The organism is Frigoribacterium sp. MEB024, from assembly GCF_000878135.1.
In the GTDB taxonomy this organism is placed as follows: domain Bacteria; phylum Actinomycetota; class Actinomycetes; order Actinomycetales; family Microbacteriaceae; genus Frigoribacterium.
Map to the genome: position 1 here is coordinate 1 of NZ_JXQZ01000027.1, position 55,216 is coordinate 55,216.

At 66.9% G+C, this 55,216-nt stretch carries 54 protein-coding genes, 1 tRNA gene and 1 pseudogene (1 of these 56 cut by a window edge); 23 read left to right on the forward strand and 33 right to left on the reverse strand.

Annotated features, from left to right (window positions below; translation table 11 throughout):
• Positions 1-174: 174 nt before the first annotated feature.
• Complete coding sequence (locus tag SZ60_RS05960; protein WP_043594566.1) at positions 175-1,173, reverse strand: NAD(+)/NADH kinase; 999 nt, start codon at positions 1,171-1,173, stop codon at positions 175-177.
• A gap of 195 nt (positions 1,174-1,368) precedes the next feature.
• Here SZ60_RS05960 and SZ60_RS05965 point away from each other — a divergent pair, with 195 nt between their 5' ends.
• On the forward strand, positions 1,369-3,858 hold the full coding sequence (locus tag SZ60_RS05965; RefSeq protein ID WP_043594568.1) for an ATP-dependent Clp protease ATP-binding subunit: 2,490 nt from the start codon (positions 1,369-1,371) through the stop codon (positions 3,856-3,858).
• Positions 3,859-4,049: 191 nt separating this feature from the next.
• Positions 4,050-4,637, forward strand: coding sequence for an amino-acid N-acetyltransferase (locus tag SZ60_RS05970; RefSeq protein WP_082059911.1), 588 nt, complete (start codon positions 4,050-4,052; stop codon positions 4,635-4,637).
• Between the two features lie 133 nt (positions 4,638-4,770).
• On the opposite strand, the gene SZ60_RS05975 is transcribed toward SZ60_RS05970, so the two are convergent.
• From SZ60_RS05975 to SZ60_RS05990, 4 genes are all read right to left on the reverse strand, one after another.
• Complete coding sequence (locus SZ60_RS05975) at positions 4,771-5,271, reverse strand: hypothetical protein (RefSeq protein ID WP_052505199.1); 501 nt, start codon at positions 5,269-5,271, stop codon at positions 4,771-4,773.
• A gap of 13 nt (positions 5,272-5,284) precedes the next feature.
• The gene (locus tag SZ60_RS05980; RefSeq protein WP_043594569.1) at positions 5,285-5,965 is read right to left on the reverse strand and encodes a hypothetical protein; all 681 of its coding nucleotides are present in this window, start codon (positions 5,963-5,965) and stop codon (positions 5,285-5,287) included.
• 714 nt (positions 5,966-6,679) lie between these two features.
• Positions 6,680-8,044 (reverse strand): DNA repair protein RadA, encoded by a 1,365-nt coding sequence (radA, locus tag SZ60_RS05985; protein ID WP_043594570.1) that lies wholly within the window; start codon positions 8,042-8,044, stop codon positions 6,680-6,682.
• Positions 8,045-8,053: 9 nt separating this feature from the next.
• Positions 8,054-8,911 carry an SGNH/GDSL hydrolase family protein gene (locus SZ60_RS05990; protein ID WP_156155508.1) on the reverse strand — a complete coding sequence of 286 codons (858 nt, stop codon included), beginning with the start codon at positions 8,909-8,911 and terminating at the stop codon, positions 8,054-8,056.
• 137 nt (positions 8,912-9,048) lie between these two features.
• Here SZ60_RS05990 and SZ60_RS05995 point away from each other — a divergent pair.
• A tRNA-Ser gene (locus tag SZ60_RS05995) sits at positions 9,049-9,139 on the forward strand.
• A 271-nt stretch (positions 9,140-9,410) separates the two neighbouring features.
• On the opposite strand, the gene SZ60_RS06000 is transcribed toward SZ60_RS05995, so the two are convergent.
• From SZ60_RS06000 to SZ60_RS06010, 3 genes are all read right to left on the reverse strand, one after another.
• Positions 9,411-11,315 (reverse strand): hypothetical protein, encoded by a 1,905-nt coding sequence (locus tag SZ60_RS06000; protein ID WP_043594572.1) that lies wholly within the window; start codon positions 11,313-11,315, stop codon positions 9,411-9,413.
• Positions 11,312-12,181 carry a hypothetical protein gene (locus SZ60_RS06005; protein WP_152970196.1) on the reverse strand — a complete coding sequence of 290 codons (870 nt, stop codon included), beginning with the start codon at positions 12,179-12,181 and terminating at the stop codon, positions 11,312-11,314. The genes SZ60_RS06000 and SZ60_RS06005 overlap by 4 nt, the downstream gene beginning before the upstream one ends.
• A gap of 587 nt (positions 12,182-12,768) precedes the next feature.
• A complete protein-coding gene (locus tag SZ60_RS06010; protein WP_152970197.1) occupies positions 12,769-13,737 on the reverse strand; it encodes a hypothetical protein in 969 nt (322 codons plus the stop codon).
• A gap of 103 nt (positions 13,738-13,840) precedes the next feature.
• Between SZ60_RS06010 and SZ60_RS17850 the strand changes: the two genes are divergently transcribed.
• The gene (locus SZ60_RS17850; protein WP_082059912.1) at positions 13,841-14,116 is read left to right on the forward strand and encodes a helix-turn-helix transcriptional regulator; all 276 of its coding nucleotides are present in this window, start codon (positions 13,841-13,843) and stop codon (positions 14,114-14,116) included.
• Between the two features lie 23 nt (positions 14,117-14,139).
• Here the strand turns inward: SZ60_RS17850 and SZ60_RS17115 are convergent, their stop codons facing one another.
• Together SZ60_RS17115 and SZ60_RS06020 are read right to left on the reverse strand one after the other, a co-directional pair.
• Positions 14,140-14,712: a hypothetical protein gene (locus SZ60_RS17115; protein WP_156155509.1), complete on the reverse strand. Its 573-nt coding sequence runs from the start codon at positions 14,710-14,712 to the stop codon at positions 14,140-14,142.
• A gap of 533 nt (positions 14,713-15,245) precedes the next feature.
• The gene (locus SZ60_RS06020; protein WP_152970199.1) at positions 15,246-15,761 is read right to left on the reverse strand and encodes a hypothetical protein; all 516 of its coding nucleotides are present in this window, start codon (positions 15,759-15,761) and stop codon (positions 15,246-15,248) included.
• A gap of 594 nt (positions 15,762-16,355) precedes the next feature.
• Here SZ60_RS06020 and SZ60_RS06025 point away from each other — a divergent pair.
• Positions 16,356-16,775, forward strand: coding sequence for a uracil-DNA glycosylase (locus SZ60_RS06025; protein WP_192119034.1), 420 nt, complete (start codon positions 16,356-16,358; stop codon positions 16,773-16,775).
• Here SZ60_RS06025 and SZ60_RS06030 read toward each other — a convergent pair whose 3' ends face one another.
• Entirely contained in the window at positions 16,776-17,684 is a 909-nt protein-coding gene (locus tag SZ60_RS06030; RefSeq protein WP_159825012.1) for a LysR family transcriptional regulator, read from the reverse strand. It abuts the gene before it with no gap.
• A gap of 69 nt (positions 17,685-17,753) precedes the next feature.
• Here SZ60_RS06030 and SZ60_RS06035 point away from each other — a divergent pair, with 69 nt between their 5' ends.
• Positions 17,754-18,902 carry a TDT family transporter gene (locus SZ60_RS06035; protein ID WP_043594582.1) on the forward strand — a complete coding sequence of 383 codons (1,149 nt, stop codon included), beginning with the start codon at positions 17,754-17,756 and terminating at the stop codon, positions 18,900-18,902.
• A 32-nt stretch (positions 18,903-18,934) separates the two neighbouring features.
• Here SZ60_RS06035 and SZ60_RS17120 read toward each other — a convergent pair whose 3' ends face one another.
• From SZ60_RS17120 to SZ60_RS06045, 3 genes are all read right to left on the reverse strand, one after another.
• Positions 18,935-19,378 (reverse strand): hypothetical protein, encoded by a 444-nt coding sequence (locus SZ60_RS17120; protein ID WP_054145818.1) that lies wholly within the window; start codon positions 19,376-19,378, stop codon positions 18,935-18,937.
• Positions 19,379-19,571: 193 nt separating this feature from the next.
• On the reverse strand, positions 19,572-19,886 hold the full coding sequence (locus SZ60_RS06040) for a hypothetical protein (RefSeq protein ID WP_043594583.1): 315 nt from the start codon (positions 19,884-19,886) through the stop codon (positions 19,572-19,574).
• 44 nt (positions 19,887-19,930) lie between these two features.
• A complete protein-coding gene (locus tag SZ60_RS06045) occupies positions 19,931-20,926 on the reverse strand; it encodes an arsenic resistance protein (protein WP_043594585.1) in 996 nt (331 codons plus the stop codon).
• Positions 20,927-20,982: 56 nt separating this feature from the next.
• Between SZ60_RS06045 and SZ60_RS06050 the strand changes: the two genes are divergently transcribed.
• Positions 20,983-21,423, forward strand: coding sequence for a MerR family DNA-binding transcriptional regulator (locus tag SZ60_RS06050; protein ID WP_197073513.1), 441 nt, complete (start codon positions 20,983-20,985; stop codon positions 21,421-21,423).
• On the opposite strand, the gene SZ60_RS06055 is transcribed toward SZ60_RS06050, so the two are convergent.
• Genes SZ60_RS06055 through arsB form a run of 5 tightly spaced genes read right to left on the reverse strand, consistent with a single transcriptional unit; the run spans position 21,420 to position 25,488 of the window.
• Entirely contained in the window at positions 21,420-21,914 is a 495-nt protein-coding gene (locus tag SZ60_RS06055) for a GNAT family N-acetyltransferase (protein WP_043594688.1), read from the reverse strand. The genes SZ60_RS06050 and SZ60_RS06055 overlap by 4 nt on opposite strands.
• A 17-nt stretch (positions 21,915-21,931) precedes the next feature.
• Positions 21,932-23,275: an NAD(P)-binding domain-containing protein gene (locus tag SZ60_RS06060; protein ID WP_043594589.1), complete on the reverse strand. Its 1,344-nt coding sequence runs from the start codon at positions 23,273-23,275 to the stop codon at positions 21,932-21,934.
• Positions 23,272-23,943 carry an arsenate reductase ArsC gene (locus SZ60_RS06065; protein WP_043594591.1) on the reverse strand — a complete coding sequence of 224 codons (672 nt, stop codon included), beginning with the start codon at positions 23,941-23,943 and terminating at the stop codon, positions 23,272-23,274. Before SZ60_RS06065 ends, SZ60_RS06060 begins: the two co-directional genes overlap by 4 nt.
• 25 nt (positions 23,944-23,968) lie before the next feature.
• Entirely contained in the window at positions 23,969-24,379 is a 411-nt protein-coding gene (locus SZ60_RS06070) for an arsenate reductase ArsC (protein WP_043594593.1), read from the reverse strand.
• A 23-nt stretch (positions 24,380-24,402) separates the two neighbouring features.
• Positions 24,403-25,488: an ACR3 family arsenite efflux transporter gene (gene arsB / locus SZ60_RS06075; protein ID WP_043594595.1), complete on the reverse strand. Its 1,086-nt coding sequence runs from the start codon at positions 25,486-25,488 to the stop codon at positions 24,403-24,405.
• Positions 25,489-25,573: 85 nt separating this feature from the next.
• On the opposite strand from arsB, the gene SZ60_RS06080 reads away from it, so the two are divergent.
• The 3 genes from SZ60_RS06080 to SZ60_RS06085 all read left to right on the forward strand — a co-directional run bounded on the left by SZ60_RS06080 (position 25,574) and on the right by SZ60_RS06085 (position 27,331).
• On the forward strand, positions 25,574-25,924 hold the full coding sequence (locus SZ60_RS06080; protein ID WP_043594596.1) for a metalloregulator ArsR/SmtB family transcription factor: 351 nt from the start codon (positions 25,574-25,576) through the stop codon (positions 25,922-25,924).
• 107 nt (positions 25,925-26,031) lie between these two features.
• A complete protein-coding gene (locus SZ60_RS16830; protein WP_082059913.1) occupies positions 26,032-26,679 on the forward strand; it encodes a Panacea domain-containing protein in 648 nt (215 codons plus the stop codon).
• Positions 26,680-26,731: 52 nt separating this feature from the next.
• On the forward strand, positions 26,732-27,331 hold the full coding sequence (locus tag SZ60_RS06085) for a hypothetical protein (protein ID WP_152970200.1): 600 nt from the start codon (positions 26,732-26,734) through the stop codon (positions 27,329-27,331).
• Positions 27,332-27,361: 30 nt separating this feature from the next.
• On the opposite strand, the pseudogene SZ60_RS16835 reads toward SZ60_RS06085, so the two are convergent.
• Together SZ60_RS16835 and SZ60_RS06090 are read right to left on the reverse strand one after the other, a co-directional pair.
• Positions 27,362-28,216, reverse strand: a pseudogene (locus SZ60_RS16835) (CHAT domain-containing protein); the annotation flags it as partial.
• A gap of 885 nt (positions 28,217-29,101) precedes the next feature.
• On the reverse strand, positions 29,102-33,889 hold the full coding sequence (locus SZ60_RS06090) for a type ISP restriction/modification enzyme (RefSeq protein ID WP_043594599.1): 4,788 nt from the start codon (positions 33,887-33,889) through the stop codon (positions 29,102-29,104).
• 744 nt (positions 33,890-34,633) lie between these two features.
• Between SZ60_RS06090 and SZ60_RS06095 the strand changes: the two genes are divergently transcribed.
• From SZ60_RS06095 to SZ60_RS17135, 4 genes are all read left to right on the forward strand, one after another.
• Positions 34,634-35,122 (forward strand): hypothetical protein, encoded by a 489-nt coding sequence (locus tag SZ60_RS06095; RefSeq protein WP_043594601.1) that lies wholly within the window; start codon positions 34,634-34,636, stop codon positions 35,120-35,122.
• Positions 35,123-35,440: 318 nt separating this feature from the next.
• Complete coding sequence (locus SZ60_RS17125; RefSeq protein WP_156155510.1) at positions 35,441-35,965, forward strand: hypothetical protein; 525 nt, start codon at positions 35,441-35,443, stop codon at positions 35,963-35,965.
• 164 nt (positions 35,966-36,129) lie between these two features.
• Entirely contained in the window at positions 36,130-37,629 is a 1,500-nt protein-coding gene (locus SZ60_RS17130; protein ID WP_156155511.1) for a hypothetical protein, read from the forward strand.
• 1,520 nt (positions 37,630-39,149) lie between these two features.
• Positions 39,150-40,256: a hypothetical protein gene (locus SZ60_RS17135; RefSeq protein ID WP_156155512.1), complete on the forward strand. Its 1,107-nt coding sequence runs from the start codon at positions 39,150-39,152 to the stop codon at positions 40,254-40,256.
• A gap of 117 nt (positions 40,257-40,373) precedes the next feature.
• Here the strand turns inward: SZ60_RS17135 and SZ60_RS16375 are convergent, their stop codons facing one another.
• Positions 40,374-40,778: a hypothetical protein gene (locus SZ60_RS16375; protein WP_052505200.1), complete on the reverse strand. Its 405-nt coding sequence runs from the start codon at positions 40,776-40,778 to the stop codon at positions 40,374-40,376.
• Between the two features lie 155 nt (positions 40,779-40,933).
• Between SZ60_RS16375 and SZ60_RS06105 the strand changes: the two genes are divergently transcribed.
• The 5 genes from SZ60_RS06105 (at position 40,934) to SZ60_RS06125 (ending at position 44,587) form a co-directional block, all read left to right on the forward strand.
• Entirely contained in the window at positions 40,934-41,821 is an 888-nt protein-coding gene (locus SZ60_RS06105) for a helix-turn-helix transcriptional regulator (protein WP_043594603.1), read from the forward strand.
• Between the two features lie 77 nt (positions 41,822-41,898).
• A complete protein-coding gene (locus SZ60_RS06110) occupies positions 41,899-43,110 on the forward strand; it encodes an MFS transporter (RefSeq protein WP_043594691.1) in 1,212 nt (403 codons plus the stop codon).
• A 149-nt stretch (positions 43,111-43,259) separates the two neighbouring features.
• On the forward strand, positions 43,260-44,024 hold the full coding sequence (locus tag SZ60_RS06115) for a hypothetical protein (protein WP_156155513.1): 765 nt from the start codon (positions 43,260-43,262) through the stop codon (positions 44,022-44,024).
• Between the two features lie 33 nt (positions 44,025-44,057).
• The gene (locus SZ60_RS06120) at positions 44,058-44,279 is read left to right on the forward strand and encodes a PLDc N-terminal domain-containing protein (RefSeq protein WP_043594607.1); all 222 of its coding nucleotides are present in this window, start codon (positions 44,058-44,060) and stop codon (positions 44,277-44,279) included.
• A 116-nt stretch (positions 44,280-44,395) separates the two neighbouring features.
• On the forward strand, positions 44,396-44,587 hold the full coding sequence (locus SZ60_RS06125; protein ID WP_197073514.1) for a hypothetical protein: 192 nt from the start codon (positions 44,396-44,398) through the stop codon (positions 44,585-44,587).
• A 111-nt stretch (positions 44,588-44,698) separates the two neighbouring features.
• Here the strand turns inward: SZ60_RS06125 and SZ60_RS06130 are convergent, their stop codons facing one another.
• The 4 genes from SZ60_RS06130 to SZ60_RS06145 form a co-directional block, all read right to left on the reverse strand.
• Positions 44,699-45,070: a DUF2255 family protein gene (locus SZ60_RS06130; RefSeq protein ID WP_043594612.1), complete on the reverse strand. Its 372-nt coding sequence runs from the start codon at positions 45,068-45,070 to the stop codon at positions 44,699-44,701.
• 101 nt (positions 45,071-45,171) lie between these two features.
• Positions 45,172-46,206, reverse strand: coding sequence for an alcohol dehydrogenase catalytic domain-containing protein (locus SZ60_RS06135; protein ID WP_082059914.1), 1,035 nt, complete (start codon positions 46,204-46,206; stop codon positions 45,172-45,174).
• Between the two features lie 144 nt (positions 46,207-46,350).
• A complete protein-coding gene (locus tag SZ60_RS06140) occupies positions 46,351-46,689 on the reverse strand; it encodes a hypothetical protein (RefSeq protein ID WP_043594615.1) in 339 nt (112 codons plus the stop codon).
• A gap of 53 nt (positions 46,690-46,742) precedes the next feature.
• Positions 46,743-47,690: an NADP-dependent oxidoreductase gene (locus SZ60_RS06145; protein ID WP_043594617.1), complete on the reverse strand. Its 948-nt coding sequence runs from the start codon at positions 47,688-47,690 to the stop codon at positions 46,743-46,745.
• Positions 47,691-47,854: 164 nt separating this feature from the next.
• On the opposite strand from SZ60_RS06145, the gene SZ60_RS06150 reads away from it, so the two are divergent.
• Positions 47,855-48,700: a helix-turn-helix transcriptional regulator gene (locus SZ60_RS06150; RefSeq protein WP_043594618.1), complete on the forward strand. Its 846-nt coding sequence runs from the start codon at positions 47,855-47,857 to the stop codon at positions 48,698-48,700.
• Between the two features lie 137 nt (positions 48,701-48,837).
• Here SZ60_RS06150 and SZ60_RS06155 read toward each other — a convergent pair whose 3' ends face one another.
• A complete protein-coding gene (locus tag SZ60_RS06155; RefSeq protein WP_043594692.1) occupies positions 48,838-49,182 on the reverse strand; it encodes a DUF2200 domain-containing protein in 345 nt (114 codons plus the stop codon).
• A 134-nt stretch (positions 49,183-49,316) separates the two neighbouring features.
• Here SZ60_RS06155 and SZ60_RS06160 point away from each other — a divergent pair, with 134 nt between their 5' ends.
• On the forward strand, positions 49,317-49,835 hold the full coding sequence (locus SZ60_RS06160; RefSeq protein WP_043594619.1) for a MaoC family dehydratase: 519 nt from the start codon (positions 49,317-49,319) through the stop codon (positions 49,833-49,835).
• Between the two features lie 88 nt (positions 49,836-49,923).
• On the opposite strand, the gene SZ60_RS06165 is transcribed toward SZ60_RS06160, so the two are convergent.
• Positions 49,924-50,313, reverse strand: coding sequence for a MerR family transcriptional regulator (locus SZ60_RS06165; RefSeq protein WP_043594620.1), 390 nt, complete (start codon positions 50,311-50,313; stop codon positions 49,924-49,926).
• Between the two features lie 53 nt (positions 50,314-50,366).
• On the opposite strand from SZ60_RS06165, the gene SZ60_RS06170 reads away from it, so the two are divergent.
• Positions 50,367-51,143: an NAD(P)-binding domain-containing protein gene (locus SZ60_RS06170; protein ID WP_082059915.1), complete on the forward strand. Its 777-nt coding sequence runs from the start codon at positions 50,367-50,369 to the stop codon at positions 51,141-51,143.
• Positions 51,144-51,207: 64 nt separating this feature from the next.
• Here SZ60_RS06170 and SZ60_RS06175 read toward each other — a convergent pair whose 3' ends face one another.
• Complete coding sequence (locus tag SZ60_RS06175; RefSeq protein ID WP_043594622.1) at positions 51,208-51,918, reverse strand: SDR family oxidoreductase; 711 nt, start codon at positions 51,916-51,918, stop codon at positions 51,208-51,210.
• Between the two features lie 162 nt (positions 51,919-52,080).
• Here SZ60_RS06175 and SZ60_RS06180 point away from each other — a divergent pair, with 162 nt between their 5' ends.
• Complete coding sequence (locus tag SZ60_RS06180) at positions 52,081-52,683, forward strand: TetR/AcrR family transcriptional regulator (RefSeq protein WP_043594623.1); 603 nt, start codon at positions 52,081-52,083, stop codon at positions 52,681-52,683.
• 57 nt (positions 52,684-52,740) lie between these two features.
• Here SZ60_RS06180 and SZ60_RS06185 read toward each other — a convergent pair whose 3' ends face one another.
• The 4 genes from SZ60_RS06185 to SZ60_RS06200 form a co-directional block, all read right to left on the reverse strand.
• Positions 52,741-53,736, reverse strand: a complete 996-nt coding sequence (locus SZ60_RS06185; protein ID WP_043594625.1) for an NADP-dependent oxidoreductase — start codon at positions 53,734-53,736, stop codon at positions 52,741-52,743.
• Positions 53,737-54,001: 265 nt separating this feature from the next.
• Entirely contained in the window at positions 54,002-54,586 is a 585-nt protein-coding gene (locus SZ60_RS06190; RefSeq protein WP_043594627.1) for a DUF1349 domain-containing protein, read from the reverse strand.
• 47 nt (positions 54,587-54,633) lie between these two features.
• Complete coding sequence (locus SZ60_RS06195) at positions 54,634-54,858, reverse strand: hypothetical protein (RefSeq protein WP_043594628.1); 225 nt, start codon at positions 54,856-54,858, stop codon at positions 54,634-54,636.
• A 194-nt stretch (positions 54,859-55,052) separates the two neighbouring features.
• Positions 55,053-55,216: the 3' portion of a cupin domain-containing protein gene (locus tag SZ60_RS06200; RefSeq protein WP_043594630.1), read on the reverse strand. It continues 247 nt past the right edge of the window; the window shows 164 of its 411 coding nt (coding positions 248-411); its start codon lies beyond the right edge, outside the window; its stop codon occupies positions 55,053-55,055.

Below are 55,216 nucleotides of genomic sequence, written 5' to 3' on the forward strand. Positions count from 1 at the left end.
AGCCCCGTCCGCGACCGCCCGCCGTGGCCGAAACCGCCCGGGTTCGCGGCGGCCGAGCGGCCGGGCCGCACGACGGCGGCAGAGCGCAGGAGGCGCGGTGCGCGACCACCGCGCACCGCGCCTCCTGGAGGCGGGTGCGTCGGTGCCCGGGGCTGATGCCCCCGGGCGGCCGCGTCAGTGCAGGGGGCTGATGCCGGTGACGGCGGTGTCGTCGTCGTGGGCGACACCGGCGAGGCCGCCGGCGCGCTCGGCGCGTTCGCGGAAGCGGGCCCGGACGTCGGTCGGGACGAGCTCGAGCAGCTGGTCTTCTCTCAGCGGCAGGTCGAGCAGGCTGAGCTTGAGGCGGCCCTTGCGGCCGTGCCGGTCGGCGTCGAGCCGGATCACCTGGCCGGCGTCTCGTCGCAGCACGAGCCTGATGACGCAGCCCTCGCTGACGTCGGCGACCACGCGGCCGTCGACCTCGAGCGCCGCCGAGTGCGTGCCGTCGCCGATCTCGAACCGCAGCTGTTCGCGCGGGCCGAGGACGACCGAGCGGTCGATGCCCGACATCGGCGCCACCGGGGTGACCACGACGGCGGCGATCGCGGGCGACAGGATCGGCCCGCCCGCGGCGTAGTTGTAGGCGGTCGAGCCGGCCGGCGTCGCCGCGACGATCGCGTCGGCCTTGTAGTAGCCGTAGGGCGTCTCGTCGAGCACGAGGTCGGCCGAGACGACGCCCTCGCCCGGGCGGCGGGCCACCGAGGCGTCGTTGAAGGCCAGGTAGGTGTTCTCGAAGCCGGTCGTCGAGTGCGTGACCTCGAGGGCGTGGTGCGGTTCGAGCGAGAACTGCTTCTGGCCGACGCGGTCGAGCGCTTCGGGCAACTCGTGCGGCTCGACCTCGACCAGGAAGCCCACGTTGCCGTAGTTGACACCCAGCACGGGCACGGGACGTTCGGCGACGAGCCGCATGGCGCCCAGCATCGTGCCGTCGCCGCCGAGGGCCACCACGACGGTGACGCGCTCGCGGAAGGTGCGCTCGTCGACCAGCTCGACGCCGTCGCCGACCCGGGCCGCGTCGCTCGTCATGGCGACGAGGTGCGCCTGTGAGCGGGTCGTCCAGCCGCGGATGATCTCGACGCTGTCGAGCACCGACTTCGTGGGGTGCGGAACGAGGCCGACCGTGAACTTGCCCATGGACGCGAGGCTAGCCGCCACCCCTGTCAGCGCGCCCTGTCAGCCCGCCTGCGCACTGCTCTATGCCCCCAGCGAACAGGGGCAGATTAAGCCGCGGGGCCTGGTTACTCTCTCTGTAAACCGGTGCCGAACCCTGCGGGCGCCAGATGCACATTCGGTGGCGACAACCACCCCGCCACCTAGGGAGCAAAGAAGATGTTCGAGAGATTCACCGACCGTGCCCGTCGCGTCGTCGTCCTCGCCCAAGAAGAGGCGAAGATGCTGAACCACAACTACATCGGCACCGAGCACATCCTGCTCGGTCTGATCCACGAGGGCGAAGGCGTCGCCGCCAAGGCCCTCGAGTCGCTGGGCATCTCGCTCGACGCCGTGCGCGAGCAGGTGCAAGACATCATCGGCCAGGGCCAGCAGCAGCCGACCGGCCACATCCCCTTCACGCCTCGTGCGAAGAAGGTCCTCGAGCTGAGCCTGCGCGAGGCGCTGCAGCTCGGCCACAACTACATCGGCACCGAGCACATCCTGCTCGGCCTCATCCGCGAGGGTGAAGGAGTCGCCGCCCAGGTGCTCGTGAAGCTCGGCGCCGACCTCAACCGGGTCCGCCAGCAGGTCATCCAGCTCCTCTCCGGCTACCAGGGGAAAGAGGCGGTGGCCGTGGGCGGCGAACAGACCCAGGGCGCGCAGGGCGGCAGCCAGGTGCTCGACCAGTTCGGTCGCAACCTGACGCAGGCCGCGCGCGACAACAAGCTCGACCCGGTCATCGGGCGCGAGAAAGAGATGGAGCGGGTCATGCAGATCCTCTCCCGTCGCTCGAAGAACAACCCCGTCCTGATCGGTGAGCCCGGCGTCGGCAAGACCGCCGTCGTCGAGGGCCTGGCCCAGGCGATCGTCAAGGGCGAGGTCCCCGAGACCCTGAAGGACAAGCAGCTCTACTCGCTCGACCTCGGCTCGCTCATCGCCGGCAGCCGCTACCGCGGTGACTTCGAGGAGCGCCTGAAGAAGGTCACCAAAGAGATCCGCACGCGCGGCGACATCATCGTCTTCATCGACGAGATCCACACCCTCGTGGGTGCGGGTGCCGCCGAGGGCGCCATCGACGCCGCGTCGATCCTCAAGCCGCTGCTCGCCCGTGGCGAGCTGCAGACGATCGGTGCGACCACGCTCGACGAGTACCGCAAGCACTTCGAGAAGGACGCCGCCCTCGAGCGCCGCTTCCAGCCCGTGCAGGTCAACGAGCCCTCGCTGCCCCACGCGATCAACATCCTCAAGGGGCTGCGCGACAAGTACGAGGCCTTCCACAAGGTGTCGATCACCGACGGCGCCATCGTCGCGGCGGCGAACCTCGCCGACCGTTACGTCAGCGACCGCTTCCTGCCCGACAAGGCCATCGACCTGATCGACGAGGCCGGCGCCCGCCTGCGTCTGTCGATCCTGTCCGCACCGCCCGAGCTGCGCGAGTTCGACGAGCGCATCGCCGGCGTCCGCGGCCAGAAAGAGGGCGCGATCGAGGACCAGGACTTCGAGAAGGCCGCGTCGCTGCGCGACGAAGAGAAGAAGCTGCTCGGTGAGCGCCTGCGTCTCGAGAAGACGTGGCGTTCGGGCGAGGCCGGAGCCGGCGGAACCGTCGACGAGGGCATCATCGCCGAGGTCCTGGCCCAGGCCACGGGCATCCCGGTCTTCAAGCTCACCGAAGAAGAGACCTCGCGTCTCGTCTTCATGGAGAAGGCCCTGCACCAGCGCGTCATCGGACAAGAGCAGGCCATCGCGGCCCTCTCGAAGACCATCCGCCGCACGCGTGCCGGCCTGAAGGACCCCAAGCGTCCCTCCGGCTCGTTCATCTTCGCCGGGCCCACGGGCGTCGGCAAGACCGAGCTGGCCAAGGCGCTCGCCGAGTTCCTGTTCGACGACGAGGGCGCGCTGATCTCGCTCGACATGTCCGAGTACGGCGAGAAGCACACCGTCTCGCGTCTGTTCGGTGCCCCTCCCGGGTTCGTCGGCTTCGAAGAGGGCGGGCAGCTGACCGAGAAGGTCCGCCGCAAGCCGTTCTCCGTGGTGCTGTTCGACGAGATCGAGAAGGCCCACCCCGACATCTTCAACTCGCTGTTGCAGGTGCTCGAAGAGGGTCGTCTCACCGACGGTCAGGGTCGTGTCGTCGACTTCAAGAACACGGTCATCATCATGACGACCAACCTCGGCACGAAGGACATCACCGGCGGCCCCGTCGGCTTCCAGATCGAGGGCGACACGGCGACCTCCTACGAGCGCATGCGTTCGAAGGTCACCGAAGAGCTCAAGAAGCACTTCAAGCCCGAGTTCCTGAACCGCGTCGACGAGACGATCGTGTTCCCGCAGCTCAACCAGGAAGAGCTGCTGCAGATCGTCGACCTGTTCATCAAGCGCCTGTCCGACCGTCTGCTCGACCGCGACATGACGGCCGTGCTCTCGCAGTCCGCGAAAGAGCGGCTCATCGAGATCGGGTTCGACCCGTCGCTCGGTGCCCGGCCGCTGCGTCGTGCCATCCAGCACGAGGTCGAAGACCGGCTCTCCGAGCGCATCCTGCAGGGTGAGCTCAACGCGGGCGACCACGTCCAGGTCGACTTCGTCGACGGAGAGTTCACCTTCGCCACCTCGCGTCAGCCGGGTCGCGAAGAGGTCCTCGTGGGCGACGCCCCCGAGATCGAGAGCTAGGCGCGACACCAGCACGACAGCAACACCGGCACGACAGCAACACCGAAGGAGGCGCGGGTCGCCTTCGACGCCCGGGGCGGTCTTCCACGACGGAGGCCGCCCTTCGGCGTACCCGGGGCCGGGTCGCGAACGCGTCGCTAGGCTGGGCGGCGGCCCGCGCCTCCTCGGGTCGTGGTCTTCGAGGGAGTCCCATGTCAGACGCGGCAGACGCGCCCACCGGTGCCGACGGACCCGGCGGTGCCGACCAGCTCGGCGGGGCCGACCGACACGGCATCACGGTGCGGAACGCGGTCGTCAGCGACGTGCCGCACATCCAGCGGCTGTGCGAGCCGTTCGTGCAGAAGCGCATCCTGCTCGGCAAGGACCTCGTGACGCTGTACGGCGACGTCCAGGAGTTCCAGATCGCTGTCGGGCCCGACGGGGTCCCGATCGGCTGCGGCGCGCTGCACGTCATGTGGGACGACCTGGCCGAGGTGCGCACGCTCGCCCTCGACGCCGCGTGGATCCGCAAGGGGGTCGGCCACCGCCTCCTCGAGTCGCTCGAAGGGGCGGCCCGCAAGCTCGAGATCGGCCGGCTGTTCTGCCTGACGTTCGAGGTCGACTTCTTCGAGAAGCACGGGTACCTCAACGTGGGCGACGAGGGGCTCGTGTCGCCGGACGTCTACGGCGAGCTCGTGCGCTCGACCGACGAAGGTGTCGCGGAGTTCCTCGACCTGGCCCGGGTGAAGCCGAACACGCTGGGCAACTCGCGGATGCTGAAGGCGCTGCCCGCGCTGTAGTCGTTCGCGAACTCGCGCACGAACTCGCGTTCGCTGCGGCCGGTCGAGTGGTCGCGAATCGTCCCTCGCCCCGCTGGGAAGGACGATTCGGGACCACTCGACCCGCGCCTCCTGGGCTCTGGGGGCTCGGGCGCTAGCCGAGGGCCTTGAGGAGGTCCTCGGGGTTGGCGGCCATGGTGTGCGGGCCGGCGATGTCGAAGAAGACCTGCTCGATGACGTCGAGGTGGGCCTCGAGGAACGCGCGCAGCGAGAGCGCGTCGTAGAGCATGACCTGGCGGTTGGGGTCGTCGGGGACCATCGCGGCGTAGGTGTCGTCCGACGAGAAGAGCAGCAGGATGCGCTTGTCGGTGTTCTCGCGACCGAAGACGCGGACCTGGTCGCCTTCGTCGGGGAGGGCTCCGTCGTCGGGGCCACCGGTGGAGGGTGCGGAGCCGGCGGCGGCGCTCGCGTCGGTCGGCAGCACGAGCTTCGGGACGACGACCACGTCGTGCCGCAGGGCGAAGGCGACGGCGGCGGCGTCCTGGGCGGCGAGGGCCAGCTCGAGCGACTCGGAGCGGAAGGTTCCGTTGCGGTCGGCCGGGTCGACGGGCTCGCGGGGGTCGACGGGCTCGGAGGAGGGGGTGGCTGCGTTCACGGGTGGGTCACTGTCAGTTCAGGATCATCTGGGCGGTGTCGGCGGAGGTGATGTCGCCGACCGAGACGGCGAGGCGGTAGGTCGCGCCGCCGGCGGTGACGGGTTCGCGCGAGGTCGACTCGCAGGTGTCGGTGGACGAGCGCGTGCGGTCCCAGGCGATGGGGGGAGTGCTGAGGGTCTGGCCGGCGGTGAGCGTGACGACCTGGTTGGTGCCGTTGACCTGGCAGTCCTTCGACGACCAGTACTGCTCTTCGCCGCTCGTGATGACGAGGGTCTGTTGCGCCGAGCCGAGGTCGATCGAGCAGTCGGCGCGGCCCGAGTTGGTGATCGACATCGAGATCTGCGGCAGTTCGGTCGCGGCGTAGCTCGTCTTGTCGGTGACGGGCTTGAGTTCGATGTCGCGGGTCGAGCAGGTCGCGGCGTCGGAGGCGCCCTCGGTCGAGGTGTCGGCCGGGTCGGCGGTGGCGTCGGCCGCGGGGGCGGTCTCGGTGGCGGCCGGTTCGCTGGGGGCGGTGTCGGCCGGGGGCGCGGTGGTCGTCGCGGCGGCACCGGGTTCTGCCGAGCCGGACCCGGGGCGGACGACGATCAACACGATGATGACCACGACCGCGATCAGACCGAGCGCGAGCACCGCGCGACGACGCCAGTAGACCGAGGGCGGTTGCGGCCCGACCGGGTTCTTGAACGTCGACATGGGCACAGGTTAAGGGCCGGTCAGGGGGTTGGCCGGGACCAGCGCGGCGTGTGGGCTGAGAATCCGCGTGGAGCGGGGTGCAGGTGCCTGGTTAGGCCGCCGACCCGGGTGTACCCCGGTGCGGGCGATGCCGGGTCGGTGCGGGGGATCGGGCGGTCGGGACGTGGGGCCGAGTGGGCAGAAGATGCTCGTCGTGGGCGGGGGAGGAGCATCTTCTGCCCACTCGTGCCCTGGTCTCGTGTGGGCCGGGCCGGTGTGTGGGGCCTCGGTTCCGGAGGCGCGGGTCGAGTGGTCGCAGATCGTCCTTCGGGTGCGTCGGAGGGACGGTTCGGGACCACTCGATGGGGCGGTGTTCGTGCTCTTGGGCGCGGGTGCGGGCGCGGCCGTCGAGTGGGCAGAAGGTGCTCGTCGTGTGCGTGGCAGCCGCATTTTCTGCCCACTCGCGCCCGGTGTCGGAGGTGCCGGACGTGCCGACGTGCTGGACCATGCGGGACGTGCCGACGTGCCGACGTGCCGACGTGCCGACGTGCCGAACGGTGCGCGCGGCTTCGGGCTAGGAGTCGCGCCTGGCCCTGACTCCTACTCCGGGTCAGGAGAGGCGGGTCAAGTCACGAGGCGGGTCAGATGGCCTGGGTCGACCCGACGTCCGGAGTCGTGGGTCGGCTCAGATTGCGCTGGTCGACTCCCGGCTCAGGAGGCGCGGGTCGAGTCGACTCAGAAGGCCCGGTCGAGCTCGCGGTCGCGTTCGGAGCCGGCGGCGCTGAACGCCCGGCGGAGCGCTTCGCGCAGGTTGCCTGACTCGGCGTCGACGAGCTGGGTGAAGCCGAGGCGGCGGGCTTCGGAGGCGCGTTGCTTGGGGGAGGACACGGGGCGGATCTCGCCGGCGAGACTGATCTCGCCGACGGCGGCCATGGTCTGGGGGAAGGGTTTCTCGCGGCTGGCGCTGGCGAGGGCGAGGGCGATGGCGAGGTCGGCGCCGGGTTCGGTGATCTTGATGCCGCCGACGGTGCTGACGTAGACGTCGGCGTCGCCGAGGCGGATGCCGGCGCGGCGTTCGAGCACGGCGAGCAGCATGGCGACGCGGGAGGAGTCGACACCGTTGACGACGCGGCGGGGTTGGGGCGTCGAGCTGGCGACGATGAGCGCCTGGACCTCGACCGGCAGGGCGCGGCGGCCTTCCATGGCGACGGTGATGCAGGTGCCGCTGACGGGGGTGCCGTTGCGGGACATGAAGAGGCCGCTGGGGTCGGCGACCTCGGCGATGCCGTCGCCGGTCATCTCGAAGCAGCCGACTTCGTCGGTGGGGCCGAAGCGGTTCTTGTGGGCGCGGATGAAGCGGAGCGCGGTCTGACGGTCGCCTTCGAACTGGCAGACGACGTCGACGAGGTGTTCGAGCAGGCGGGGGCCGGCGATGGTGCCGTCTTTGGTGACGTGGCCGACGAGCAGGACGGGCAGGTTGCGGTCTTTGCTGACGCGGATGAGGGTCGAGGCGACCTCGCGCACCTGGGAGGTGCCGCCGGCGATGCCGTCGATGGTCGAGGAGGAGACGGTCTGCACCGAGTCGACGATGACGAGTTGGGGGTCGACCTGGTCGATCTGGCCGAGGATGACCGAGAGGTCGACCTCGGCGGCGAGGAAGAGGTTGTCGTGCATGGCGCCGGTGCGTTGGGCGCGGAGGCGGACCTGTGAGGCGCTTTCTTCGGCGGTCACGTAGAGGACGCGGGCGCCGGTGGCGGCGGCGCGGGAGGCGACCTCGAGCAGCAGGGTGGACTTGCCGACGCCGGGTTCGCCGCTGAGCAGGATGGCGGCGCCGGGGACGATGCCGCCGCCGAGGACGCGGTCGAACTCGGCGATGCCGCTGGGCCAGTAGGCGACGCTGTTGGCTTCGACCTGGGTGATGGGTCGGGCGATGCGGTCGCCTTCGACGCGGACGGAGGCGGTGCCGCGGGCGCTGACGAGGGCCGAGGTGACGTCGACGACGGTGCCCCACTTCTGGCACTCGCCGCAGCGCCCGGCCCACTTGAGCGACGTCCACCCGCACTCGGTGCAGCGGAACGGGGGAGTGGTGGTGCGAGCCATACCGTCAGCCTAGGAGGCGCCCCCGACATCGGCGGAGCCGCCCGTCGGGGACGTGGCGGCCGTGTGGGCGGCGACGGCTTCGGCCTCGCGGGCTTCGTGCGCGGTGGCGGCTTCGTCGGCGGCGATGCGGGCGAGGCGGGCGGTGATGGCGGGTTCGAAGGCCGAGGCCCAGACGCGGTAGCCGCGGTCGTTGGGGTGGAAGAGGTCTCCAGCCGAGTTGCGGTAGGTGCGGAAGAAGCCCTGGCGGCGGGTGGTCTCGTAGAGCGGGGCGACGGTGAGGCCGAACTCGCCGGCGACGCGGCGGACGATGGCGTTGGCCTCGACGAGCTTCTTCTCGCGGTCGGGAATCCACATGGCGGGCAGGTCGCCGACGATGGCGTGTGAGGGCAGGGCGCCGTAGATGACGCGGAGGTTCTTCTCGAACGACTCAGGGTTGAACTGGATGATGTCGTTGGCGCCGATGGCCACGGTGACGATGTCGGGTTCGTACTTCTCGAACTTGGGCAGCTGGTCTTTGCGGCAGAGCCAGGTGGTCGAGCCGCTGACGCTGAGGTTGACGACGCGCAGCGACGTGTGGCTCTGGCGGCGCATGTAGGCCGAGAGGCGGCCGACGTAGCTGCGGGCCGGGCTCGAGGCGCCGATGCCCTGGGCCGCGGAGTCGCCCATCGCGACGTAGAGCAGCTTGCCCTTGCGGTCGAAGCGGTCGCGCCACCAGGCGGAGTGGACGGGCAGCAGGGCGTTCAGGTCGGCGGCGGCCGCGTTGCGGCGCTGCATGAAGTGGCTGACGCCGGCGCCGGCCGCGGCCGTGGTGGCGAGGGTGACGCCGACGCCCGAGAGGAAGGCGGTGAAGGTGTGGCGTGAGGGCATGGGCCGAGGCTACGCCCGGCTCTGATGCCCGCGCCGAGCGTCTGTGCACCCTGTGCACAACCCCGAGGAGGCGCGGTGCGGTGGACGAACAATCCCCCGGTTTCGTCCCTGCCGCCGGATGTACTAAACTCGTACTCGGTACCGTGTCCGAGCGGCCGAAGGATCATGTCTCGAAAACATGTGTGGGGGTTAACTCCACCGTGGGTTCAAATCCCACCGGTACCGCCACAGGGTTGTTTGCGCATCATCCGAAATTCGTTTGCGGAACTCAGCCCGAGAAGAAAGCCCCCGAGTAGCTCGGGGGCTTTCTTCCGTTTCTGGGCCAAGAAGCGCTTCCCGGCGAGGGGTTCGGGACCTCTTGGCCTCTCCCTCTCGGCCACCAGGCGTGCGGGCGGCTTAAACGACGAAGCGACGCGCCCTTCTGGGCGCGCCGGATTGACTCGTGAGCGGTGGGGGATAGCGGAAGGCTCGGGTGTGGTGCCTTGGAACGGGCCTGGGCCTACGTTCGCGGAGGCGGATCGACGGTGGGTCCACTCGTCGGGAACGGGGACAGTTCGGGTCGGACGTAGTCGGCGCGGTAGTTGCTCATGCCCTCGGCATCACGACGGCGGGTGCGCCGTGCAGGCACCGGCGTCAGGCCCTTCGCGACGCGGCGGTCGCGGTCCTTCGGCGCTCGGTGCTTGGCGGCGAGGAAGGTGACGATCTTGCGGATGTTGGCGGCCGTCGCGAGCATGGCGAGAAGGAACTGCTGAGCGGCGAGACCGCGCAGGCGCCGTGCACTGGAGTCGGCGATGCGCTCGGGACCGGTCTTGATGAAGGCGTTGAAGCTCTCGATGCTGTTGCGGTCGCGGCGGTAGGTCTTGGACCACTCCTTGCTGCCATAAGGCAGCATCTGGTTCATCTTCTCGCCGTCCTCCGGGCGCACCTTGATCGAGGTCTGGCAGCAGACCTTATCTGTCTGCTTGGGGACGTTGGCGCGCAGCACCTGCCGGCGTTCCTTGTCCGGCGATGCACGCTTGTCGAGCTTGCGGAGGGGGCACTCGACCGTCGCACTCGGGCCGAGGGCTGGGCAGCGCATCTTCACGTTGCCGTTGGCGTCGGGACCCTCCTTCTTGTGGAGTCGGTATGCGTCACGCTCGTCGATCTGCTGGGACCACTCGACGTTGTCGATCTCCTTGTTGTTGCGCCGCACCGTTGCATCGAGGAGTCGCTTCGGTGTGCCGGGGCAGAACTGACCGCCTTCAACGAGCTTGGCTCCGCCGACCTGGCCCCGCACACCGGTCTGGTTCGCGCGGTTGTAGTCGAAGACGAGGCCGACGCCGAGCTCTCTCATCGGACGGTGGAAGTCCTCCATCGTGAGACCCGCGGAGTACCCGAGGTCGGACGAGAGGCGCGCGATGTCGTACCCGCGTTCCTGGATGTTCTTCACGAGCTCGACGGTGTGGAACCCGATGCCTTTGTTGGGCGTCGTCAGGCTCGCCCCACGGATCAGCTGTGGTGCTTCGGTGGGGTCCCCTGAAGGGTCCTCGTTGACGTCGATGATGAGGTTCGCGGTGTAGGCGAGCAGCCACCGGCTCCGTGCCTGCTTGACGCTCGCCTTGCCGTTCTCCTTGGTGTGCTTGCTGAAGACGCGTTCCTTCTCTCCCTTGTCGATCGGGTACAGGTCAGCTTCGAGTTCCATCGCGTACTTCGGCTGTTCCTTGTCCGTGCCCGCGATGAACATGGGCTGCTCGACGCCGTTCTCCCGCGGCCAACGGTTCTTCTGGCTCGGTGCACGCAGCACTGTCTGGTCGACGGAGAGCGCGAGACGCTGACGTCGCACGGCTCGAGGCAGGTTCTGGGCGGTGGCCTCCAGCAGCGTGTTCGTGAAGGTCATGCTGCGCTCGTGTGCGCGGCGTTCGATGTTCTTGTCCCGGAGCGCGTCCAGGCTGCTCCGCTCGTCCCGGGTGAGCAGGCGGCGGGGCGCCGGCCAGGCGTCCCAGAGGTCGATGATGCGGTGCATGGCCCGCCATGCCAGGAAGTACCAGTCGTTGGGCTTGTCGTTGTCGTACAGGTGAGCGATGCCGAGCTCGCGACGGGCTTCATCGTCGAGACGGTGTTCGAAGACGCGGCCCATCTCGCGCACGAAGATCATGGACTGCTCCGACAGGAGCATCATCACCACGGTCAGGATGGCCAGGTCATCGATCTTCGGTTTGGCACCGCCCGGGGCTTTCTTCTCGCGGTCCTCCGCGCGCCATGTCGCGAGGAGCTCGATGACACCCGATGAACGGAGGAAAGTCATCCACTCACGGGCGTCGGCGCCGCGGAACTTGGTCGTCTTGGTCGATCCGCTGACGATCCGGTCGGCCGTGTAGATGCCGTTGAAGAACTCCTCGTCATGGAAAGAGGGCTTGCCGGTCACTGAGTCGCTCCCGTTGAGCGGAGAAGCGCGTGAAGCTCAACCTCGGGCATGACCTTGGCCAAGGGCGCGTAGCGAAGGAGGGACGAGACGTTCTTGAAGCCGGCCGCGTAGACGATGCTCGCCAGGGGCAGAACGTTGATCTGGTCCACGATCCAGGTGATGCGGAGGCGCCGAATAGCAGGACCGTCGTATCGGGCGCCGTAGTGCATCAGCGCGATCTCCCGCGAGGACTCCTTGCGGTGGGGGATGACCGCGTAGTCATCGTCGCCGAGTCCCTCGAAAGCGATGTCTGCGTACGAATTCCACCCGATTCGGATGGGGATGCTTCGCGGCGCCTTTCCGGTCACACGGACGACCCAGCCAGCCGGAGTGCGCGTCAAGTCCCGGCCACGGACCGCGGCGATCTCGGTCGCACCGAGGCCTGCGCCACCGGCAAGCGCGAGAAGCCCATAAGAATCCCGGCGGGCTCGGTCGGTGGACCTCGACGCGGCCCAGCTCTCGAAGGCGGGAAGCTCGGAATGCGAGAAGGGTCGTATCTCCCGGCTCTGCTTGTTGAGGCGGTGAGGAGACGGCTCGTAACCAAGCGCTTCAGCGAGGTTCAGGAGTCTGGTCTCGGCAAGCTGCTGCGTCTTGGCGCTGGGGTAGGTGCGGGCGAAGCGGTAGATCATGGACGGGTAGAAGAGGTCATCGCGGCGCAGCTCCGCACCGGCTTCGTGGAACGCCCACACGACGTACCGGCTCGCGAAGGTCAGGAGGATCCTCGTGTAGAGCATGTCGTGGGGTTTGGCGTCGAGGACGCACGCGAGCGTGAAGTCCCGAACGGGCAGCCACTTGGTCGGGGCGATACGTCGCGGCTGATAGCGCAAGATCGCCTCCTGTAGCTCCAGCGTGGCGTGGTCATTAGATTGACCAAAGTGTGCTACGGCACGCTCGAGTTGGGAAGAGGGGGAAGTCGGAGGCTGTGTCTCGTCAGGGGTGGTCACGAGAGATGGACATGAGACAAGACAAGGCCATCAAGCGGTCTGGTGCGCTTTCAGCGCACATCTAGACTGCGGAGGTGCCTGATCCACGTTTCGAGCCGCGGTCCTACCTGCGTGAGCCAGGCCGCTTCGGTCGCGACCCCGAAGCTCAGTGGGTCTCGGCGGTGTCGTTCTCGTCAGGCCAGCTCGACCAGTGGGGCGCTGCTCGCATTCAGCATCGCCTGGCGTGCAGCATCCGAGTCGAGATAGCGAGACAATTCCGCTCTGTCGGGACGTACGCGGCTGCCTCTGGGCAGAGTCCTGAGCGGCTGGGGCGTCTGCTTAGGGGTGAGGTCGTGATGCGTCTGGAAGACGTGGCAAATGCCCGTCGCCATTTGGGCGTCTGAGGGAACCTGGCCGACGCGGGAAGTGATCGTCTTGTCCCTATACGGGCGTCATGGCCGCAGCCTCGGCTCGCGCCGGGGTGGTAACCATCAGCGAAGTGAGTACCGCCGGGGGTCGTCGTCCGCTCTGGCGACGTAAGGCAAGAGCCGGTCGAGCGCTTCGGCTGACTGCAAGCCGGCGACCTCCAACAACAGGTCGAGGGGCGTCCCCCGCCGGAGGTGTTCCACGATCCAGGTCGCTCGCATGCGTCGGGACTGCAGCTCGACCGCAGGGCGTGGATTCCGGCTGACGAAGTCCGTGACGAGATTGATGTTCCCGCCTCGCTGCCCGCTCCGGAATGCCCACCGGGAGGCTGCCTTGGACGCCGTTCGGCGCTGCAGGAAGGGGGCCCACTGAGCAAGAACCGGGACGTTTCTCGCCTCGTCACCCGACACGCGCACCGCGACGCCCCGACTATCTGACGTGATGTTCACGAGTTCTAGATCGATGATCTCCCGCCCCGTCAGTCCTGCCCCGAGTCCGAGCGCGAGGAGCGCGCCGGCGCTGGTCGTCCGTTCCTCGTCGTGCTGGCTACTGGCCCACGACAACAACGACGCCACCTCGCTCGGGGTGTACGGACGTGACGCCTCAGCCTTGCCCAGGGCCCGGAATGTACCCGCAGCTTCGTCGCCCAGGAGCGCCTCCGACGTGCGTCTCAACCGAGCGCGCAGGGTGTTCTTTCCTGCCCTGCTGTACTGCCCGAGGTGATGCTGCACGAAGCGGTTGATGAACCTCGGGTCGAAGACGTTGTCATCTTCGAGGGGAACGTTAGCTACCGCCCAGGCGAACAGGGCGAGACGGGAAACGGCCGGGTAGAGCTCCTTCTCGGAGTACGGCGTTCTGGGGGCCGTGTCGCGGACGACGCGCCGCACGTAAGGGCGGATGGCGGCCCACTGATCAGCAGGCATCTTCGGCGTGTAGTCGTAATGAGCCGCAGCCAGCACCTCGGGCTCCCTCTCGGCCATGCGCTTCATTACCTCGAGCTGCCGTTCGCGGCGTTCGTCAGCTTCATCGCTCACCGGCGCTCATCTCCAAGCTCGAAAGTGGTCATTACAATGACCAATTTGTGATACGTTCGACGGGGCGGCCGTGCGCGCGAGCTGGCGCGCCTAGCCTTGCGGCATGGGTAGAACAGCGCGTGCGAAACCAGCCGCGCTGGCCCCGTCCCCGTGGCCAGACGTTCGCTCGGACGACCCGATCGGGGAAGTGGCTCGCAGATTCGCGCAGAACCTTCGTCAGGCCGTCGGCAGTCGCAGCATCCGGTCGGTAGCCGAAGCTTCAGGTGTCACCCATACGACTCTGCTCAGCGTCCTGGCGGGCCAGGTGTGGCCGGACCTCGAAACGATCGCGAAGCTCGAGCGGGGGCTCGGCGTTTCCCTTTGGCCGCGCCACAGCTGATCGTTCCAACGTGACGGTCTTGGTCATGTCGATTCATCAGGCCTTTGCCCGCCCCCGGGGTCTGTCTGCGGCGAGGGTCTGTCGGGAATGTCCACCATGGTCACCTCGTCGGCCCTGGGGATTGGTGCGAACCGTTGCTGGTTGGCAGTGGGAAGTTCGTCGAGCCAGACTGCTCCTCGCTCTACCAGCCGGGCTCGAAGTGACGTTCCGGTGATGTTCTCTGCGGCGTCAGTGACCGGAGTTGCCTCGAGTTGGAACTCACCGAGCCTGAGGCATAGCTCGAGATAGGTCAGATAGGTCTGTCGCACATGGGCCAAGAGCTCGTCGGGGGCATCTTCGGTACTCGTCTCGCGGAGCACATCTGACGTCGGCGCCCAGCTGATCGACGCCTCGTGCTCATCTATGGCTGCTGTGAGGCCCGAGAGTGGGCCGGCAGGGTGAGCTCTCCATGTGACGCTGCTGCTTGGTTGGGCTATGAGCGAGTCGCTCAGGTCCAGGAAAAGCCCTTGAATCGTGATGATGCCGAAGGCCTTGCGCTGCCCCGAGGTCGGCTTCGCTTGTTTGCTTGCATCCATGGTCATTACTATTACCACCATCCATGCGGAGGGTCCAGGATCACAAGAAGTTAGAAGGTGGCGGAGTGGCCGAGGGCGAGCAGACTGCAGGGCAATACACGATTGTCGGATTAGGCGCGAGCCCGCCGAGCGTGGTCGTCTGGAGAGCGGATGTCTCGCGCGTGGCTCAAGATTGGCGACTTGCCGGAGTCGATCTGGGAATGAGGGATGGGAGGCCTTTCGGGTCTCTCCACTTCGAGGAGGTCAACGGATCGCGCCGCGCTCGGGTCGCTGTCCGGTGGGACCACGTGTACGACCAGTTGCAGTGCTTCGTCACGGATCGGAGCTTTGCGGCGGAGGGGGAGCGCCTCGAGCGAGATGCTCGGCACCGTGTCGGCACGCTGATGGCCGCGTACGCGCAGATCGGGCTTGCAATCACCGCTGGAGCTGTCGCAGAAGGCTCATTGAGGGCCGCTTCGAACCTCGTGCCGATTGGTCCGAGGCATCCCGGTTGATTGCCACTCGGGGTGGCGCGGTTAGCCCAGAACCTTTCGAAGAGCATCGGCCCAAGGTGGTCACTCCTCGTAGTCGACCGCGCCTTCGATGACGAGAAACAGCATGAATAGCTGATCTGCGAGCACTGCCAGGTCGTAAGCGACGTCTTCCACCTGTGCCACGGTGAATGTGCGATCCACGGTCCCCTTGGCCTTGACCCGGCTCGCCGAAGCTGGTCCTTTTCCCGGTGTTGTCCACGCGCCGTGCAGCAGGTGATTCCGGCTCTCCATCGCAACTTTCGAGTCGGCGGACAGTCGCGTGAACATGTCGCGTACCTGCCCCTGGAAGCGGTGCAGCTTCACGAGCTTCGCGCCCAATTCGAGCAGGCCGCTGAAGGAGACGCCACGGGTCACCACAATTCCTATGTCATTTGTCTCGCGGTCATCGTCGCTGACGAGGGCCATGACGGCGAACGCTAGCGTGCGCTCCAGTCGAGCAGACCAGTACGCGACCTCGCCCATCGCGACTAGGTGCTCTCGATCAAGGCCGGTGGCGCGTACTCGGGCTCGGTGTTCGGGAGAGGGGCGCTCGCTCATGCATCAGATCCGAGGGAGGTAGCCCCGATGCTAACGGGCTGACAGTCAACGGCTTGACTGGCGATAGGCGCCCAGGACCTGACCGGGTGGTTCGGCTTCTTCAAGGCCCCGCCCGCGCTTTTCTGCATCAGCCGGGCCGACCCTCCAAGATCCGCCTGGGCGTCACGCGGGGCTGTGAGGTAGGAAGCGTCGATCGGCGAACAGGCGCTCCTAGGGAGGGGTGACGATGTCATGTCGGCAGTGTCACATAGTGCCCCGTCACCGGAACCTGTCTCGGACCACCTATCTGAGACGGTTAGATCCGCGCAGCCCCAAGGGGGTGGTCGAGGCTGGCGATCGTCCGGCTAACGATCCCCCACTGGATCACTTGCTGTGGGGCGAGCGCACTCGGAGAGGACGCCGTCGTGGTCGTTCCGTGTCGTCGGTGAGCGTGGGCGGAAACGGTCCCTAACGTCGTAGCGTCTAGGGATGCAGCAGCCCAGGGGCCTCGATCAGCTCGTATCGGAATGGCGGAGCTCCGGACCAGGACGTGCGCGCTTCGTGCCGGGCTTCGACCCATCAGGTGGAGGAGCAGCGGCGACAGTTCTCGTGCTGATGGAATCACCCGGTCCTGCCACGATCAAGCAGGGCGAGGACGCGATCAGCAGTGAGGACAACCCGGGGCCGACGGCGTCTGCGTTCAGGCGAGCACGGATCGAGTCGGGTCTGGGCAGGAACGTCTACCTGCGATGGAACATCGTCCCGTGGGCCCTTGGTCGGGCGCCGACCGTCACCGATCTCGACGAGGCACGCCCTGCCCTGGCTCAGCTGCTCGTTTCTCTGCCGCAGCTGCGGGCGATCGTGACCTTCGGCACTCCGGCCCTGACGGGCGTGATGAGGTACTTCACCCTGGAACCGCGTGCGAGGGTCGTGCCCGTGCTCGCGGCACCCCATCTGTCGCCGGCGAACGCCACCCGCGCCGGCGAGAAGCACCTGCGGGCCGTCACGGCCCTACGGCACGCTTCGCTTCTCTGATCATCTCGGCGAGGAGTCGGGGCTGTGCTGCGACGCGGCGATCACGGCCAGGAGATCCTGCGCCCCGGCGCTCAGACCGGCCGACCACACGGCGCGGAACGGGCGCCTCAGGTCGACGGCTGCCGGGACGGTGACGAGGCGCCCGGCACGGAGGTCGTCCTCGACCAGCAACGAGCTGATGACTCCCGGACCCACACCGCCGGCGATGGCCGCCCGGATGGCGCCCGTCGACGACAACTGCGCAGCGGGTTCTGCCATCAGGGCAGGGTCGATCCCCAGGGCGAGCTCGAGGGTCCGGCGGGTGCCCGAGCCCGACTCCCGAGACACGAGCGGTGTGGATGCGAGATCCGCTGCCGTCACGGGTTCGGACTTCGATGCCCATGCGTGCCTCGGCGAGACGACGACGAGCAGTTCGTCGACACCCAGGACGGTCGTGGCGAGCCCGTCGGCCTCATCAGGGGTCTCCGTGAACCCGAGGTGCGCGCGCCCCGAACGGACCTCGTCAACGACCCAGTCGCTGTTGCCCGATTCCAGGCGTACCCGGACACGATCCGCTGCCGCTGTCATCCAGCGTGGCATCAGCGCCTCTGACACCGTCTGACTCGCCGCGACGAGGAGAGCGTCGGAGGCGCCGGTCATCAGGGTGTGCAGCGATCGTTCGAAGGTGGTCGCCGCCTCGAGCAGGGGTCGGCCCCACTCGCACACCAGGAGTCCGTGCTCGGTCAGCGCCGAGCCCGCCCGAGAACGGACGAGCAACGTACGACCCAGCCGCCGCTCGGCGCCCGTGATGCGAGACGACGCCGCCTGCTGGCTGATGCCCACCGATGTCGCGGCCCGGCCCAGACTGCCCGATCTCGAGATCGCCTCCAGCAGTCGGAGCGTCTCGAGATCAACAGGGAGTCCGGTCACAAGGATCGATTGTGACACCACAAGCATCCGCCCGTATCGGCAGCCGGACGCACGTACGAAGATCGAGGCATGCCTGCCGCGATCACACCGACTGTCGCCCCTCCCCGCACGCACGGTCTGTTCCGCCAGCTCGAGCACCGCGGGCAGATCGTGTCGAACCTGACCCCGAACTGGTTCGCGTCGATCATGGGGACCGGCATCGTCGCCAACGCCGCGGCGACCCTGCCGTTGCAGTTCCCGGGGCTGCGCCCTGCCGCGACCATCGTCTGGGCACTGGCCAGCGTGTTGTTGGTCGCTCTCAGCACGGCGACCGTCATGCACTGGGTGCGTTACCGAGCCACCGCGCGGGGGCATCGACTCAATCCGGTGATGGCGCACTTCTACGGGGCACCGCCCATGGCGCTGCTGACCGTCGGCGCGGGCACCCTGCTCTTGGGCAGAGACGTCCTCGGTACGCCCCTGGCGGTCGGCATCGACTGGGTGTTGTGGACCATCGGTACGGTGCTCGGCCTCGTCAGCGCGATCGCGGTCCCGTACCTGACGTTCACCCGGCACGACACGGCCCCCGACAGTGCGTTCGGCGGCTGGCTCATGCCCGTGGTTCCCCCGATGGTGTCTGCCTCGACCGGTGCGCTGCTGCTGCCCTTCCTGCCCGCGGGGCAGGCCAGGCAGAATATGCTCTGGGGGTGCTACGCGATGTTCGGGTTGTCGTTGCTGGCGTCGATCGTGATCATCACGCTGATCTGGTCACGCCTGGCCCAGCACAAGATCGGCCCGGCCGGCATGGTCCCGACCCTCTGGATCGTCCTCGGCCCCCTGGGGCAGTCGATCACCGCGGCCAACCTGCTCGGTGGCAACGCCCACCTCGCCGTCGACCAGGGAACCTCGCACGCCCTGTTCGTCTTCGGGCTCGTCTACGGTGTGCCCACTCTGGGATTCGCCCTGATGTGGGCGGCACTGGCATCGGCCATCACCCGCCGCACCATCCGCCAGGGGCTCCCGTTCTCACTCACCTGGTGGTCGTTCACCTTCCCCGTCGGCACCTGCGTGACAGGCCTGAACGGTCTGGCCCTGCACACGGGACTCGTCGCGCTGCAGGTACTGGCGGTCGTGTTCTACATCGGGCTCGTCGGGGCCTGGGTCACGGTCGCCGTGCGCACCTTCCACGGCAGCGTCATACGCGGAACGCTCCTCGCGCCTCCCCGTCCCCTGCCCTGACCGCGGACGACGAGGGTGCGTGGGGGAGTGGCTCAGATCGAACAGGCGTCGTTCCAGTCACGGCGATAGGCCTCGGGGTCACTGACGTCGACGATGGCCGAGGCGGCGCCCTTGGGCTCGTCACGCGACCGGTAGCTCTCGAACGCCACCGCACTGCGGTCGTTGCTCGCCGGATCACGCACCCCGGAGGCTTCAACCCACAGAGTCCAGTTCCACCGCGTCCGGACGCCAGGCTGCAACGCGCCTTCGCCGACGACCAACAGCACGTCCGTGCCGGCGGGTGAAGACTCGAAGTCTGCGCCCGTGAATGATCGGACCGACGACGTGAGGCCTCTCGCGCTGATCTCCCGAGCTAACTGACTGCCCATGTCCGAGAGATGCTCGCCAGCATCGCCATCCACAGCCACGATGCCTCCACCGGACGGAAGCTGACTCAGCATCTCGGAAACCAAGTCATGGATGACGGTGTTGCTCATGATGCTTTCTCCTGCTCACTCGTTCGTCGAAACGGAAAAGGGAGTCGGCGGCCGCCGACTGATGCGGCTGCACGAAGCGGTCGCGAACCTGATGCAACCACGAGCATGCGCCGACGTTCAGCCCTGTAGAAGCGCGTGCTTGGAGCGCCCGATAGGGGATCGTCTATCGGACACCTGCGAACTGGTGGACGCGCTAATGGTCCGTGCTCTGAAACGACGAGATGGCTTCCTGAAGCTGAGCCAGCGACGGAGAACCTGCAAGACCATCGGGAGTGAGGTAGACGCGGCAGGCCAAACCAGGAGGCGCGTCCGGGGCCGGGAAGAGCGGGGTGCCGTCGATGAGCAGTGTTGGCGAGCCTCGGAAGTCCAACGCTTCTGCGTCGGCCTGCGTTTCAACGCGCTGCTCGATCACGGTGAAGTCATTCCGATCTGCCTTAATGACGGCCAGACGCTCGGCTGTGGTTTCCCAGTTCGGGCACCCGTCGAAGTACTGCAAGGTGATTTGCATCTCTCGACGCTAAACGCTGGCGAGGGCCGGTGGCCTATCTCGGACTACTTGCCAGTTTTCGTGACGGGATGGGCCTTTGTGGTTTGACTGCTCACGAGGCGGGGGATGAGTCGGACGAAGATCACCATGCCCATGAGTTCGACGAGCGTCTGGGTCACGACAACGACCGGGGCAAGCGACAGTGACGCCGGCAGGGCCAGCGCGAGCGGCAAGACCACGAGCGAGTTCCTGGTCGCGCCGCTGAACACCAGGGCCCGGGTTGCTGGCACGTCGAGTCGGAAGGTGCGAGCAATGCCGATTCCGATCGCCGCCATGACGACGAGGAACCCGGCGTAGATCGGCACCAGCACGAGCAACTGCCCCAAGGAGTCCCCAACAGCTCCCGCTTGGGAGGCCACGACGGTGAACAGGGTCGCCATCATCAGCGGCACCATCACGCCCAGCATCGTCCGCTCGATCACGACACCGGATCGGTGTCGCCGGGCGAGTGCCTGCACGAGCGCGGCCGCGGTGAGCGGGACAGCGATCAGGAGAAGGAAGGCCCGGGCGAAGGGGCCGACCTCGACCACGGCGACGCCCTCGGGGCCGATGAACACCAGCAGGTACAGCGGCAGGAGGAGGATCTGCGCCAGCATCAGCAGCGGTGCAGCGGCGAGGAGCCGTTCCGACGCGCCGCCAGCAAGGCCGGCGAACACGATCACGTAGTCGATGCACGGGGTCAGCAGCACCAGCAGCACCCCGAACAGCAGCGCCGGCTCGTCCGCAACAAACCGGGACAGCCCGTACGCGACGACCGGGACGACGGCGAAGTTCAGCACCCCGACCGCGGCGAGGAACCGTCCGTCGCGGAGGGACTTCCCGATCGCGGCGAACGGGACCCCGAGGAACGTCGCGAACAGCAGGAGCGCGAGCACGGGCTCGATCGCTGCCTCTAGGTGGTTTGCTCCCGGCACGGTGAGGCCGACGACGCCGGCAGCCAGGATCGCCGCCAGGTAGAGGCCTATCTGCCGGTGTTCGAGCCAGGAGACGACCGCGTTCACGGCTGGACTGGTGTGGAGGAGGAAGGCACGTCAGTGACCGTAGAGGTTCGAGCCGCTTGAAGGTCAAGTGGCACCGGCGGCTCTATGGTCGCGGTGTGCGAATCTCCGAGGTCAGCAAGCGCAGCGGCGTCCCCGCCACGGCGCTCCGCTACTACGAGTCCATCGGGCTCTTGACTGCTGCCAGGACCTTGAACGGGTACCGGGATTACAGCCCGGACGTTCTCAGTCGGCTCGACCTGATCGAGGCCAGCAAGGAACTCGGGCTGCCTCTTGATCAGATCGGCGTGCACCTCAGCACCATGGAGTCGACGTCCTGCACCGATGTCCGCGAAGCCTTACGGCCGCTCCTGGCCGAGCAGGTGCGTCAGATCGAGGAGAAGCAGGCCCGCCTCGACCAGCTCCGATCGCGTCTCTCGCGCGCCGAGCACGACCTGGCCGAATGCCCTGACCGGTCTGAGCGGTGCTCGACCGAGTGCGTCTTCCGCACCAGCGCCTAGGAAGGGTCGGTGGGTGAGCGTCGTTCGATCAGAACGGTGTCGCGCCACACGCCGGCATAAGGGCCTGCTTCGGAGCGCGCGATCCGTTCCCGCGTCCCGATCCGGCGGAACCCCGCCCTGTCGTGGAGGGCCAGGCTCGCCCCGTTCTCGGGGAAGATCGACGACTGAACGGTCCAGATGTCCGAAGCATCCACCGAGTCGAGGAACGCACTCAGCAACTCCCATCCAATGCCACGTCCTCGCGCCGCGGCGGTGACGTAGACGGAGTGCTCGACGACACCTGCATACGCTGGCCTGGCCGACGTCGCAGACGCCGCCACCCAGCCGAGCACGGCGCCCGCGGTGTCGTCGACCGCGACGAACCGGTGCGCGGCGAGCTTGCCTGCATCGAACGCGTCCCAGGTCGGGGTGCGGGTCTCGAAGGTGGCGTTACCGGTGTCGATACCCTCCTGGTAGATCTGCTCGATGGCGGGCCAGTCGTCCGGGGCCATGGCCCGGACGGTGACGCTCACGAGCAGCACCCACCTGCTGCCGGCCCGTCGACGGCGCACCCGGAGGCGTCCGGGAGGTTCGTCGAGCAGACACCCGTCTCGGGGAGTTCGAGCTGCACGAGGCGGGCGGCTTCGTGATTGCCAGCGAGTTCGTCCGCGATGGAACGCACCTGCTCGTAGCCGGTGAGCAGCAGGAACGTCGGGGCACGGCCGTACGACTTCATGCCGGCGATGTAGAAGTTCGGCTCCGGGTGCCCGAGCTCTGCGACCCCGTGCGGGTAGACCGTGCCGCAGGAATGCAGGTTTGGGTCGATCAGCGGTGCGAGCTGCCGAGGTGCTTCGACGATCTCGTCCAGGGATACCCGGATCTCACGGAGCATGTCGAGGTCAGGGCGGAACCCGGTCGCGTTCACCACCACGTCCGCGGCGACCGTCAGGGGCTCACCGCGGCGACGCCCGACGAGCTGCACGCCGTCAGCGGTCTTGGTGACGTCGTCGACCTCGAACCGGTCGACCAGGGCGATCGCGCCGGCACGGACGAGGTCGCGGACGGCGCTGCCGAGGTCACCACGGCCTTCGAGCTGGTCGGCTGCTGACCCGTAGACCCGGGCGGGGGTGCTGCTGCGGATCGCCCACGTGATCGTCGTCCCGGGGGCGTCCTTGGCGAGGGTGGCGAGCTTGAGGAGGGTGTTCGCCGCCGAGTGGCCAGCGCCGACGACGACCGTGTGCCGGCCAGCGAACCGTTCCCGGTCGCGGCCGAGGACGTCGGGCAGGGCGTGGCTGATGCTGCCGGCGACGTCGTCGCCGTGGGAAAGGCCGACCCCGGAGGAGGTGAGGGTGTTGGGGGTCGTGTAGGTGCCTGAGGTGTCGATGACGGCGCGGGCGAGTTCGTCGCGCACCTCGCCGTCGTGGTCGAGGCGCAGCAGAAACGGCGTCTCGGCCCGCCCGGTGGAGCGGGTGCGGTCCATGCCCTGCCGGGACACTGCGGCGACCCGGTGCCCGTACCGGATGCGGCCGGACAGCTCAGGGGTCGCGGCGAGGGGTTCGAGGTAGTCGCGGACGAAGTCGGCACCGTAGGGGAGCTTCTTCGCTGCCGGGGCCTCCCAGTCGGTGGTGTCGAGGAGGCGTGCGGCGGCCGGGTCGACGAGGTGCTCCCACGGGGTGAACAGGCGCGTGTGACCCCACGCGCGGACCGCCGTCGCGGCACTCGGGCCGGCTTCGTAGATCACGACGTCGACGCCGCGTTCGAGGAGCTGCGCGGCAGCAGCGAGGCCAACAGGGCCGGCGCCGATGACGGCGACGGGGAGCCCGGCGAGGGTCGGTGCGTCGGTGCGGGGCGGGACAGAGAGGGTGAGGCTCATGCGGGGAGACCCTTCGATTCGATGCCGAGTTCGGCCAGGAGCGATTCGACGAGCTTGCGAACGTCGTCGCGGATGAGGCGCACCTGCTCGAGGGGGAGCCCGGCGGGGTCGGTGAGGTGCCAGTCGCGGTAGGTCTTGCTGGGGTAGATCGGGCACGCGTCGCCGCAGCCCATCGTGATCACGACGTCGGCTGCCTGCACGACGTCGTCTGTCAGCGGCTTCGGGAACGCCTCGTCAAGGTCGAGGCCCAGCTCTCGCATCGCTTCCGCGACGACGGGGTGGAGGTCTCGGGCGGGCATAGACCCGGCGGAGCGGACGTGGACGGCACCGCCGGAGAGGACGTTGGTGAACACGGCTGCCATCTGGGACCGGCCGGCGTTCTGCTCGCAGACGAACAGCACCTCCGGCACCGTCCGCTCGATCGCCCCGGTGGCCTGCCCGAGAGCAGTCAGCCGGTCGATCGCGAACCGGGTCGCATTGGTGGTCAGGTGCGCCCGGACTTGCGCTGTGCGAAGGAGAGCCGTGTAGGACTCGAGCACGTACCGCTCGATCGTCTCCGGTCCGAAGATGCCCTCGAACCGGGTGGCGAGGTCGCCCGCGGCACGCTTGAGTGCGTCCTCGGGGAAGGCAAGGCCCGGCAGGCCGCGCCTCGTGGTCAGGTCCGTCATCGTCGTTTCCTCACAGCTCAGGGGGTTAGGCGGTCGCGGGTGCGATCTCGGCCAGGAGGGCCTGGATGCGGCCCTTGATGTCGTCGCGGATGGGGCGGACGTCCTCGATGCCGCGGCCAGCGGGGTCGGTCAGCTCCCAGTCCTCGTAGCGCTTGCCGGGGAAGATCGGGCACGCGTCGCCGCAGCCCATCGTGATCACGACGTCGCTGTCCCGGACGGCCTCGGTGGTGAGGACCTTGGGCTGGTTCCCGGCGATATCGATGCCTTCCTCGGCCATGGCCTGGATCGCGATCGGGTTGATCCGGTCCTTGGGCTCGCTGCCGGCGGAGAGGACGTCGACGCGGTCGCCGGCCAGGGCCTGCATGTAGCCGGCGGCCATCTGGGAGCGGCCGGCGTTGTGGACGCAGACGAACAGGACGGTGGGCTTGGTGCTCATGACGGGTTCCTTCGGGTGAGGGGTTAGACCCGTTCAGCGATGCGCGCTGCCGGGGTGGGGGAGGGGAACAGGCGTGGCCGGAGCCACAGGGACAGGTACACCAGCGCCACGAGCGCCGGGACCTCGATCAGGGGGCCGACGATCCCGGCGAGGGCCTGGCCGGAGGTCGCCCCGAACGTGCCGACCGCGACGGCGATCGCCAGCTCGAAGTTGTTCCCCGCAGCGGTGAACGCCAGCGTCGCCGTCCGGTCGTAGGCGAGGCCGATCGCCCGTCCGGTGAAGAACGCGACGAGGAACGTGACGGTGAAGTACACCAGCAGCGGCAGGGCGATGCGGACGACGTCGAGGGACCGGTCGACGACTTGCTGGCCTTGGAGGGCGAACAGCATCACGATCGTGAACAGCAGCCCGTAGAGGGCGAAGGGGCCGATCTTCGGCAGGAACCGTGTCTCGTACCAGGTACGTCCCTTGGTCGCCTCGCCGATGCGGCGGGACAGGTAGCCGGCGAGGAGGGGAATGCCGAGGAAAACCAGGACGCTGAGGGTGATCGACCAGATGCTGAACGACGCGCTCGTTGTCGGGAGTCCGAGCCAGGCGGGGAGGATCTGGAGGTAGAACCACCCGAGGCCGGCGAACGCGACGACCTGGAACACCGAGTTCAGGGCGACGAGGAACGCGGCAGCTTCTCGGTCGCCGCAGGCGAGTTCGTTCCAGATCAGCACCATGGCGATGCACCGGGCGAGCCCGACGATGATCAGCCCCGTGCGGTACTCCGGCAGGTCGGGCAGGAACACCCACGCCAGGGCGAACATCAGGGCAGGCCCGACGACCCAGTTCATCACCAGTGACGACACCAGGAGGCGCCGGTCGCCGGCTACGGCGCGGGTGTCGGAGTAGCGGACCTTCGCCAGCACCGGGTACATCATCACCAGCAGCCCGATCGCGATCGGGACGCTCACCTGCCCTACCTGGAACGAGTGCAGCAGCTCACCGAACGCCGGGACGAACACCGCCAGCAGCAGCCCCGCGCCCATGGCGGCGAGGATCCACACGGGGAGGAAGCGGTCAGCGGTCCCGAGCCGGGCAGGCGCAGTGGTGGTGGTCGTCATGCAGCTCCATAGATCGATGAGTGTCGATGCGTTGAGCCTGCCCCAACCCATCGACGGCTGTCAATCTGTGTGGAAGAGTGTTCACATGCCCGTCGCCGAACTCCTGCCCCTCACGGACGTGACCGCGTGCTGCGCACCGCTGGCCCGTGAAGCGATGGACGCGGAGAACGCCGAGAAGCTGGCCCGCAGCCTGAAAGCGATCGCGGACCCGGCTAGGCTCCGGCTCATCTCGATGGTCGCCGCGCACGACGGCGCCGAGGCGTGCGTCTGCGACCTCACCGAGCCTCTCGGGCTCAGCCAGCCCACGGTCTCGCACCACTTGAAGGTGCTCGTCGACGCCGGCATCCTCACTCGCGACAAGCGCGGGATCTGGGCGTACTACGCGCTCGTCCCTGGGGCCCTCGATTCCCTCGGCAAGCTCCTTGTAACGGCCTGAGTTCTGCTGCGTTTTCCCTCGTCTCTTGGCTGGCGCATGCACTCAAGATGCCGCATGGCTTACAGCTGGAGGGAATCAACATCGCGTAGTGTGAGTTGATCTCGTTGATGGGAATCATGACGAATGGGGGGTTGACCGTGGAGCGAACCGTTGCTGCTGCATCGATTGCGTCACGTCTGCTCGTCGCCGCGAACCACGATGGTCGAAGTCTCACCAACCTGCAACTGCAAAAGCTCGTCTTCCTTGTTCAGAGCAAGGGGCTGTCAGAGCGACATGCGCCGACGTTCCGAGAGCCGGTTCAGGCCTGGAAAAACGGCCCCGTGGTCAAGCCTCTCTACGGCTTGTACAAGGAGTACCACGATCAGCCAATAGCTCACATCGACACCTCAGCCATCAGCGTTGAGGAGTTGCGTGAGGAAGTCATCGATGACGTCGAAGACGTGTGGTCGCTTTTTGGAGATATGACTGGGGGCGCGCTCTGGGCACTGACCCATGAGCCGGGCCGAGTGTGGGACAAGCATTACCGCGAGGGTTCGCTGAACATTGAACTGCCTCAGCCGGAGATCGGAAGCGACTGGGCCGCGTACCGGCGGGTAGCGGAGCTTCGCAAGGCTGGGCGGTTGCGGGCCTCCGAACATGCCGCGATTGAGCATCCGTCGCTCGGCACTGCTCAATTTGCTACGACATCTGGTCCCGCCTACGAGGCAGCAAAGTCACGATTCCGCCTTTCGCGGCCCGTTAGGCGTGCCAACTGACGCAGGGACGGGATCGCCAGCTAGGGCTTCACGCCTTGTAGTCATCCTGGACGTGAACGTCTACCTCGACGCCGCCCGAGTCGTCGGCGCGCCGTTCACCTGGGAGCGGCTCGAAGCAGCAGGGGTCCGGGCGCGAGCCGATGGAGTTCCGCACCGTAGGGATCCGGGACTTGACAGCGTGTTGACCATCCTCGCCTGCGCGGGCGGCCAGCACGCAGACGGGCGCAGCCTGAGTGTCTGGACGAGCGACCACATCAACCTCATGGTCGCATCTAAGGCTGCCCATCCCACATCGGGCGTCGGGAACCCAGGTCTTGGATGGCTAGACGCCGATGCCCAGACCTTGCTCGAGGACCTCGTTTGGGAAGTCGTCATTCGCTCGGAGGGTGACACGGTGGGTGAGATCGTGAGCGCCTACGGGGACCCGCCGCTCGATCATGAAGATGGGACGGTGTACGCAACCGCCCGGGATGCCGACGATCCTGATGATGGCTACGTCGACCGCGTGTGCATCACTCGTGACACCGGCTTCCTCAACGCTTCACTCCCAGGCCTGATCCAGGTTGTTTCGCCCAGCACGTGGATCCTGGAATACCAGGCTGAAGAGCGGAAGCGAGCTATGCGTCGTCTTAGCGCCGCCCGTCCGCGTTGAACCTCACCATTCCTTCTGGCTTTGTCGGACTCAAGAATCCGAAGGTAGTTCGGACAGCACAAGGCGAGCTTCGTAGGGGTTGTAGCCCACAGCGGCATACAGCTGCGGGAGATCATGATCAGGCAGCCCCATCATCTCGAGAGCTGTTTTGGCGAGATCGTGCGAAGCGCCGATGGACTGTCCGTCCGCGATGGACGCATAGAAGCGCGCCGCGTAGTTGATCGCATCAGAATCTCCGATCGAATCGGAATGACCGATAGCAAAGGCCGCAATGCCTTCTGTGAGGCGACGAGCCTGTTCCGCGGTCTTGCACGCATTCAGGACGACGAGAAGGGGAGTTTCGTCGACAGCTTGTAGAGCACGGCCAAGTAGCCGGCCGGACATCGCGCGGCCGTCATTGTGGGCGTCGACATCCTCTTCGAAGACGATGACGTCCTCGTTGCCGTGGCCGGAGAAGTGGACGACGTGAGGGGTGCCCTGCGTGAGACCGTTCAAGAGGTCCTCACCCGTCGCAGCCGGCCGGACGTCTAGCCGAACCTGATCGCGACCAGACGCGAACCGAACTGCATCCTGGATTTGCTTTTGCTCGCGTCCGACACGGAGGTCATCTCGGCCTGACGAGGTGAGGACGAGGATGCGGAGGCGCTCTTTCTTCGGCTGTCGAAGTTCGGCTATCGCTCTCTCGTGCACGTCGAAGCGCATCGCCGTCTCGTCGCGCAGACGGCCCGTCTCAGCTCTGGCTGCCGTCACTTGCTGAGCTCGTTGCCGTTCTAGGGCTGTGTCGGTCTGCTCACGCTTCCGCTCCGACGCCTTCTGTTCCGACCTCTCGGCGGTTGACAGCTGCTTTTGTAAAGCCACTTCCTCAACCAGGTACTTGCTCGCCTTGGTCTGCCAAGCGGCGGCGTCCTTGCCAGCGGCATTGGCGTCCTGCTCGTACCTGTCCGCGTCCCGCGATCGTGACTTTCGCGTCGAGTCGTTGCTCGTCTTGGATGCCGCAGCCCGAGCCTTCGTTGCATCGGCGCGCTTGGCGTTCTCCTTCGTTCGCGCTGCCTACGCCTTCTTCTCGGCATCGGCCTTTTGTGCGCGCTTCCGCTCGAGTTGAGACCGAATCGTCGAGCTGCTCATGGGACGAGGTTAAGGGAACGGCCCGACTCTCGAACGCGAAAGCGTCCGAGAGGCCGCACGGCGCGGTGACCTCGGTGCGCCCCCTGCGTCCGCGCATGGGGTGCTCATGCTCGAGGATCCCCCACTGGGCCGCGGGGCGGCCCGCCACCGCCCAGGTCAACTCGTCAACCATCTGGCGCCGTGGGGAGGCTTGCCCGATCGCAGGCGCGGCCACGGCAAGTCCAGTGCGCTTACGAGGTTGAGGGAGCCCGCAGGGGAAATCGCAGCGACGCTCGGGGGAAATTCAGCTTCAGTCGGGTGTCCAAGGCCCGACTCCGCGGCGATTCAGGGGTTGTGCAAACAACCCGCCACAGAAAACCCCTGGTCATCCAGGGGTTTTCGCTTTTATCCGGCGGGCCGTGGTGCACACGCGGTGCATAATCGGCGAGAACTTGGTCGGGTGACCCCGTACCGGATCAGCAAATCGGCGTTTCGCGTCGAGCTGGCACGCTCCCGGTTTCTGGGCTCGCGGCCCCGACGGACGCAGAATGGGCGGCGCCATCTGCGACCTCGGTTGTGCCGCATTCGAAGGGTTCGCGTTACCGGCAAACTCCCGACTGGCAGAGCCCGGCGGCCTCCTTGGTGCCTTCTGCCTTTCCGGCCCCTTCACTCTGTCGCGAGTCGATAGTTCAGCGCAGGCAGGTTTTTCACAATGCGCATAGTTTCGAGACTGACCGTAATCATTCGTTGAACGAGTTCGAGGATGTAGTTGGGGTCGTCGTGCTCGGTACCCCAGTCGTTTGGGTCATTCACGATCCCGGATGCCTTGTCGGTCTTGACTTGGTACCGCTCCAGGATCCAGTCCAGCGCCGACCGAGAGCCCAACCTATATTCGTGTGCTTCCTCGGGGATACCGGTGATGGTGAGCGTGCTCGTGACCCGGATCGAGGTGCGGTCCAGATTCCCGGGTTTCCCGCCGTACCGCATTTTGTCGATGCTGAGGTCAGCGGGCACCGGCCTCGAAAGGCCCACGGGGAAGAGCTCTGCCGACTCGTAGCCGAGGTGCAATTTGGAGAGGTCCCGGCCAGCGGCAGTGAACGCGTGAAAGTCGGCCACATCTTTCAGCTCAGGAATTCGAGGCAGCATCTTCTTCAGGTCTGCGGCGAAGTCGCGCCTGTAGTCCTCGGAGTGCAGGAGCCCGTAGACGGCAAAAAACACGTCATCCGCTGTGACGTCTGCCCCGTAGACCTGCCGGTACCGCCTTAGAGCGCTCGCCGTGATGTTGTCGTGCCGCTGAGGCGAGTCGAACAGCGAGAAAGCGCCGTCCTGCCGCTCCTGGTCGTAGACGTAGCGTGGGAAAAATTGTCCGCCGGATCCGGCACCGGTCACGTGTAGATCGGGCAGGGTGTCGAGCATCAATACGGAAAACGGAACAGACGAGCCAGCACCGACGTAGTAAAAGCCGAAGTTCTGCTCTTCCGAGGGGAAGAATTTGGGCTGCTGGCCACGTTCGTGGTTCATAAGCGGGGAGAAGTAGACGCGCTGCTTGTTGAAGGGCCGGTAGGTGCCAACGGTCATTGCTCCGTTTGAGTAGGCAAGGCGTTCCCCTTTTTTCAGAGCATTACGCAGGCTTCGTGCCCAGCTGATGCGCTCCGGGTCTGTGTCGATAAAGGTTTCGATGGGTTCTGGGCGCCCGGCTGCCCCCCAGCGGTCGATCTCCGCGTTGTAGGTCTCGATCATTCGATTCACGTTGGCACGCAGGGCCGGTGCAGAGGAGTTGTAGACCCAGGAGTCACGGCCAGTCTCGAGACCCCTAGAGAACGAACGGAAGAGACCGCTATCTGGTGCCTTGCGGTCGCCCACAGGCATGAAGGTCGAGAAGACGTCGTTGCGTTGATTGATCCAGTCACCGTGCTCATTCGGCATGAGCTGCTCCCACGGAACGCCGTCCACACCCTTGAACTGCGCCGTTAGGCCAAGCTTCTGTTCGGCGGTTAGGTAGTCGCCGATGTCGCGGTAGTGGATAGTCCCCGTGGAGGTGCGGTCGGGGTTCTTTACAAGCAGCGAGATGGCTACCGACGCGCGGCTGCCTGAGCCAAAGACTTTGCCGCCCTCGCGGCGGGATTCTTCGCCTGCGGTTCGTTGGTTGCCTCGGAGATTGAGAATGTACAGCTCTGAGAACTCGTCCTCGAGGCTCAGGCGTAGCCCGGACGCGGTGTTGCCGTCGAGGAAGCCGCCGTTGGTGACGAAGGCGACAATGCCCCGGTCCTTGATCCGATCAGATGCCCACCGGATGGCACGGATGTAGGAGTCATACAGACTGTTCTTGTTTTGCCCCGTCGACCGTGCTGCGTATGTGTTGGAGATGCGCTGGTCGAGAGAGGGATACTTGAGATTCTGGTTGTTGTCGTTGGCTGAGTCTTGCCCAGATGAGTACGGCGGGTTGCCGACGATGACGCGAATATCGAGTGCGTTCTGGTCTTTCACGCGTTGGTTGTTGTCGCCGAAGATGCCTTCGTCGTCATACTTGTCCTCGTCTTCGGAGGACTGGAAGGTGTCGGTGAGGACGATTCCGGGGAAGGCGACGTACTCGCCTCCCTGCATCGAGTTGTAGGTCGCCTCGATGTTCACGGCGGCGACGTAGTACGCCAGGAGCACGATCTCGTTGGCGTGCAATTCGTACCGGAACTTCCGTGCCATATCTTCCGGCTGGATGAGCCCGGACTGCAAGAGCCGCACGATGAAGGTGCCGGTGCCGGTGAAGGGGTCCAGGACATGGACGCCTTTGTCGGTCAGGCCGGCGCCGAAGTGGTCTCGGGACAGTTGGTCGGCGCTGGTGAGGATGAAGTCGACGATCTCGTTGGGTGTGTAGACGATGCCGAGGCGTTCGGAGGTGCTCCGGAAGGCCCCGGTGAAGAACTTTTCGTAGAGCCGCTTGATTGTCGTCTGCTTACCTGCGGCGTCTGTGATTCCGGTCACGGCCCGCTGCACGCCTGCGTAGAACCCAGCGAGGTCTGCGGTCTCGGTGTCGAGGTTCTGATGCTCGAGAGCGTCGACCATGGCCTGCATCACTTGAGACACCGGATTGTGGTCGGAGAACGCGTGCCCAGAGAACAGAGCGTCGAACACTGGCTGTGTAATGAGGTGTTGGGACAGCATCTCGATTGCCTGCGACTCGGTAACGCCGGGGTTGAGGTTGTCTTGCAGCCCTTTCACGAATCGAGTGAATGCGGTGCGGAGCTCGGCGTTGGACCCGTCCACTAGGCCGGTGATGCGGGTGATCTGGCGTCCCGCGATCTCAGCGACGTCTTTGGCCCAGTTCTCCCAGTAGTCACGTTCGCCGACCTTGTCGACGATTTTGGCGTAGATGGCGCTTTGCCAGTCGGCACCGAGGACCGACATGTCCAGCGGGACTTGGGTCGAATCGGGTGTCGCATTCTCCGACGAGCCGTTCGGCAGGTCCGCGTCGGACTGCCAGGTCGCGATAACGGGGCCGGTGTCGGTCCGGGCGTTTAGGTCGATCTGTTCGATCTTTGCCTCGAAGCGTTCGTCGTGAGCGCGGAGGGCGCGGAGAACGTCCCAGACAACCTTGAACTTACGGTTGTCATTTAGGGCCTGCTCGGGTGTCTGCCCGGCAGGAATCGCCATCGGAAGGACGATATAGCCGTAGTCCTTATCGGGGGCTTTTCTCATGACTCGGCCGACCGACTGGACGACGTCGACTTGGCTGTCACGGGAGTTGAGGAAGATGACCGCATCCAGGGACGGGACGTCGACACCCTCGGAAAGGCAGCGGGCGTTGGTGAGGATGCGGGCAACGTTGTCGCCTTCGGTATCCGCCTTCAACCAGTCGAGGTGCGTGTTCCGCTCGAGCACGTTCATGGTGCCGTCTACATGCCGCGCTTCGAGTGCGTATGTCTGCTGCCCGTAGTCGGTGTCGTCGATGCGTCTTCCGGCGATGCTGTCCGAGCGGACTCCGTCGACCCCGTCGTACCCGTCGAGGAGCCCCTGGACAGCCTTGCTGTCTTTGATGGAGCGCGAGAAGGCGACCGCCCGGCGAAGCGGTTGATGCGCATTAGGTGCGGTGGTGTCGATTCCGTGCACGCCGCGCTTTGCGAGGCCGTTGTAGATGCCGACGATGCGGGCAGCGTCCGGAATGTTCAGCTCACCGTTCTGGGCGAACTCCTCTTGAAAGGCACTGCTGATCGAGTCCTCATCGATGGTCAGGACTAGGACCCTGTAGTCGGTCAGGAGGTCGCGTTCGACGGCTTCTCCGAAGCCAAGACGGTGGAACACGGGACCGTAGGTGGCCTCGTCGTCCATGGACACCAACACGGCTGCTTTCTCGTCGGCTTCCATGCGGACCGATTCGGCATAGATCTTCGGCGTCGCCGTCATGTACAGGCGCCGCTTGGTCTTGATTGCCTCGTCAGAGTGCACCCGCAGGAATGCGGACTCGTTGCCGTCTTTGAGCGTAAATCCGGCTGTGCGGTGCGCCTCGTCGCAGATGACAAGGTCGAATTCGGCCAAACCTTCTGCTTGGGCTTTTGCGACAACGTCGATGGACTGATAGGTCGAGAAGAAGACTGTGAGCCCGTCCGGGGTGCTGGCCTTTGCCACCTGGTCCAGCAGTTGGGGGGTGGAGGTAGTTGCGGGGTAGGCGAGGTCGGAGACGGTGAAGTCCTCGTTGCTCTTGCCGACCTTCGTGTCGGAGCAGATCGCGAACGCTCGTAGGTCCATCCGTCGTTCTTGCGACCATTCTCGAAGCGTCTGAGACAGCAGTGCGATCGAGGGGACGAGGAACAACACTTTGCCACCGCGGCCGGCAATTTCCTCCGCGATGCGGAGGCTGGTGAAGGTCTTTCCCGTCCCGCAGGCCATGATCAGCTTCCCGCGATCATTGTCAGCAAAGCCAGCTTGTACTGCGGCAAGAGCCTGCACCTGATGCTTCCGGAGAGTTTTGATCTTCGGCGCAGCAACTTCGTCCGGTTTGGAGAATGAGTATGTAGACCAGTCGATGTCGGACTGATCGAAGTCGTCGACCCCGAGCCGCAGCGTCGTGATCTGTTGACCGTTCAGGGCCTCCTCCGCGTGCTTGCCCCACTTGGACGAAGTGGACACGAAGATCCGCGACGAGAATGGATGCTTGCCGGACGCGGTGAAGAACGAATCGAGGTCTGACTTCTGCATGGTGTGCTCAGGTGCATAGAACTTGCACTGGATCGCGCAGATGTCGCCGGTGTGCCGCTCTCGGGCAACGAGGTCGATGCCCGTGTCTGGCTTCCCGTCGCGGCCAGGCCAGTCTTGCCACAGCCACACCTCGTCGTAGAGCGCTGTCCACTTCGGATCTGTTGTCAAGAACGTCCGCGTCAGTCGTTCCAGCAGCAGACCCTTCGTGCGCTTGTCGGGCGCGATCGAGGCGTACTCGGCCAACAGGTCATGAATCGTCTTCACAGGTAGCGCCCCTCAACTACCGGCGTCGGGTCACCCGGTCATATAGAGCGTACCGGGGCCTCCATTAAACGAGAATTGGCCACACGTTTTGCTTAATGCCAGAGTCCTCCCGATCACTGGTGTCGGCCAAGGCATAAGAGAGAACTGACGCATGCCTGAGAACAGTCGCATCTGGCTCATGCGATGGGGAGAGGGTCTCGCTCGTCTGATTGGGCTCCGGCATCAGTCGTATCGAGTGCTGCAGCGGCGGTGTCTGAGGAAGGCCCTACGGTCTCTGCATGGTGAGTGGGCGGATCTGGGGACGCGATGCGGACTGCACTGAAGTGCTGGCCGTGTCGGCAACCTTAGGCGTTCCCGGCCTTCCTCAGCGCACAAGGTCTGTGGCTCATTCAAGTCAGCCCGGCTGACCCGCTGAGCTACCTCCAAACCCGCACCGTCCGCGGTGGCTCCGTGTTCAGCGTCTACGCGCACTGCCGCGACGGCTCCGGCGGCCGGCCCTGGTTGCACACTACGGCCTTAGTTCACTCGGCCGTCGCCTGGACCATACAGCACGCCACTGAGATCCGTTACTTCATCGCGGGCTGCTCTCCGGAGCCCGAGGTGAGGCCTCCGATTCGGTAGTCGGCCCTTCCATAAGTCGTATTTTGGGGCCGGGCGTGCCCGCGGACGGCGGCTGGCAGGCTGCGCCTTTCTGCCCTAACACGGCATTACGCAGCCTTCACGGTCTGACCAAATGAGCCCATCATGAACAAGCCCCTCATCTCGCTAGCCTCCGTGGCCCTCGTCTCCGTCCTCGCCCGCACGGGCTGCAGCGGCTCCAAGTCTTCTGACTCATCCGGCTCTGACTCGAACGCTGGGTCGAGCAGCGAGCCCTCCGCAGAGGCAATTACCGAAGCAGCTGCGGCACCTGACCTCGCAGGGACGTGGAAGCAGACCAATTCCGGAAGTGACGACGCCTATCAGGCGGCTGTCATCACCGGCGATACGATCACCGTTAACTGGGTCAGCGACGGCGGTGACACGGAGTCGATCTACTGGGTCGGCACTTTCACGCCTCCCCCTGACGACGCCTCGGCGTGCACGTGGACGTCGACGCGCGATGCTGCCGCGACCGACTCGGCAATGCTTGCCTCGACCGATGACGCGAAGGACTGCACCTTCGAGGAAGGCGAGGTCAGCTACAAGGCCAGCGCGATGGGAACGACGACCACCGTGCGCCTCGAGAAGGCATAGCCGAGACGCGAACGCGGGCTGTTTCACGCCACCCCTTCAAGCCCCGCCGTGCAACGCGTTTGGCGGGATCTTGCCTTGCAGCCGGCGGCCGACCTCGGTTCTGCTGCGGGTCCTGACACACCCGAGCGGACAGCCGGAGGCGAGGGGTGCGCGCCTCAATGTCGGTAGCTGGACGTAGGGCAAGACGCAACAATTGGCACACCCGTTCTGCCTCAGACGTTCCCCCGACTGGAGCGGCGGCTACCTACAAGTGCCAGTAAGCGGCATGATTTGCATGCGTGCCACGACACAACCACGCAAAACCAGGGGGAACCGACCATGACCGCACCCACACCCACACCCACACCGGCTTGGGAGACGCATGACTCTTCGTCATCACAGATCAGTGGCGCGATCGTCATTTCGACCATTCTGGGAGTTGCGGTCGGAGGCATCGGGACTGTCCTCCTCATCGGGAAGATTGACACGTCTACAGCAGAACACGCTGCTCAAGGCGTCCCCATTGTCCTAACCGCTTTTGGAGCGGCAATGGTGGCGATCGGCCTCCTCCTAAGACAGTGGGAGCCTGCCAAAGATGCCGACGTGCGCTACAAGGAGTGGCGACTCACGACAGCCATCTCAAGGCGACCTGACCTGACAGACCCAGCTCTCGTCAAAGCAGGCATCCTCCTGAAAACGTTCACGAACCACTACGAGAAAGAAGCTCAGCTGGACACGCAACTCAAATCTTCCAAGAAGAGAGCGGCACGAATTCGCGGGACAGCTTCCGGAATCGAATTCGCAGGAGCGATCATTTTGCTTACCGGGGCCGGCTTTGGTGTTTTCGTGTGGGATCTCATTTGATCTGCTCGCGAGCAGATCCCTGACACTGCAGTCGCTGACCTTGACAGGTGACCGCATGGACACCAGCATCTCCTGGGGTTGGGGCAGTAAAGCTAGTCAGCGCCGAGCCCACTAAATTCCTAACTCGAAAATTGGCCGACGACGGCCAAAAGGAGTTACACCCCATGCGCAAACCGCCGCCAACGTGGGACGAGTTCAAGTCCGCCGTACGCAAGGTAGATCGCGAAAGTCTGCTCATCCAGGCCGCCGCGGCAAGTGCGCTCCTTGCGAAAGACGCGATACCCGATGAATGGCGGCGTGGGGGTGTCACTCCGTGGAACGTGGCAGACGTGGCGCGCACCGCGCTAGCTTGGGGACGATTTCAGGGCAAACGCGCCGACGCCGAGACTCTTATGCGGCTTGCCAACATGAACGTGCAGATCGCTGATGGGCCATCCGAGGACATCGATTCCTCTGAGCGGCTAGCCAGAATTCTCGCGCGCACCTTCTTCGAACAATTTCCCTCGCAGCGCTCAGTTTTGCCGGAGTTCGCCCGAACAATCCTCCTCTTCGGATCGGCCGTCACGACACCCCGCGAATTCACCCCCGAGGCAATGCACCCACGGTGGTTCGAAAACGCCACCGCCGGACTCACCCTTCATGACTATGTTGAGTCCATTTTCTTTATCTCGGTCGGAGCGATGGAGAATCGGGGCCAGTTCGATCCCGAGTGGCTTGACGGCCCGCAGTTTAAAACGTTGGCAGACGTGATCTCACTCGAAGTTGTGACAAGGGTTTTCACGGAGCGTCTTCTGACTGGGGTGGATGAGTTCAAAGCTGAGAACAGATCTCGTCAAGAATCACTCCCTGCCTATGAGAAGAAGTACGCATTCGATCCTCTCGATAACAAGCCCTTCATTCACGGCATTGCCGAAGCGCCTATCACGCCCGCAGTCCATGCAGTGATCGCAAAAGCGCTACCTCCGGCGGTTTACCACCTTGGGCTCGCTGCTTACGGCGAGGCGTTCACGCGGGACCTCGGGACAGTTTTCCAGCACTACGCCGGACGGCAGCTTGAACTCGTGAAGGGCGATCGATCGGTCGTGCCCGAGGTCGCATATGGGCCGCGGCGCGAGCAACTCGACTCCTGCGATTGGTTCCTCGACCTTCCAGATCTGCTCGTGCTAGTCGAATGCAAGGCAAGGCAACCAATTGAGTCGCTCAGGACCGGGAGTTCTGATTGGTTGAACTCAGTCGAGGGAAGTATCGGAAAGGGTATTAAACAGATCAATCGTTCGAATGCTCATATCGACCGCATTAGTGACGCTTCGGCGGCCGTGGATCGAAATAAGCGGCGGGTGGGGCTAGTAGTAACGCTGGAGCCGTTCTACTTGAACCAGAACCCCTTTATTTGGGATCGACTGGGCAAACGAGACCTACCAGTCGGCGTTGTCTCAGTGAGTGAACTTGAATTGTTAGTTTGCCTCGACGCTGAAGAGCTCGCACGAGTTCTAGCTGACGCTGCTAACGCAGCTCAGAACGGGACACTCCTGCTGCACGACGCCCTTGATGCTGCCGCGGCTACAGGCCGTGATAACTCACTCCTCGTCGGAACGTGGGACGCGGTCGGCTTGTTCCGTCGCTTGGACAATGCCGCCGAAGGACTTGGAATCTCACCGGAGTAGATCGGCCATGACGCTGCGCTCCTTATCCGGCTGAAAAAGATCGAGACTGGCCACCGCTGTTGGCCAGGCCAGGCCAGCGCCTCAGTCGCCTGGACGCCTACGCCTACGCGGCCGAGCATGGTGCCGCCATTGATGCCGTGCCGTGCACGTCATACGAGTACTGCGCGGGACGCGGTCCGACGCTGTGGGCCGGGAACTCGGGTACGTCGATCGCGCGTCCTGAAACGGCTGTGAGGGCAAGGGCGGCTGCCTGGCGTCCAGGCCAGCTTCGTCCAGGACAATGGCGGCTTCGAAATTTAGCGACGGGTACAGGCAGTCGCTGCAATGTCGGCGATTGTCCGTACATTCGTCGACGTCAGACCCAACGCTACGGAAGGATGCACGATGACCCTTACGATCGCGCTCAGCCACTAGGCCGAAACTCTCGTCGAGGGCACCAGCAATGGCGACAGCAGCACGGATGTCCTCAGGCCGGCTGAGCGTGCAGCAGAGCTACCTGTACTCGCATGGGTTCCATAGAACGTCCTTCATGTCGACCTCGGCTTCAGACAAACGGGAAGATGTCGTGGTCCGAAGAGGTGATGCCGCACCTCCGCTCCATGGGCGACGCGTACTTCACCAACTTGCTCGATTTCCTCGCCGCGAGCGGACGCTTCCCCAGCGGACTGGAACACCCCCTCAGCAGATACTTAGCGAGGGAGGCTCTGCCTGGACAGTCGTGCGGTGGAACCGAACCGAACCGCAGCGCGGCTGGCGAAGCGAGTCCGCAATGGTGTTCTCGAAAGCGTCCAGGGCGTCCTAAAACGCTAAAGATGCCGCGTCCCTGAAACTTCAAGAGGCCTGGCTCGACGCCTATGGCACCAACCCTCGAGTCTCCGTTGCGTACAACCACGCGCTCGTTGCCGTCGAGATTGCGGCACTGTCCGTTATCCCACCAAGGTCCCTGAACCGACCCTCGCCAATGTCTTCTCCATCCTCGAAGCTGACACACCGACCTGGCGACTCGTCTTTCGGCGCAACGACAAAGCGCCAGGAGCCAAGAGTCTCGCCGTGATGCTTCGCACTCTCTGGCGCGGCCACGAGAGCGGACATGGCCGGCCCGACTATGCCGATGCCACAGTCAACGAGGCACGCGCCGCTGTCATCCTCGCTGCCACCTTGGTGCAGTGGTTCACCTCGGGGGTTGTCGCGCCTGTCAACTAGAATTGATGGCCATTCCGCCCGCTGAGACAGGCAGGCGCTCTACGCAGATCATGGCCCGTTACGTCGGTGTCGGTCTCGCTGGACTGAACCCAAAAGAGCAGATTAGTAGAAGCGCGACACTAACGCTAGTTCGCCCCTGTGCCGATAGATTGCTACGTGATCAAGCTCAGAGTCTCTACTTGATGTCCGGGTCTTCTCTCGCTGCAGCTCCGACAGCAATCAACGCCAAGCGCGTGCAATATCGGGTAGGGCACGGAGGGTTCCACGCGAGCATCGTAAGACCGATCAAGACAGGTGATTTTGCACCCCTGTCATACGTGTATGACGTCGGTGCCAGTCCGGACGTATCGCTCCTCGGATCGGCGATCGGCGAGTTCGTTTATGAGATGACGAGTGCCTCTCTCCTTACCTTGGATTTTGTGGTCATCTCACACGTCGACGAAGACCATGTCAATCGCCTTCCGGCACTCATTAGCGCACTCAAGCGGGCGAACATTTCCGTAGGAACCCTTGTGCTGCCCTGGCTTGGGGGTGCATCAAAGTTGCTCGGTCTCATGAGGCTTCGCGATAAAGACACGACGGCCATCGCCGCGCAATTGTTACAGTCCGATTCGGCCGTGACACAGTTCGCGGCGAGTCTCGGATTCAGGGATGTGACCTTCGTCAAGGCGTCGTCGGGCACCATCGACGACAGCCCGGCACCTGACCCCATTCCAGACGGGACCGGAGCAAACCACGTGCCGGTACCAGCGCGGGTGGTCGACTCCGGAACCGATGTGGCTCCCGCCCACGCTCCGTGGGAAATGCTCGTGGCGCAGCTCGCCGTTCCTGCGGCCATCCTTGACGGGCTAGCTGCGGAGATCACGAAGGCCACCGGACTGGATGTCGAGAACGAGGCTGACCGGAGAAAGCTTGTCGACACGAGCAAGACTCGAGCGCAACTTAGAGAGATCCTAGAGGTGCTGGGGCGGACGCATGATCTTGCGCGCCCTGGAGTGACCCTGACGAACTGGTCGTCTATAAGTTTGCACAGCACATCCACGAACCCGTATGCCCGCCACACGGTGCCAGAGGCGTCAGCACTCAGTTTTTCGGTCAACTGTGAGCATGCGTGGCTTCACACGGGAGATCTACCGTTACACCTCGACGACGTCTGGCAAGAGTTTGAATCAGAGTGGGACCGCATAGGGGTGGCGCACGAGGTCTGCACCGTGACCGCTCCGCATCATGGGTCCCAACATGGGCACAACATCAATCTCTATACACGATTCGTGACGAGCGCCGTTGTCTTCACGTTTGGACTAACCGTCGGGACCCAGCGAGGGGTGCCAAAATGGTCAAAGCTGCTCGACCCCAAGCCGGTAATGAGACACCTCAGGCTGCACGGCGCTCTAAAGCTCCGCCTCCTAAATAACCGTCCATAGGCAAAAAAATCGCGAGCATGTTCAGGGAGGTTGGAGGCACTGCGCTCGGGGGTGAGGCCAGTAATAATACCGGCTGACGTTCATCCCTCGGGCCCCACCTCAGGGGCCGCGCCAGGCTCAGCTGCAGGTGTAGGTGACGCCGTCGACGACGTGGGTGCCCGGGCCGAGGTCCGCGCAGGTCTCGAGGAGGGTCGAGGCACCGACGATGGCCGCGACGATGAACGCGAGGGTGAGCAGCAGCACCACGATCGAGATGATGATGCCAGCGAGCGAGAGGCCGCGGGGCTGACCGGCTCGGCCGAGGCGGCGGAACGAGATCGTGCTCATGATCAGGCCCGCGATCGCCAGGAAGCCGAAGAACGACAGCACGAAGCCGGCGATCTCGAACCCCCGCGACGGACGCTGGACCGCGCCTCCGTCGGGCCCCGCCCCAGGCGCCTGCGGCACGCCCCCGTATTGCTGCCCGCCGTACTGCTGGCCCTGCTGCCCCTGCTGCCCGTTCTGGTCGCGTCCGTCAGTCATCTCGGTCCCCCGTCGTCGAGTGGTGCTGGTGCCACGACCCTACCGAGGTACTGAGCGAGCGTCACGACCTCCACCTCAGCGTCGCGCCAGGCCCCACCGAACCTGGCCCCGACAGGGCCTGGTTGCGCCGAACCCCCGTCCGTAGGGTCGGAGGCATGGACAACCGAGCCGAGGTCCGCGACTTCCTCGCCACCCGCCGCGCACGCCTCTCGCCCGAACAGGCCGGCGTCGTCAGCGCCGGCGGCCAGCGACGCGTCCCCGGACTCCGCCGCGACGAGGTCGCCCGCCTCGCCGGCGTCAGCGTCGACTACTACACCCGTCTCGAACGCGGCAACCTCGGCGGAGTCTCCGACAGCGTCCTCGACGCCATCGCCCGCGCCCTCGGCCTGGACCAGGCCGAAACCGACCATCTCTACGACCTCGCCCGCGCCTCCGTTCCCTCCCGCCGCAGGCCCCCGGTCACCAGCGAACAGAAGATCGCCCAGTCCCCGGTGCAACACATGCTCGACGCCATGACCGGCGCCGTCGCGATGGTCACCAACACCCGCATGGACCTCGTCGCCGCCAACGCCCTCGGCTTCGCCCTGTACTCCGACATGTACCGCAGCACCCTGCGCCCCGCCAACCACTCGCGCTACATCTTCCTCGACCCCGGCGCCCACGACTTCTACCCCGACTGGGAGCGCGCGGCCGCCGTCAACGTCGCCATCCTCCGACGCGACGCCGGCCGCAACCCCCACGACGCCGGCATCGCCGCCCTCATCGGCGAGCTGTCCATCCGCAGCGACGAGTTCCGCGCCCGCTGGGCCGCCCACGACGTCCGCCGCCACTACACCGGCGCCAAGGAGTTCCGGCACCCGGCCGTCGGCCTATTCGCGCTGGACTTCCAGGTGATGGAACTCCAGGACACCCCCGGGCACTCGCTCACCGTCTACACGGCCGTCCCGGGCTCCGCGTCCGACGAGGGGCTGCGCCTCCTCGCCTCGTGGGCGGCGACCGAGAACGTCGTCGAACGCGCCCGGTCCGCCGACCCCGTCACCTGACCCGCGCCTCCTTCTTCCTCCCGCACCACTGGGCCCACCCCCAGGAGGCGCATCCCCGCGCCCGAAAGGACCTCACCATGTCGACAGCCCCCGTCCCCACCCGCGTGCCCCGCGCCTCCGTCGCCGGAGGGCCCGGCGAGCGGCTGCCGGTGTTCTCGCTGGTCGTCCTGGCGACGATGGGGTTCATCCTCGTCGCGATGGAGACGATGCCGGCGGGCCTGCTACCCGTCATCGCGAACGGCCTCGACACGAGCGAGGGGGCCGTGGGACTGCTCATCAGCGCCTACGCACTCGGGACCGTCGTGGCGACCGTGCCGGCCATCACGTTGACCCGGGGGATGCGTCGCAAGCCGCTCCTCCTGATCGCGATCACGGGCCTGGTCGTCGCGAACACGGTGACGGCGCTCTCGCCCGTCATCGCCCTCGCCCTCGTGTCGCGGTTCGTGGCCGGCGCGTTCTCGGGCGTCATCTGGGGCATGCTCGCGGCCTACGGTCGGCGGATCAGCCCGCCCGACCGTGCCGGCCTGTCGCTCGCGATCGTCTCGGCGGGTGCGCCCGTCGGCTTCGCGTTCGGGACGCCGCTGGGCTCGTGGCTCGGGACGGCCTTCGACTGGCGGTGGTCGTTCGGTGGGCTGACCCTGCTCGGGGTCGTCGTCTTCACGCTCGTGGCGAGCATCGTCCCCGACGCGGCACCGGCACCGGCGGGGGCACGGCTGTCGCTCGGGCGGGTGTTCCGCATCCCGGGGATCGCCGTCATCCTCGCCGTCATCGCCGCGTGGATGCTGGCGCACAACACGATCTACACGTACGTCTCGCCGTACCTGCGGGCCGGTGGGTCGGGGCTCGGAGTCGACGTCACGCTGCTGATCTACGGCATCGCCTCGATCGGCGGGATCGTCGTCACCGGGGCGCTGCTCGACCGGCACCCGCGGGCACTGCTGCACGGCAGCGTCGCGCTGTTCGTCGTCGCGGGGGTGATCCTGCTCGTCGGGCACGCCTCGGTGCCGGCGGTGGTCGTCGCCGCGGTGCTGTGGGGCGTCACGTTCGGCGGGGCCTCGGCCCAGCTGCAGGCGGCGCTCACCACGGCAGGTGGCGACAACGCCGACGTCGCGAACGCCTTCCTGCCGGTGGCGTTCAACGTCGCGATCTTCTTCGCGGGGATCGTCGGGGCTGCCCTGCTGACCGTGGCGGACGGGCTGGTGTTGCCCGTAGTGATGATCGGGTTCGGGGTCGTGGCGTTCGCGCTGACGGTGTACGGGCGGCGCAACGCGTTCCCCGGGACGCTCTGACCGGCTCGGCCCTGGGCATCATCGATGCTCACCTCCTCAACGGCAAGGGGAAGAAAGTGCAGCAGATGCAACATCTCGAGGGGGGTTGAAAAAAAAGCAGACCCCTTTGTATGTTTGGGGCTTCAACGCACAGTTCAAGGGGGAATTGCATGAAGAAGCAGATGGTAGGCCTCAGTGTTGCGGCAGCAGTTTGCGTTTTGGGGACCACGTTGATGGGAGCGCCGGCGATCGCCGCCCCGGCGGGTGTGAGCCAGGTCGAACTCGAGAAGACGAAGTCGTCTCTCGCAGCTTCCGACATCGCTCCGGCGCAGCAGGCCGAGTTGTTGCAGAAAGTCACAGACGGCGAGCTGTGGGACGCCGCGTCTGGCAAGGCTGCGGTGTCGTCGACCACGAAGCAGCAGGGCGACTACAAGGTGACGAAGGACGTCTACGCAGACGGTTCCTACACCGAGATGGGCATTGAGCAGGGGCGCCAAGCTAGTCCCGCCGAACTGCAGGCCATGATCGCTCAGGCAAAGCCGTTCTTGGACGGAACCGCCAAGAGCAATGTCGTGCTGCCCCCCAAGACGGGTGGAGTCTTCACTCAAGCCCAGGGCGTCAGCAACTGTGTCTTCGGTAACAATGGAGGCGTTCGCTACGCGCAGAGCTGCCACGTCCACTACCACGGTGTCACGTGGAGTAACAGTTTCAACGCGAATTACCAGATCACCCCGACGTCGTCCAAGTCGCAGCTCATCGCGAATTCCAACAAGGTCGTCACCGTGCTGGCCGTCTCGAATGAGATCGCGTTCTCACGAAACAACGGCCGCGACATCCGTCACCAGTTCAACCTGTCTGCCGGGGGATGGGGCAACACCCCGTTCTGGCTCGACCTGCGGACGACCACCGGTGGGGCATCCGTCGCCCGCGCCTAAAATAGAACGTAAGTTAGGAAGAAGGAGAACTTCATGTTCGGACTCGCACCACTCGACCTTTTCTGGTCCGTAGTCCTCTTGGCTGGCTTGGTTCTCCTCGTCAGTGCCATCGTCTCCATCGTTCGCGACAAGGCGATGTCGGCACAGATGATGACCATCTGGCTCATCGTGGTCGTCGTGGCCCCGGTTGTCGGGCCACTGGTGTGGTTCGCCCTTCGGGGATCGCTTCACAAGAATGCGGCGAGGACCAGCTAACCCGCAGATGCGACCGGGGAGACCGCCATCCGTGCCCGGATGGCGGTCTCTCCTGTCTGCGGCACGGCATGCGACGCGACGCCCTGCTCTGTCGAACGGGCGCGCGTCGTGCCGACGTGACCACCGCAGGGGGCGCCTTCCTGCCGGTGGCGTTCAACGTCGCGATCTTCTTCGCCGGGATCGTCGGGGCCGCCCTGCTGACCGTGGCGGACGGGCTCGTGCTGCCGGTGCTGATGATCGGGTTCGGGGTCGTGGCGTTGGCGCTGACGGTGTACGGGCGGCGCAACGCGTTCCCCGGGACGCTCTGACCGGCAGTTCCTCGACCCGGTGGTCCGGCGGACGGCCGGGATCACGACGACGGCGAAGGGGCTCCGCAGATCGTGCGGAGCCCCTTCGTCGAGCCGGTGTCGCAGCGGCGGTCAGCGCGGGCTGATCTTCACCGTCGCCGCGATGGTCTTCGCGGTGAGCATGGGAGGCAGGTACGGGCTGCCGTGGTACTTCGCCTCGTACGCGGCGTCGACCAGGTCGTCGGCGACCCCCGCAGCGGCCTCGAACGTGACGTCGTGTTCGTCGCCCGCGGCGCGGATGCGTCCTGCTCCCTGCTTCATCGCGGCTCGGTACCACCGGGACGAGGTCCCGTTGTAGGCGCGGACGAAGAGCGCGTCGTCGACGACCACGGACCAGATCCAGGTGGGGGTGCCGTGGGTCACGCCGTCGTCCCGCAAGGGAGAGACGTGCAGGTCGTCGGTACCGCCGATGGCGGCCAGGGTGGCTGGGTCGAAGGTGGGCACCGTGAGACTCCTTCTGAGCTCGAGGGGAGGGGGAGGTGCGAGACCGTTCGTCCGCGGGGAGGAGGAGGCGCCCGCTCGCTGGACAGGCGCCTCCTCGGTCGTCACGGGCGGATGAGAACCTTGAGTGCCTCGCGGGAGTCCATCAGGCGGTAGCCCTCGGCGATCTCCGACAGGGGCAGCTCGCGGTCGAACACCCGGCCCGGGTCGATGGTGCCGTCGAGCACCTGCGGGATGGCGGCCTCGAGGTAGGCGCGCACCGTGGCGGGGCCACCGGTCAGGGTCGCGTTCTTGCCGAACAGCGAGGTGAAGCCGACCGGCGCCTCCTCGTATTGGGGCACGCCCACGCGGCTGATGGTGCCGCCGGGACGGACGATGCCGTAGGCCTGCTCGTAGGCGGGCATGTGACCGACGGCCTCGAGGACGACGTGTGAGCCCTCGCCGCCGGTGATCTCCATGACCTTCGCGACACCCTCGTCACCGCGTTCGGCGACGACGTGGGTGGCGCCGAACTCGCGACCGAGGTCGGTGCGGGCGGTGTGGCGGCCCATCAGGATGATCGTCTCGGCACCGAGCTGCTTCGAGGCGAGGACAGCGGAGAGACCGACGGCGCCGTCGCCGATCACGGTGACCGTCTTGCCCGGGCCGACCTGCCCCTGCACCGCGGCGTGGTAGCCCGTGAGGTAGACGTCGGACAGGGTCAACAGGCTCGGCATGAGTGCCTCGTCCGTGCCGGCAGGGACCTTGACGGCGGTACCGTCGGCCTCGGGGACGATGAGCTTCTCGGCCTGGGTCGCCGAGGGCGCACCGTCGAAGAAGCCGCCGTGCACGCACGAGGTGGTGATGCCGTCACGGCAGAACGGGCAGGTGCCGTCCGACCAGGCGAAGGGCACGATGACGGTGTCACCGACGGAGAGGGTGCGGACGTCGTCGCCGATCTCTTCGACGACGCCGATGGCCTCGTGGCCCATGCGGCGGCCCTCGGGGGTGTCGCCGAGGTCGTGGTACGGGTGGAGATCCGAGCCGCAGACGCAGGCGTAGGTGACGCGGATCAAGGCCTCGGTGGGCTTCTGGACGACCGGGTCGGGGACTTCTTCGACGCGGACGTCGCCGGCGCCGTACATGACTGTTGCCTTCATGGTGTTCCTTTCAGGGGTGTCGAGTCGGGGTCGACGGTAGGCGGGGCGCCACGAGGCAGGGAGGCCCGCTCAGGGCCTCCCTGCCTCGGCACGGGTGGACGGCGGAGGCATCGGAACCGGTGCGGGTGCCGGTGCCGGCCGGGGTCAGCGGACGCGGGTCCAGGTGCCGTGCAGCTGCACGAACTCGCCACCGATGACGGAGCTCGCCATGCAGGCGCCGTTCGTGTAGTCCTCGATGTGGGTGACGTGGTCGCCCGAGTCGGGCTCGGTCCAGCGGACGACGTGCAGACCGTCGCGGACCTTCGTGGTGGTGTACTCCATCGTCTCGTGGCGGCCCTCGATGGCACCGCCCGTGACGAGGAACGAGACCTGGGTCTCGGTGTCGAAGGTGATCTCGACGGTGAAGTGGCCGAGGGGCGTGTCGGGGCCGAGGTCGGCGAGCCAGGTCTGTCCGATGCTGGGGAGGGGTGCGGCGATGTCCATGGGATGTCCTTGTCTTGTGGTGGAGCTGGGTTCGGGAGTGGGGATCGGGTGGGTCAGAACTCGAGGATCAGACGGCCGCGGAGGCCGCTCTGCTCGAGCCGGGAGTGGGCGGTCGAGGCGTCGGCCGCGGGGAGCGTGCCGGCGACACGGGTCGCGATCTCACCTCGGTCGGCCAGCTGCGCGAGTGCGCTGATGACGTCGTGGCGACGGTGGGACCGCATCACGTACGACGAGAAGACCTGGACGTCGCGACCGGGTGTGCTGTCGGTGGGGAGGTAGAACGCCGCTTGTCCTCCGTCGCGGACGGCACCGAAGACGGATTCGCCGACGATCGCCGGGTCGGCGAGGGCGTCGGCGCCACGGCCCCCGGTCAGGGCCAGGACTCCGGCGGCGAAGTCCTCGCCGCGGTCGATGACGTGGGTCGCCCCGAAGCCCCGGACGAGTTCCGCTTCCGCCTCGGATGCCGAGGCGATGACGGTGATGCCCCGGCGGGTGGCGAGCTCGACGAGGTAGCCGCCCACGGCTCCGGTGGCACCGGTCACGGCGAGGGTCGCTCCGGGGTCGAGCGCGAGGTGCTCGAGCGTGATCTCGGCGGTCAGGGCGTTGGAGAGGAACGACGCACCCTCGACGAACGTGAGGTCGCCGGGCAGCCGGGTGACCGACTCCGCCGGGAGGACGACGTGTTCGCTGTAGCCTCCGTGGCTGCCAGCGGGGACCACGAACCCGATGACCGCGTCACCGAGCTGCAAGCCCTCGTCGGTGGCGAGGTCGTCGCCGAGCTCGTCGACCACGCCGGTGACGTCCGTTCCGGGGACGACCGGTTCGACGACGGCGCCGTCGTTGCCGGCGAAGCCGCCGGAGCGGATGATCGTGTCGACGGGGTTCACGGCCGCGGCACGGACGCGGATGCGGACCTCTCCGGGCCCTGCGTGGGGCTCGGGGACGTCCACGGGGTGGAGGACGCTCGGTCCTCCGAATTCGATGAGGCCGATGGCCTTCATGGTGTCCTCCTGTCGCCGCCGGAAGGGGATCTTCCGGTGTCGTGAGATCACGTTGCCACTCGCATCCGGCGCTCCACAGGGGAAGGAAAATGACCCCCCAGCTCGTCGCTCGCGGCAGGACCGGCGCTCCCGCCGTCACTCCGGTGGTCTGGCAGGATCGGCGCATGGCAGCGGCACCGAAATGGCGAGAGCTCGGCGACTTCCTCCGTGCCCGGCGAGCGGAATTGCAGCCCCACGACCTCGGTCTGACGGACGACGAGCACCCCCGACGCGTCCCCGGACTGCGCCGCGAGGAGGTCGCGCGAGCCGCCTCCATCAGCACGGATTACTACACGCGTCTCGAGCAGGGACGACTCCCGGCGTCGGCGCCCGTGCTCGACGATCTCGCTCGGGTCCTCCGACTCGGCCCGGATGAGCGGGCTTACCTGGCCGGACTGGCCGGGAAGGTCCTGCCCGACGACGCGCCTCCTGTGTCGGTGGGCGTCGCCCCCTTCGTCCTGAGGATGATCGAGGACCTCGGCGCCACGCCCGTCTTCGTCATGGGCCCCCGGACCGAGATCGTCGCGTGGAACCCCATGGCGGCGTCCCTCATCACCGACTTCTCGGCCGTCCCCGAGGGCGAGCGGTACTTCATCCGCCTGTTGTTCACCGATCCCGCCCTCCGCACCCTGTACTCGGACTGGCTCGGGGTGGTCGACCTCGCCCTCGCGCAGTTGCGGATGGACAGTGCCCGGGACCCGGAGGACCCGCGGCTCCAGGCCCTGATCGCCGAGCTCGTCGCCCTCGGCACCGAGTTCGCGGATCTCTGGACGGCGCACGAGGTGGCGACGCGCGGCACGGGCACGAAGGTGTTACGGCATCCCGTCGTGGGGGAGCTGACGCTCGACTGGGGAGCCCTCGATGCCGGAGGCGGCCACACGGCCATCGTCTGGACGGCGGAACCCGGGTCGCCCTCGCAGGAGGGGCTGCGGCGTCTCGCCGACCTCGGAGCCGCCGCACGACGCTCATGATTAGCGGTGAGCGCCGCGCGCGCGGTCGACCCGCACCGCGCCTCCTCGGCGTTCAGGCCCCAGGAAGTCGCCGAGACCCCTGCTCGCGAGTGGGGGTCTCGGCGACTTCCTGGGGTCTCGGCGTCACCGCCGACGCCTCACCCCTCCCGCAGCACCTTCGCCATCGGGCGGCCGCGCGCGACCTCGTCGACGAGCTTGTCGAGGCGGCGGATGTTCGCGGTCAGCTCGTCGTCGAGGGCCTCGATGCGGACGCCGCAGATGACGCCGGTCACGAGTGAGGCGCGGGGGTTGAGGTCGGCGCCGGCGAAGAAGTCTCGGAAGGTGGTGCCGTCGGCGACGTGCTGGTCGATCTGCTGCTGATCGTAACCGGTCAGCCACGTCACGACCTCGTCGACCTCGGCCTGCGTGTGGCCCTTGCGCTCGACCTTGGCCACGTACAGGGGGTAGACCCTGGCGAACGGCATGTCGTCCAAGCGGCTCATGCCGAGATCGTACGCGGGCCGGTCGACCGGCACCGCGCCTCCTCGGCTCAGACCCCAGGAAGTCGCCGAGACCCCTGCTCGCGAGTGCGGGTCTCGGCGACTTCCTGGGGTCTCGGCCGACCTAGGGTGAAGGCGTGCCCTACGAACCGGACGCGACCGCAGCGGCGGCCGACGACGCCTCGCCCTTCGCGCATCGGCTCGCCGACCGCTTCCTCGACGACTACGTGACCGGCCTCACGCTGGAGCACGGCTCGTACCGCGTCACGGCGGACGAGATCGTCGACTTCGGCCGCCGGTTCGATCCGCACGACATGCACGTCGACGCCGAACGGGCCGCGGTGACTCCCCTCGGCGGACTCGTGGCCAGCGGCTGGCACACCACCGCCATGATGATGCGCCTGATGGTGGAGTCCTACCTCAACCAGGGCGCCAGCGTCGCGTCGCCCGGCGTCGACGAGTTGCGCTGGTCGGCGCCCGTCCGCCCCGGCGACGTGCTCCGCGCTCGGTTCACCGTCGTCGACGCCCGCCCGTCGGCGTCCCGTCCCGACCGGGGAGTGGTCCGCACCCGCATCGAACTCCTCGACCAGCACGACCGGGCCGTGATGACGCAGGTCATGACGAACCTGATCCTGGCCCGCCCCGCCGCCGGCTGACCCCGCCTGCAACCAGCTGATCCCGGCCTGCCACCGGCCGACCCCGGCCTGCGACCAGCTGACCCCGGCACGGCCGCGAGGGCCCGGGTCACCCGGCCCGGGTCTCCGGACGCTCGACGCCGGCGTCCTCGAGGGCGCCGAGGTAGCTCGTGAGGGCGTCGCGGTTCTGGGTGAGGAACTCGATCTTCTCGGTCATCCGGTCGCGCTCGGTCTCGAGCAGTTCGACGAGCCCCGGTTCGGCGTTCTCGACGACGATCGTCTGCGGCTGGCCGAGGCAGGGCAGGATGTCCGTCACGATCCGGGTGGGGATGCCCGCGTCGATCAGGCCGCGGATCTTGCCCACGCGGTCGACGAGGTACTCGTCGTAGTCGCGGTAGCCGTTCGCCAGCCGGGTCGGGGTGATCAGGCCCTGCTCCTCGTAGTAGCGGAGCATCCGCGACGGGACGCCCGTCCTCGTCGACAGCTCACCGATGCGCATGCGTCCTCCTCCGACTTGACCTTCACACTAGTGGCAACGTTCACACTGGAGCCATGTCTGACGTACGAGAAGAAGAACGAGCACACCTGACGATCGGGATCATCGGGGCCGGCTCCATCGGTTCCACCATCGCCCGCCGCCTCGCCCGCCACGGGCACGACGTCGCCATCGCCAACTCGCGCGGCCCCGAGACGATCGACGAGGCGGCCCTCCGCACCGGCGCCCGCGCCGTGGACGCCGCCGAGGTCGCCCGGGGCGTCGACGTCCTGATCGTCTCGGTGCCGATGAACCGCAACGCCGACATCGCCGAGCACGTCCGCTCGGCCCCCGAGGGCGCGGTCGTCGTCGACACGTCGAACTACTACCCGATGCGCGACGGCTCGATGCACGACTTCGAGCAGGGCGTCCCCGAGAGCGTCTGGCTGTCCGAGCTGTTCGGACGCCCGATCGCCAAGGCGTGGAACGCGATCATCTCGCAGTCGTTCGACGCGAAGGCCACCGAGCCCGGCGACCCCGCCCGCGTCGCCATCCCCGTGGCCGCCGACCGCGACGCCGACCGCGCCGTGGCCATGCAGCTCGTCGAGCAGACCGGGTTCGACGCCGTCGACGCCGGCGTCCTCGCCGAGTCGTGGCGCCAGCAGCCCGGGGCGCCCGTCTACTGCACCGACCGCACGCGCGCCGAGATGCCCGGGTGGCTCGCCGCCGCCGACAAGGAACGCGTCCCGCAGCGCCGCGACCTCGCGATGGAGGTCATCGGCGGCCACGTCGAGGCCGGCGGCACCGTCGACGGACCGTTCCTCGTGGCGATCAACCGCGCCTGCTACAGCTGACGCGACCGAGCGCAGGAGGCGCGGTGCCGGTCGGGCCGGCACCGCGCCTCCTGAATCCCACCGGTCAGCGCGCGGCGAGCTGCGGGTAGAGCGCCTCGAGCGGTGCCGACAGGCCCGCCTTCACCTGGCGCGAGGTCTCGTCGGCGAGGACCTCGTGCTCGCCGGCCTCGAGGGCGTCGAGCACGTCGGCGACCAGGGCCGCCGGGTCGGTCTTCGCGTCGGTGACGCCCGCGGCCATCGCGGTGTCGACGTAGCCCACGTGCACGCCGACGACCTGGACGCCCGCGGGCTGCAGCTCGAGGCGCAGCGAGTTCGTGGCCGACCACAGCGCGGCCTTCGTCGCCGAGTAGATGCCCGCGACGGCGAACCACGACAGCGCCGAGTGGATGTCGATGATGGCCGTGCCGCCGCCGTGCGCCGAGAGGAGCGGTGCGTAGGCCCGGGCGAGGAACAGCGGCCCGAAGAAGTTGGTCTCGACGTTGGCGCGGATCTCGTCGTCGGTGTGGCTGAGGATGCCGGGCGTGGGGGTGTTCGCGCCGGCGTTGTTGACCAGCACGGTCACGTCGGGCGCCGCCTCGACGACGGCGGCGATCGAGGCCGGGTCGGTCACGTCGAGGGTGAGGGGCACGACGCGCTCGTCGTCCCAGGTGCGCGGGGTGCGGGCCGTGGCGTAGACCTTCGCGGCGCCGCGGGCGAGGGCGGCCTCGACGAAGCGGGTGCCGATGCCCCCGTTCGCTCCGGTGACGAGGACGACGGAGCCGGTGATGTCGGTCATGGGTGTTCCTTCCGTGGGTGGTGCGAAGATGAGGCGACCCGTGATCGAGTCGCCCCGTTGCTGACTCCTGTCATAATTGAGTTCAGTCAGTTTTTATTCCGACCGCCGGCCTCCATCTCTTCGACCGTCGTCCTTCCGTCCACCGTCACCCCAGGAGAACCCATGTCGTCGACCGCCTCGTCGCTCGGCCGCCGAGAGCGCAACAAGCAGGAGAAGCTCGAGCGCATCACGCAGGCCGCGTCCGACCTGTTCAGCCGTCACGGGGTCGACGAGGTCACGACGCAGCAGATCGCCGAGGCGGCCGACGTCGGCGCCGGCACGCTCTTCCTGTACGCGAAGACCAAGGGCGAGCTGCTGCTGCTCGCGCAGAACGCGGCGTACGCGCGCTCCCTCGACGAGGGGATTCGCGCCTCCTCGTCCGCCTCGACCGCGCTCGACGCGGTCGTCGCGGTGCTCGAGCCGATCGTGCACTGCAACCGCGCGCAGGTCGAGAACGGCCGCACCTACCTGCGCGAGATGGCGTTCGGCGACGCCGCCGAGCCGCACCACGCCGAGGCGCTCGCCATCGTCGCCCGGACCGAGGAGGCGGTGGCCGGGATCGTCACGCGCCTCACCTCGGCGACGCCCTCCGACGCGGCCGCGTTCGCGCACGTCGTGTCGGCCGTGATGATGCTCGCGATGTCGTCGGCGGTCGACGAGTCCGTGCCGGACGACGAGATCGTCGCGGGGGTGCGGCGCCAGCTCGAAGTGATCCTGCCGCGCTGACGGACGTTGACGGGCGTTGACGGGCGCCGGCGGGTTCGTCGGCCGCGGTGCCGACCGTCACGGGAGGGTGACGACCGCCTTGCCGCGGATGCGGACCTTCCCGAGGCCGTCGAGCGCGGTCGCCGTCTCGGCGAACGGGTGGGTCGCGCCGACGACCGGGCGGACGGCCCCGGCGTCGACGAGGGCCGCGATCTCGCGGAGCTGGGCGCCGTCGGCGTGCATCCAGAGGAACTCGTAGCGGACGCCGAGCGTCCTCGCCCGGGCTCGGACCCCGCGGCTGAGGGCCGCGACGGCGAGGCGGACGACCGGGTTCAGCCCTGCGGCCTTCGCGAAGGAGGGGGTGGGCGGGCCCTGGATGCCGACGGCGATGCCGCCGGGGCGGAGCACACGCAGCGACTTGGCCAGGTTCTCGGCGCCCAGGCTGTCGAGGACGAAGTCGTAGCCGGACAGCTCTTGTTCGAAGTCCTGGGTGCGGTGGTCGACGACGACGTCGGCGCCCAGCTCGCGCACGAACTCGGCGTTCGACGCGGAGGCGGTGGTCGCGACGTACGCGCCGAGGTGCTTCGCGAGCTGGATCGCGATCGAACCGACCCCGCCGGCACCCGCGTGGATCAGCACCTTCTGGCCGGGCTGCACGTCGCCGCGTTCGACGAGGGCCTGCCAGGCGGTGAGGGCCACGAGGGGGAGCGATGCGGCCTCGACGGCGCTGATCGAGGTCGGGGCGAGGGCGACGTCGGCCTCGTCGACGGCGATGCGCTCGGCGAACGTGCCGATCCGGTGGTCGCGGGGGCGGGCGAAGACCTCGTCGCCGGGCTTGAGGTTGCGGACCGAGCCGCCGACCTCGATGACCGTCCCGGCGACGTCGTGGCCGAGGACGAGGGGCGTCCGGTACGGGAGGATCAGCTTGAACTCGCCCTCGCGGATCTTCGCGTCGAGGTGGTTCAGACCGGCGGCGGCGACCGCGATCAGGACGTCGTGGTCACCGACGGTGGGCTCGGGCACGTCGACTTCGTGCAGGGGCTTCTCGTAGGCGTCGAACGCGAAGGCTCGCATGGGGTGCTCCTGGGGGGCTGGGGCTGCGGGTGGTGGGCTCGCCGGCGCGGCCCGTGACGTCCTCGGTCCGAGGGGTCGCGGCTCGAGCATCCGAGTGTGCTCAATTCTGAGTGCACTCAGCAAAGTTGTCAAGCGCGGACCTCGACGGTGACCGACCCGTCGCCGACCGTCGGCGCGCCTCCTCGGCTCCGCCGTCCCCAGCCCATGGGGCCGTCCCCAGGCCGAGGCGTCGGGCCCAGCCCGCGGGGTGCCCCGGCCGGGGTGCTCAGTCCTTGGGGTGGAGGCTCTCGTCGGCGGCGGACGTCGTCCACGAGGTGAAGTGCACGGTGAGGTCGGCGCGCGAGGGGGCGCAGCAGAAGGGCCCGGCGCTCGCCGCGGCGTCGGGAGCGAGCGGGGCGACCCGGACCAGACGCCACGGCTCGGCGTCGACGCGGGCCCGCACGGTGAGGGCGTCTCCCGAGCGGCTGGCGCGGATCGTCACGGTGCGACCGGTCCACTCGACCGGGGAGAGCGACCAGTCGGACTCGCCCCGCGTCACGACGGCACCGAGGCTCTGCTCGCCGTCGCTGAGTTCGACCCCGGCCTTGACCCAGGTCTCGGGGTCGACCGAGACGAAGATGCCGGCCTGGTCGAACTGGGCCGTGAAGTCGAGCACGAACGACACCTCCATCGCGGTGCCCTGCTCGAACGGCGCGACCAGGGCGTGCTCGGTGTCGTGCACGAACCCGTACGACGTGAGGCGCCAGGCGTCGCTGCCCTCGGCCGCCGTGACGCGCAGGCCGTCGTCGGCGACGTCGACCGCGGTCGGCTCGGTGGTCCAGGTGCCGGTGGCCCAGGCGATGTCGGTCATGGCGTCCTCGTGCTCGATGGTCGTCGGGGGTGGCGTCAGTGCCGGCGTCAGCGCTCGTGCGTCGGGGCGTCGCCGGCCTCGAGGGCGGCGTGCTGCCTCTCGACGCGCCGGGTCACGGCCATGGCCCGCAGCCCGACCACGATCGAGGCCGAACCACTGATGATCATCAGCACGCCCACGAGGTCACTGCCACCCCTCGTCAGCAGCGCGCCGCACACCACCACTCCGGCGGAGAGGATGAGCTGCAGGGTCGTCCACGTCGTCGTCGTCATCCCTCGACCCTACGAGCGTTCGGCCACGAACGGCTCGCCCGCGCGGCGGAGCGACCCGACGACCCGGGGAGGCGCGGTGCCATGTCGAATCGCACCGCGCCTCCTCGGTGGGGTGCGGTGCTCAGACCCCAGGAAATTGCCGAGACCCCTGCTCGCGAGTGGGGGTCTCGGCGACTTCCTGGGGTCTCGGCGCCTCAGCCGGCGTCCGAGCCGGCGTAGTCGGCGTCGGTGATGCGCTCGAGCCAGGTCGTGGTGGTGGCCGGATCGTCGGCTGCCTCGAGGACGGCGATGTGCTCCATGAAGCTGCCCTCGGCGGCGGCGTGGAAGTGCTCCTCGCCCGGCGCCACGAAGATCGTCT

Bases quoted from the DNA above. Each gene is read 5' to 3' on its own strand.
- SZ60_RS05960 (WP_043594566.1), bottom strand. From the start codon at position 1,173: ATGGGCAAGTTCACGGTCGGCCTCGTTCCGCACCCCACGAAGTCGGTG.
- SZ60_RS05965 (WP_043594568.1), top strand. From the start codon at position 1,369: ATGTTCGAGAGATTCACCGACCGTGCCCGTCGCGTCGTCGTCCTCGCC.
- SZ60_RS05970 (WP_082059911.1), top strand. From the start codon at position 4,050: ATGTCAGACGCGGCAGACGCGCCCACCGGTGCCGACGGACCCGGCGGT.
- SZ60_RS05980 (WP_043594569.1), bottom strand. From the start codon at position 5,965: ATGTCGACGTTCAAGAACCCGGTCGGGCCGCAACCGCCCTCGGTCTAC.
- radA (WP_043594570.1), bottom strand. From the start codon at position 8,044: ATGGCTCGCACCACCACTCCCCCGTTCCGCTGCACCGAGTGCGGGTGG.
- SZ60_RS05990 (WP_156155508.1), bottom strand. From the start codon at position 8,911: ATGCCCTCACGCCACACCTTCACCGCCTTCCTCTCGGGCGTCGGCGTC.
- SZ60_RS17850 (WP_082059912.1), top strand. From the start codon at position 13,841: ATGGGTAGAACAGCGCGTGCGAAACCAGCCGCGCTGGCCCCGTCCCCG.
- SZ60_RS17115 (WP_156155509.1), bottom strand. From the start codon at position 14,712: ATGGTGGTAATAGTAATGACCATGGATGCAAGCAAACAAGCGAAGCCG.
- SZ60_RS06020 (WP_152970199.1), bottom strand. From the start codon at position 15,761: ATGAGCGAGCGCCCCTCTCCCGAACACCGAGCCCGAGTACGCGCCACC.
- SZ60_RS06025 (WP_192119034.1), top strand. From the start codon at position 16,356: ATGGAATCACCCGGTCCTGCCACGATCAAGCAGGGCGAGGACGCGATC.
- SZ60_RS06035 (WP_043594582.1), top strand. From the start codon at position 17,754: ATGCCTGCCGCGATCACACCGACTGTCGCCCCTCCCCGCACGCACGGT.
- SZ60_RS17120 (WP_054145818.1), bottom strand. From the start codon at position 19,378: ATGAGCAACACCGTCATCCATGACTTGGTTTCCGAGATGCTGAGTCAG.
- SZ60_RS06040 (WP_043594583.1), bottom strand. From the start codon at position 19,886: ATGCAAATCACCTTGCAGTACTTCGACGGGTGCCCGAACTGGGAAACC.
- SZ60_RS06055 (WP_043594688.1), bottom strand. From the start codon at position 21,914: ATGGCCCCGGACGACTGGCCCGCCATCGAGCAGATCTACCAGGAGGGT.
- SZ60_RS06060 (WP_043594589.1), bottom strand. From the start codon at position 23,275: ATGAGCCTCACCCTCTCTGTCCCGCCCCGCACCGACGCACCGACCCTC.
- SZ60_RS06065 (WP_043594591.1), bottom strand. From the start codon at position 23,943: ATGACGGACCTGACCACGAGGCGCGGCCTGCCGGGCCTTGCCTTCCCC.
- SZ60_RS06070 (WP_043594593.1), bottom strand. From the start codon at position 24,379: ATGAGCACCAAGCCCACCGTCCTGTTCGTCTGCGTCCACAACGCCGGC.
- arsB (WP_043594595.1), bottom strand. From the start codon at position 25,488: ATGACGACCACCACCACTGCGCCTGCCCGGCTCGGGACCGCTGACCGC.
- SZ60_RS06080 (WP_043594596.1), top strand. From the start codon at position 25,574: ATGCCCGTCGCCGAACTCCTGCCCCTCACGGACGTGACCGCGTGCTGC.
- SZ60_RS16830 (WP_082059913.1), top strand. From the start codon at position 26,032: ATGGGAATCATGACGAATGGGGGGTTGACCGTGGAGCGAACCGTTGCT.
- SZ60_RS06095 (WP_043594601.1), top strand. From the start codon at position 34,634: ATGAACAAGCCCCTCATCTCGCTAGCCTCCGTGGCCCTCGTCTCCGTC.
- SZ60_RS17125 (WP_156155510.1), top strand. From the start codon at position 35,441: ATGACCGCACCCACACCCACACCCACACCGGCTTGGGAGACGCATGAC.
- SZ60_RS17130 (WP_156155511.1), top strand. From the start codon at position 36,130: ATGCGCAAACCGCCGCCAACGTGGGACGAGTTCAAGTCCGCCGTACGC.
- SZ60_RS16375 (WP_052505200.1), bottom strand. From the start codon at position 40,778: ATGACTGACGGACGCGACCAGAACGGGCAGCAGGGGCAGCAGGGCCAG.
- SZ60_RS06105 (WP_043594603.1), top strand. From the start codon at position 40,934: ATGGACAACCGAGCCGAGGTCCGCGACTTCCTCGCCACCCGCCGCGCA.
- SZ60_RS06110 (WP_043594691.1), top strand. From the start codon at position 41,899: ATGTCGACAGCCCCCGTCCCCACCCGCGTGCCCCGCGCCTCCGTCGCC.
- SZ60_RS06115 (WP_156155513.1), top strand. From the start codon at position 43,260: ATGAAGAAGCAGATGGTAGGCCTCAGTGTTGCGGCAGCAGTTTGCGTT.
- SZ60_RS06120 (WP_043594607.1), top strand. From the start codon at position 44,058: ATGTTCGGACTCGCACCACTCGACCTTTTCTGGTCCGTAGTCCTCTTG.
- SZ60_RS06135 (WP_082059914.1), bottom strand. From the start codon at position 46,206: ATGAAGGCAACAGTCATGTACGGCGCCGGCGACGTCCGCGTCGAAGAA.
- SZ60_RS06140 (WP_043594615.1), bottom strand. From the start codon at position 46,689: ATGGACATCGCCGCACCCCTCCCCAGCATCGGACAGACCTGGCTCGCC.
- SZ60_RS06145 (WP_043594617.1), bottom strand. From the start codon at position 47,690: ATGAAGGCCATCGGCCTCATCGAATTCGGAGGACCGAGCGTCCTCCAC.
- SZ60_RS06150 (WP_043594618.1), top strand. From the start codon at position 47,855: ATGGCAGCGGCACCGAAATGGCGAGAGCTCGGCGACTTCCTCCGTGCC.
- SZ60_RS06155 (WP_043594692.1), bottom strand. From the start codon at position 49,182: ATGAGCCGCTTGGACGACATGCCGTTCGCCAGGGTCTACCCCCTGTAC.
- SZ60_RS06165 (WP_043594620.1), bottom strand. From the start codon at position 50,313: ATGCGCATCGGTGAGCTGTCGACGAGGACGGGCGTCCCGTCGCGGATG.
- SZ60_RS06170 (WP_082059915.1), top strand. From the start codon at position 50,367: ATGTCTGACGTACGAGAAGAAGAACGAGCACACCTGACGATCGGGATC.
- SZ60_RS06175 (WP_043594622.1), bottom strand. From the start codon at position 51,918: ATGACCGACATCACCGGCTCCGTCGTCCTCGTCACCGGAGCGAACGGG.
- SZ60_RS06180 (WP_043594623.1), top strand. From the start codon at position 52,081: ATGTCGTCGACCGCCTCGTCGCTCGGCCGCCGAGAGCGCAACAAGCAG.
- SZ60_RS06185 (WP_043594625.1), bottom strand. From the start codon at position 53,736: ATGCGAGCCTTCGCGTTCGACGCCTACGAGAAGCCCCTGCACGAAGTC.
- SZ60_RS06190 (WP_043594627.1), bottom strand. From the start codon at position 54,586: ATGACCGACATCGCCTGGGCCACCGGCACCTGGACCACCGAGCCGACC.
- SZ60_RS06195 (WP_043594628.1), bottom strand. From the start codon at position 54,858: ATGACGACGACGACGTGGACGACCCTGCAGCTCATCCTCTCCGCCGGA.